At 54.4% G+C, this 57671-nt stretch carries 44 protein-coding genes and 2 tRNA genes (1 of these 46 only partly in view); 29 read left to right on the forward strand and 17 right to left on the reverse strand.

The genetic code is table 11. The features are described from left to right. The 4 genes from WBG83_RS05620 to WBG83_RS05635 form a co-directional block, all read left to right on the forward strand. Window positions 1-1966: S-layer homology domain-containing protein (locus tag WBG83_RS05620; protein WP_336743425.1), on the forward strand; the 1966-nt coding region annotated here is incomplete at its 5' end. A gap of 541 nt (window positions 1967-2507) precedes the next feature. Beyond that, window positions 2508-4613, forward strand: coding sequence for an adenylate/guanylate cyclase domain-containing protein (locus WBG83_RS05625; protein WP_336743427.1), 2106 nt, complete (start codon window positions 2508-2510; stop codon window positions 4611-4613). A 22-nt stretch (window positions 4614-4635) separates the two neighbouring features. Beyond that, window positions 4636-5463 (forward strand): peptidoglycan-binding protein, encoded by an 828-nt coding sequence (locus WBG83_RS05630; RefSeq protein WP_336743429.1) that lies wholly within the window; start codon window positions 4636-4638, stop codon window positions 5461-5463. 168 nt (window positions 5464-5631) lie between these two features. Beyond that, window positions 5632-6357 (forward strand): YhcN/YlaJ family sporulation lipoprotein, encoded by a 726-nt coding sequence (locus WBG83_RS05635; protein WP_336743430.1) that lies wholly within the window; start codon window positions 5632-5634, stop codon window positions 6355-6357. A 279-nt stretch (window positions 6358-6636) separates the two neighbouring features. On the opposite strand, the gene WBG83_RS05640 is transcribed toward WBG83_RS05635, so the two are convergent. Next, the gene (locus tag WBG83_RS05640) at window positions 6637-7815 is read right to left on the reverse strand and encodes a DUF4272 domain-containing protein (RefSeq protein WP_336743432.1); all 1179 of its coding nucleotides are present in this window, start codon (window positions 7813-7815) and stop codon (window positions 6637-6639) included. 33 nt (window positions 7816-7848) lie between these two features. Continuing rightward, window positions 7849-9183: a TrkH family potassium uptake protein gene (locus tag WBG83_RS05645; RefSeq protein ID WP_336743433.1), complete on the reverse strand. Its 1335-nt coding sequence runs from the start codon at window positions 9181-9183 to the stop codon at window positions 7849-7851. A gap of 615 nt (window positions 9184-9798) precedes the next feature. Here WBG83_RS05645 and WBG83_RS05650 point away from each other — a divergent pair. Then, window positions 9799-10461: a chromate transporter gene (locus WBG83_RS05650; RefSeq protein ID WP_336743435.1), complete on the forward strand. Its 663-nt coding sequence runs from the start codon at window positions 9799-9801 to the stop codon at window positions 10459-10461. A 175-nt stretch (window positions 10462-10636) separates the two neighbouring features. Next, entirely contained in the window at window positions 10637-11836 is a 1200-nt protein-coding gene (locus WBG83_RS05655; protein WP_336743436.1) for an MFS transporter, read from the forward strand. An 86-nt stretch (window positions 11837-11922) separates the two neighbouring features. Here the strand turns inward: WBG83_RS05655 and WBG83_RS05660 are convergent, their stop codons facing one another. Beyond that, on the reverse strand, window positions 11923-12933 hold the full coding sequence (locus WBG83_RS05660) for a hypothetical protein (protein WP_336743437.1): 1011 nt from the start codon (window positions 12931-12933) through the stop codon (window positions 11923-11925). 230 nt (window positions 12934-13163) lie between these two features. On the opposite strand from WBG83_RS05660, the gene WBG83_RS05665 reads away from it, so the two are divergent. From WBG83_RS05665 to WBG83_RS05675, 3 genes are all read left to right on the forward strand, one after another. Beyond that, window positions 13164-13748: a sigma-70 family RNA polymerase sigma factor gene (locus tag WBG83_RS05665; RefSeq protein WP_336743438.1), complete on the forward strand. Its 585-nt coding sequence runs from the start codon at window positions 13164-13166 to the stop codon at window positions 13746-13748. Next, window positions 13738-14709: a hypothetical protein gene (locus tag WBG83_RS05670; RefSeq protein WP_336743439.1), complete on the forward strand. Its 972-nt coding sequence runs from the start codon at window positions 13738-13740 to the stop codon at window positions 14707-14709. Before WBG83_RS05665 ends, WBG83_RS05670 begins: the two co-directional genes overlap by 11 nt. 324 nt (window positions 14710-15033) lie before the next feature. After that, window positions 15034-16647: a sensor domain-containing diguanylate cyclase gene (locus WBG83_RS05675; RefSeq protein WP_336743441.1), complete on the forward strand. Its 1614-nt coding sequence runs from the start codon at window positions 15034-15036 to the stop codon at window positions 16645-16647. A 105-nt stretch (window positions 16648-16752) separates the two neighbouring features. On the opposite strand, the gene WBG83_RS05680 is transcribed toward WBG83_RS05675, so the two are convergent. Both WBG83_RS05680 and WBG83_RS05685 read right to left on the reverse strand, forming a co-directional pair. Continuing rightward, window positions 16753-18282, reverse strand: coding sequence for a DHA2 family efflux MFS transporter permease subunit (locus WBG83_RS05680; protein WP_442955800.1), 1530 nt, complete (start codon window positions 18280-18282; stop codon window positions 16753-16755). A gap of 51 nt (window positions 18283-18333) precedes the next feature. Then, window positions 18334-19011: an HlyD family secretion protein gene (locus tag WBG83_RS05685; protein ID WP_336743445.1), complete on the reverse strand. Its 678-nt coding sequence runs from the start codon at window positions 19009-19011 to the stop codon at window positions 18334-18336. A 306-nt stretch (window positions 19012-19317) separates the two neighbouring features. Between WBG83_RS05685 and WBG83_RS05690 the strand changes: the two genes are divergently transcribed. Together WBG83_RS05690 and WBG83_RS05695 are read left to right on the forward strand one after the other, a co-directional pair. Next, window positions 19318-19578: a hypothetical protein gene (locus WBG83_RS05690; protein ID WP_336743447.1), complete on the forward strand. Its 261-nt coding sequence runs from the start codon at window positions 19318-19320 to the stop codon at window positions 19576-19578. Then, complete coding sequence (locus tag WBG83_RS05695; protein WP_336743448.1) at window positions 19575-19964, forward strand: retropepsin-like aspartic protease; 390 nt, start codon at window positions 19575-19577, stop codon at window positions 19962-19964. The genes WBG83_RS05690 and WBG83_RS05695 overlap by 4 nt, the downstream gene beginning before the upstream one ends. A 595-nt stretch (window positions 19965-20559) precedes the next feature. Here WBG83_RS05695 and WBG83_RS05700 read toward each other — a convergent pair. Beyond that, entirely contained in the window at window positions 20560-20778 is a 219-nt protein-coding gene (locus WBG83_RS05700; protein ID WP_336743450.1) for a helix-turn-helix domain-containing protein, read from the reverse strand. Window positions 20779-21187: 409 nt separating this feature from the next. Between WBG83_RS05700 and WBG83_RS05705 the strand changes: the two genes are divergently transcribed. The 9 genes from WBG83_RS05705 (at window position 21188) to WBG83_RS05745 (ending at window position 35888) form a co-directional block, all read left to right on the forward strand. Further along, window positions 21188-22150: a helix-turn-helix transcriptional regulator gene (locus tag WBG83_RS05705; protein WP_336743452.1), complete on the forward strand. Its 963-nt coding sequence runs from the start codon at window positions 21188-21190 to the stop codon at window positions 22148-22150. A 6-nt stretch (window positions 22151-22156) separates the two neighbouring features. Continuing rightward, window positions 22157-23698, forward strand: coding sequence for a hypothetical protein (locus tag WBG83_RS05710; RefSeq protein WP_336743454.1), 1542 nt, complete (start codon window positions 22157-22159; stop codon window positions 23696-23698). An 82-nt stretch (window positions 23699-23780) separates the two neighbouring features. Then, complete coding sequence (locus WBG83_RS05715; RefSeq protein ID WP_336743456.1) at window positions 23781-25310, forward strand: AAA family ATPase; 1530 nt, start codon at window positions 23781-23783, stop codon at window positions 25308-25310. Between the two features lie 24 nt (window positions 25311-25334). Beyond that, window positions 25335-26858, forward strand: a complete 1524-nt coding sequence (locus WBG83_RS05720) for a hypothetical protein (protein WP_336743458.1) — start codon at window positions 25335-25337, stop codon at window positions 26856-26858. 147 nt (window positions 26859-27005) lie between these two features. Continuing rightward, window positions 27006-27125, forward strand: coding sequence for a DUF6254 family protein (locus WBG83_RS05725; protein ID WP_336743460.1), 120 nt, complete (start codon window positions 27006-27008; stop codon window positions 27123-27125). A 530-nt stretch (window positions 27126-27655) separates the two neighbouring features. Beyond that, window positions 27656-29953, forward strand: a complete 2298-nt coding sequence (locus WBG83_RS05730; protein WP_336743462.1) for a glycosyltransferase family 39 protein — start codon at window positions 27656-27658, stop codon at window positions 29951-29953. A 57-nt stretch (window positions 29954-30010) separates the two neighbouring features. Next, on the forward strand, window positions 30011-31033 hold the full coding sequence (locus WBG83_RS05735; protein WP_336743691.1) for a glycosyltransferase family 2 protein: 1023 nt from the start codon (window positions 30011-30013) through the stop codon (window positions 31031-31033). Window positions 31034-31174: 141 nt separating this feature from the next. Further along, window positions 31175-32146 (forward strand): UTP--glucose-1-phosphate uridylyltransferase GalU, encoded by a 972-nt coding sequence (galU, locus tag WBG83_RS05740; RefSeq protein ID WP_336743464.1) that lies wholly within the window; start codon window positions 31175-31177, stop codon window positions 32144-32146. Between the two features lie 544 nt (window positions 32147-32690). Beyond that, window positions 32691-35888 (forward strand): glycosyltransferase family 39 protein, encoded by a 3198-nt coding sequence (locus tag WBG83_RS05745; RefSeq protein ID WP_336743466.1) that lies wholly within the window; start codon window positions 32691-32693, stop codon window positions 35886-35888. 227 nt (window positions 35889-36115) lie between these two features. On the opposite strand, the gene ilvD is transcribed toward WBG83_RS05745, so the two are convergent. Together ilvD and WBG83_RS05755 are read right to left on the reverse strand one after the other, a co-directional pair. Then, a complete protein-coding gene (gene ilvD / locus WBG83_RS05750; protein WP_336743693.1) occupies window positions 36116-37786 on the reverse strand; it encodes a dihydroxy-acid dehydratase in 1671 nt (556 codons plus the stop codon). 79 nt (window positions 37787-37865) lie between these two features. Beyond that, on the reverse strand, window positions 37866-39998 hold the full coding sequence (locus WBG83_RS05755; protein ID WP_336743468.1) for an HD domain-containing phosphohydrolase: 2133 nt from the start codon (window positions 39996-39998) through the stop codon (window positions 37866-37868). Between the two features lie 180 nt (window positions 39999-40178). On the opposite strand from WBG83_RS05755, the gene WBG83_RS05760 reads away from it, so the two are divergent. Together WBG83_RS05760 and WBG83_RS05765 are read left to right on the forward strand one after the other, a co-directional pair. Continuing rightward, complete coding sequence (locus WBG83_RS05760) at window positions 40179-40922, forward strand: class I SAM-dependent methyltransferase (RefSeq protein ID WP_336743470.1); 744 nt, start codon at window positions 40179-40181, stop codon at window positions 40920-40922. After that, the gene (locus WBG83_RS05765; RefSeq protein ID WP_336743472.1) at window positions 40919-41887 is read left to right on the forward strand and encodes an MBL fold metallo-hydrolase; all 969 of its coding nucleotides are present in this window, start codon (window positions 40919-40921) and stop codon (window positions 41885-41887) included. Before WBG83_RS05760 ends, WBG83_RS05765 begins: the two co-directional genes overlap by 4 nt. 374 nt (window positions 41888-42261) lie before the next feature. On the opposite strand, the gene WBG83_RS05770 is transcribed toward WBG83_RS05765, so the two are convergent. Both WBG83_RS05770 and WBG83_RS05775 read right to left on the reverse strand, forming a co-directional pair. Further along, window positions 42262-43164, reverse strand: coding sequence for a YitT family protein (locus WBG83_RS05770; protein WP_336743474.1), 903 nt, complete (start codon window positions 43162-43164; stop codon window positions 42262-42264). A 355-nt stretch (window positions 43165-43519) separates the two neighbouring features. Further along, a complete protein-coding gene (locus tag WBG83_RS05775; RefSeq protein ID WP_442955799.1) occupies window positions 43520-43723 on the reverse strand; it encodes a DUF72 domain-containing protein in 204 nt (67 codons plus the stop codon). Between WBG83_RS05775 and WBG83_RS05780 the strand changes: the two genes are divergently transcribed. Then, complete coding sequence (locus tag WBG83_RS05780; RefSeq protein ID WP_336743476.1) at window positions 43715-44842, forward strand: AbrB family transcriptional regulator; 1128 nt, start codon at window positions 43715-43717, stop codon at window positions 44840-44842. The two genes, WBG83_RS05775 and WBG83_RS05780, sit on opposite strands and share 9 nt — an antisense overlap. Window positions 44843-45028: 186 nt before the next feature. On the opposite strand, the gene WBG83_RS05785 is transcribed toward WBG83_RS05780, so the two are convergent. Beyond that, entirely contained in the window at window positions 45029-45589 is a 561-nt protein-coding gene (locus WBG83_RS05785) for a phosphatidylglycerophosphatase A family protein (RefSeq protein WP_336743478.1), read from the reverse strand. A 147-nt stretch (window positions 45590-45736) separates the two neighbouring features. Between WBG83_RS05785 and WBG83_RS05790 the strand changes: the two genes are divergently transcribed. The 3 genes from WBG83_RS05790 to WBG83_RS05800 all read left to right on the forward strand — a co-directional run bounded on the left by WBG83_RS05790 (window position 45737) and on the right by WBG83_RS05800 (window position 48857). Continuing rightward, window positions 45737-46816, forward strand: a complete 1080-nt coding sequence (locus WBG83_RS05790; protein WP_336743479.1) for a GerMN domain-containing protein — start codon at window positions 45737-45739, stop codon at window positions 46814-46816. Between the two features lie 654 nt (window positions 46817-47470). Beyond that, entirely contained in the window at window positions 47471-48208 is a 738-nt protein-coding gene (rph, locus tag WBG83_RS05795) for a ribonuclease PH (RefSeq protein ID WP_336743481.1), read from the forward strand. A gap of 7 nt (window positions 48209-48215) precedes the next feature. After that, a complete protein-coding gene (locus WBG83_RS05800; protein WP_336743695.1) occupies window positions 48216-48857 on the forward strand; it encodes an XTP/dITP diphosphatase in 642 nt (213 codons plus the stop codon). Between the two features lie 166 nt (window positions 48858-49023). Here the strand turns inward: WBG83_RS05800 and asnB are convergent, their stop codons facing one another. The 3 genes from asnB to WBG83_RS05815 all read right to left on the reverse strand — a co-directional run bounded on the left by asnB (window position 49024) and on the right by WBG83_RS05815 (window position 53469). Next, entirely contained in the window at window positions 49024-50868 is a 1845-nt protein-coding gene (asnB, locus tag WBG83_RS05805) for an asparagine synthase (glutamine-hydrolyzing) (RefSeq protein ID WP_336743482.1), read from the reverse strand. 342 nt (window positions 50869-51210) lie between these two features. Continuing rightward, the gene (locus WBG83_RS05810) at window positions 51211-52236 is read right to left on the reverse strand and encodes a globin-coupled sensor protein (RefSeq protein ID WP_336743483.1); all 1026 of its coding nucleotides are present in this window, start codon (window positions 52234-52236) and stop codon (window positions 51211-51213) included. 204 nt (window positions 52237-52440) lie between these two features. Further along, the gene (locus tag WBG83_RS05815; protein WP_336743485.1) at window positions 52441-53469 is read right to left on the reverse strand and encodes an AI-2E family transporter; all 1029 of its coding nucleotides are present in this window, start codon (window positions 53467-53469) and stop codon (window positions 52441-52443) included. Window positions 53470-53685: 216 nt separating this feature from the next. On the opposite strand from WBG83_RS05815, the gene WBG83_RS05820 reads away from it, so the two are divergent. After that, a complete protein-coding gene (locus tag WBG83_RS05820; protein ID WP_336743486.1) occupies window positions 53686-53886 on the forward strand; it encodes a hypothetical protein in 201 nt (66 codons plus the stop codon). A gap of 241 nt (window positions 53887-54127) precedes the next feature. Here the strand turns inward: WBG83_RS05820 and WBG83_RS05825 are convergent, their stop codons facing one another. The 3 genes from WBG83_RS05825 to WBG83_RS05835 form a co-directional block, all read right to left on the reverse strand. Beyond that, window positions 54128-54940, reverse strand: coding sequence for an undecaprenyl-diphosphate phosphatase (locus WBG83_RS05825; protein WP_336743488.1), 813 nt, complete (start codon window positions 54938-54940; stop codon window positions 54128-54130). A 691-nt stretch (window positions 54941-55631) separates the two neighbouring features. Then, window positions 55632-55705, reverse strand: a tRNA-Arg gene (locus WBG83_RS05830). Between the two features lie 13 nt (window positions 55706-55718). After that, window positions 55719-55789 (reverse strand) — tRNA-Gly (locus WBG83_RS05835). A 158-nt stretch (window positions 55790-55947) separates the two neighbouring features. Between WBG83_RS05835 and WBG83_RS05840 the strand changes: the two genes are divergently transcribed. Both WBG83_RS05840 and tig read left to right on the forward strand, forming a co-directional pair. Continuing rightward, window positions 55948-56883, forward strand: a complete 936-nt coding sequence (locus WBG83_RS05840; RefSeq protein WP_336743490.1) for a hypothetical protein — start codon at window positions 55948-55950, stop codon at window positions 56881-56883. 207 nt (window positions 56884-57090) lie between these two features. Continuing rightward, a protein-coding gene (gene tig / locus WBG83_RS05845) for a trigger factor (RefSeq protein ID WP_336743492.1) crosses the window boundary here: on the forward strand, window positions 57091-57671 show its 5' end (the start). The gene runs 718 nt beyond the window's last position; the window shows 581 of its 1299 coding nt (coding positions 1-581); it begins with the start codon at window positions 57091-57093; its stop codon lies off the right edge, out of view.

The raw sequence follows: 57671 nt of genomic DNA on the forward strand, positions 1-57671 counted from the left end.
GGCAACGGCGCAGAACGTAGTGTCAGCGACGTACACCTTCGAAGGCGTCGTGCCGAATAGCCTGGGCTTCTACGTCATACAGACCGTGGGTGTAGAGCAAAGCGACAACTCCAATTTTGTCGGTGTGAGCCTGCGGACCCCGGCAGCGGCAGCAGGAATCGGTTATGTCGACGTGAGCAATGTACTGACCGGGGCCACGCTGACGCTGTATGATGAGGGCGGGAGCCTGATTTCGAGCAGCCCGGCGGATCAAGGGGCCGGCATATGGCGGTACAGCGGCTTGACGGCAGGAAGCACGTATTATGCGATACAGAGCGTGAATGGCGTACAGAGCTTAAATTCCAGCTTTGTGACCTTGCCCTCAGCTCCTGGGGCACCGACGAATGTAACGGCGGCTGGCGGTAATGGACAAGCTGTCATCACCTTCACCCCCCCTACGGAAAATGGCGGGAGCGCCATTACAGGCTATAAGGTGATCGTATTGCCAGACAACATAACGGTGACCGGAACAGCAAGCCCAATGACAATAACAGGCTTAATCAACGGGAAGCGATATACATTTCAGGTCATTGCGATCAATGCTGTAGGACATAGTGAATTGTCCTCCGAATCCAATGCAGTCACTCCGGGAGCGCCTTCGGAGGACAGCGGAAGCTCCTCTGATGGCGACAGCAGCTCCTCCAGCAGCAGCAGCTCCTCGGGCCAGACTTCTACTCCGGCATCGAATACAGGAGTCAATGTGCTCGTGAACGGCAGGGTAGAAAATGCCGGTACAGCAACAACGAAGGACGTAAATGGACAGCAGACCGTAACGATTGCCGTTGATGACAAGAAGCTGCTACTCCGTTTGGAAGCAGAGGGGCCGGGTACGGTCATTACGATTCCTTTGACGATGGAAAGCGACGCTTTCATTGCCGAGTTCAACGGGAACATCGTCAAGCAGATGGAAGCGAAGCAAGCAATAGTGGAGCTTCATACCGGGCGGGCAACGTACACGCTACCCGCATGGCAAATGAACATGGATTCGATCTCAGAAAGGATCGGTAAGGAGGTCGAGCTGCAGGATATCAAGATCCGGATTGAAATTGCGGCTCCTTTGGCGGATACGCTGCGCAGGGTTGAACAGGCGGCGGTACAAGGTCAATTTGATCTAGCAGCTCCTCCGGTTGAATTCAGGGTGACTGCTGTGTACGGAGATCGTACAGTGGAGGTAACACAATTCAGTACGTATGTCGAACGTACCATCGTCTTGCCCGATGGCACCGACCCGAATAAGATCACTACCGGTGTCGTTGTAGACCCGGATGGCACGGTGCGTCATGTCCCGACCCAAGTTGTTGCCAAGGATGGGACATACGCTGCCCAAATCAAGAGCTTGACCAACAGCACCTATTCGATTATATGGCACCCGCTGGAGTTTACCGATGTAACGAGTCACTGGGCCAAAGAAGCAGTGAACAACATGGGCTCGCGGCTGGTTATCCACGGAACGGGAGACGGCGTGTTCAGTCCTGATCGAGAGATTACCCGTGCGGAGTTTGCTGCGATCATGGTCCGGGGATTAGGTCTGAAGCTGGAGGACGGGTCAGCGGTCTTCTCGGATGTGCAGGTGTCCGATTGGTACAGCAGCGCGATTCATACTGCGTATGCATACGGCTTAATCAACGGATATGAAGACGGAACGTTCCGTCCGAATGACAAGATCACACGCGAGCAAGCGATGGTGATTCTTGCGAAGGCGATGACGGTTACAGGACTAGCAGCGAATGCAGCAGCGAATGTACTGCACTCGTTCAGCGATGCGGCGGAAGCTTCCGACTGGGCGGCCAGCGGCATCACGGAAAGTGTAGGGGCCGGGATTGTTTCAGGTAGAGCCGGTGGAGAGCTTGCTCCCCAAGCGTATATTACCCGAGCAGAAGTCGCTGCGATGGTAGAACGGCTGCTGAAAAAATCAGACTTGATTTAGTATCGTTAAACATGCGTGGGTGATTCTCAAAAAGCGCGATTTTCGATGGGTAGAATCGATGCTCGCTGATGAGGGCCTGCAATGGGTGGAAGCTAAGATAATCGATTGACGGCCTTTTTTCGATGATTTTTGCAATCGGAAAAGGGCTGTTTTTTTGTACAACTATAAATGTAAAGGCCACAACGCCGTGTCATGAAATGTGTTGACGTGCCGGACAGGACATTTGACTGACATAACGAAGCTGCTGCTGCAACAAATAAGGGGAAGCAAAGGGAAATGAAGGACGGGTGTCGAAAAGTATAGCTTGAACTGCACCGCCGCCGGGCATGGCAGCATGTGCCCGCTGTTCCAGCCCGGAGCATGTGGTTCATGTGGCACCTTCCGCAGGGAGATGCGCGATAGCATGTGTTGCCGCCTGCTTTAGCTTCCTATGCTTGGGTGCATCCTGTGGGATCGGAGTTCAGGACGGCTCTGGTGCGGAAGCAGGAATGAGGATAAGAAACAACGATATGATGGATTGCATCATCAGGAGGAACACTGGATGTCACGGAATAGAACCTATGTTATGGAAGAGAGCGTCCCGCTGCCCCGCAAGCGGGTGTGGGAGCTGCTCAGTCATACGGATCATTTGAACCGGGTCATCGGATTATTCCCGGTTTTGTTCGATGCAGCCGAGCAAGGGGAGGCAGGCTTATACCGCCGGGCGGCCGCCAAGGCCTTCGGGCTTGTGCCGATGCGCTGGAAGGAGTATCCGTTTGAATGGGTGAAGCACGAATCCTATGCAGTGACGCGCTTGTATGAAGGCGGGCCTTTGCGAAGCTTTTATGGAGGAATCCGGCTGTTTGACGCGCCGCCTCCCGCAGAGGGACGGCAAGGCGAGGTTTCAGGAACAATCGTAAGGTTATTTGCACAATTTGAATCGGCGGGCCTGCTGGGGCGGCTTGCCGTGCCGCTGATAGGCAAAGCCTCGATGAAGAATACGTTGGCCTATTTAACCCGGTATTTGGAAATCAATCCTGCCGGCTTTGTACAGGAAACAGCAGGGACCCGGCTTGTTGGCAGCGCTTTGGCGCCTGCCGGCAGTGAAATCGGACTTGCACGCGAGGAGGCCGGTGCCGGGGCAGAAGCCGGTTTCTCCTTCCAGCGGCAAGCGGCACAGGAGATTCCCTTGCACAGCGCGTCAGATCCGCTTCCTGCAATAGCACGTCTTCCGCAGCCCCGGCAACGGGATGCTGTGAATGTAGACGAGCTGCGCCGTCTGCTGCTGAAGCTGTCGGAGTTCCCGCTGCCGCGCCGTCTTCTTCCCCTGCTTGGCGCACATTTGCGGGAGGCGGGGGACGATGAGGTCATCGATATGCGGCCCTATGTGCTGGCGGATCAGTGGAATGTCAGCCGGGAGGAGACGCTTCGTTTGTTTTTGTATGCCACCCATACGGGAATTACGAATTTAAGCTGGCATTTATTGTGCCCCAATTGCCGCGTATCCAAAGCGGACACCGGATCGCTTGCGGGAATCCGCCGTCTTTTCCACTGCGATTTTTGCGGTATTACTTATGAAGCCGGCTTCGATAAGCACGTGGAGCTGTGCTTTTCCGTACATCCGGTCATCCGACGGGCGGTGAAACAAACCTATTGTGTGGGCGGTCCGAGTCTGAGCCCTCATATTCACGCTCAAGCGTACTTGAATCCGGGGCAGCAGGTTACACTGTACATTCCCGATGCGCCGGGAGAAACCTTGCGGCTTCGTGTTCTAAAACAGAATCATACCGTTCATGTGAACATAGGCTGGCCCGAATCGGAGCCGGGGGAGAGCCGCGGGGAGCTGGCGGCTTCCACTTACGGGAGCCCGCCGATTCTTATTCGGTACAACGGGCAATTCCGGCTTGCAGAGCCGGTTCAAACTGTTCCGGGGCAGGCCCTGCTGCTAGAGAATGGTTCCGCTGCCGCTGCGGTTATCGCCCTGGAACGTTCCGAATGGGAGGACCTTGTTGTGACAGCCGCCAAGGTGACGACCTTGCCGGAATTCCGGGCGATGTTTTCCTCCGAGGTGCTTGCTCCAGGGGAACAGGTAGGCGTGGAGAACGTGACCGTGCTATTTAGTGACCTGTCGGGCTCCACCTCCTTTTATGAACAGGTGGGCGATGCCAGAGCGTATGGACAGGTCCGCAGGCACTTTGCCTATTTGGCCGGACATATTGAGCAGCATCAGGGCTCGATTGTCAAAACGATTGGCGATGCCGTCATGGCCGTCTTCCAGAAGCCGGAGCAGGGGGTTATGGCCGCACTGGACATTCAGCGGCATGTAGCGTCCTTTCATGACGGGCTGCCTCCGGGTGAACGTATTGCCATTAAGCTTGGCCTGCAGAACGGTCCGGCGATTGCCGTTTGCTCCAATGACCGGCTCGATTATTTTGGCCGGACCGTCAATTTGGCCGCACGCAATCAGGGTCAAAGCCTGGGCGGAGATATGGTAATCAGCCAAGCTTGCGCCGATCAGCCGGCGGTGCGGTCCGTGCTTGCTTCGTATAGAGCCGAAGAGGAGCACTTTGAAGCGGAAATGAAGGGCTTCTCCGAAAAAATGGCGCTGGTTCGAATTCGGCCGCGTCAAGTGGGGCAAGCTATCTCTGACCCGCAAAGGGGGAACTAACCAACAGAGGAGAATGATTCCCGTGAAACGAAGAACCGGCCGGATTGTGACGGCGCTGCTGCTGAGCGTCATGCTGCTCCTGGGCTCGACCGCAGCCGCGGCGTCCTTTGGCAAAGGGGCACAGGGCCCGGATGTATATGCTGTGCAAGGGATGCTGAAATCACTCGGCTACTATACAGCAGCGAATATTACAGGGTACTACGGTACATACACAGAAGAGGCCGTCAAGCGGTTTCAGCGAAAATATGGCTTGAAGGTGACCGGAGTGATGGACGATCAAACGCTGCAGTCTCTTTTGTGGGCCTATGGAAACGCCAAAATCTCCAAACAGCAGGTGCCTGCGCCAACGCCTAAGCCGGTGCCTGTGCCGCAGCCGACACCCGTGCCGACACCTCCGCCAGCGCCGCCGGAGCAGCCGGGCATACCGGAACAACCTAACGTGCCGAACCAGCCTCCGGCTGCCGGGTTAACAGCGGAAGAGCAGCAAATGCTGGATCTCGTGAATGCGGAGCGGCAAAAAGCCGGGCTGTCCCCGCTGCAAGCGGATATGGCGATTGTTCAAACCGCCCGTCTGAAAAGCCAGGACATGGTAGATAAAAATTATTTCTCGCACGACTCGCCGACCTACGGATCGCCATTCGACATGCTGAAGCGCTTCGGCATTTCGTTCCAGACGGCAGGCGAGAATATTGCCTGCAATCAGACCGTGGAGAGGGCTCATGCCGCACTGATGAATTCGCAGGGGCACCGGGAAAACATTTTGAATTCCTCCTACACCCATATCGGCATTGGCATTGTCAACGGCGGTCAATGCGGCAAAATGTTTACCCAGCAGTTTGTAGGCCGGTAGCATGCATGAATGTGACCTGCTTTCCCCATCCTAGAACGAGTCGGTTCATTACGTGTCCTTGGCCGGCAGCCTCCGATTGCATGTCCAAGGGGGCTTCCGAACCAGGACGCTGCTTATAGACCCGACTCTCCCGTCATCATACCAATAGGAAGGGGAAGTTGAACTCACATGAATCGCTACGCGAAACCCGGAAAGCTCCTATGGATTGCGGCCGGCTTAACCGGCTGCCTGCTGCTGACCCAAACCGGTTGTCAAACGGGCATGAATGCCAAGAGCCAGTATAATGCCAAGCAAATGGAACGACAAAGCGCCAATGATCCGGCCTTAAATGATACCCGGCTGGGCACGGAGCGTATGAAAAGCTTAAATTCACGTTTTCTGGGCCCAAATGAGATGAACGGCGGGCCAGGGCTGACATCACCTTACGGCGGAGCCGGACCGCGGATGGATGACGGTACGGTGAACCAGGCGGGGTACAGCACCGGTACAACAGGACACGGCCTGTACATGCAGATGAATCCGAATGATGCGGCAGACCTGAGCAAGCGGATTTCCGATGCGATCGTAGGCATGAACCAGGTGCATTCGGCAAACGTGCTGCTGGCTGGAGATGATGCCTATGTCGGAGTGGGGCAGAAGACGGATGGCGCTGCGGCGAACCCGCAAGGCGGAGTGACCCCGGTGGGGGATGTTACGCCGGAGGTGAAGGACGCGATTGCAGCCAAGGTGCGGGAGCTGGCCCCCGGCGTGAAAAATGTATATGTCTCGGCAAACGCCGATTTCGTTGACCGGGTACGTACTTATGCGGAGCATGTCAAGCAGGGCCATCCGGTGCAAGGCTTCATGCAGGAGCTGGGCACTATGGTGCAGCGCCTGTTCCCAAGCAAGCATTAAAGCAATGCATTAAAGCAATGCATTAAAGCAATGCATTAAAGCAATGCATTAAAGCAATGCATTAAAGCAATGCAATGCATTCCAAACCGACGCTTGCATCCCCATTCCTGAGCTTTAGCCCTGCGGGTTGAAATGACCTGCTTGATCGTTAAAAAACAGCCTCTCCGCGAGCAACAATGCCGTTTGCCGGCGCGGAAGGCTGTTTTTCTTTATGAATAATGAGCATGTATTTTTGTCATCGGAATACTACATTCTAAGGCATGCAGTGTTTATTAACGGTTATGTATCTGTGCGGACGTCGTCCCATTCAGCGCTTAAATAGCGGATGAGCCAGTTTAAGGCCCGGTGCCGCTCGGCGACGACTCCGTCGTTCAGGCCGCCGGGGGATGGCTGGTTGTTCAGCCGGCCGTTGACGCAGGCCCAGTGGTAGCGGTAAATCAGGTCGGCCTCATCGAGAATTTCCTCTGTTGATCGGACGACCGCCTGTTCACAGAAGGTTTTGTAATCTCCGGCCTGCTGCAGAAGGCGTATGGCAGCCTGAGCATCGCACATCTCAGCCGGAAAGTCCAATTCCTGCACATACCCGAGCGCCCACAGCAGAACCCAAAACCCCTCGTATCTCCATACAAACTGAATGATATCCGCCCGATCCGGGCTATCGCTTTGCAGGAAGCGCAGCTCCTGGCTTGTAAAAAACGATAGTGAACCGTACTGCGCGATATCCTGGCGCGTGTATTCCTGCTCTTGCTGGATATCTCCGTTGTCGGCCAGACTGCCCGCATACAGGGAGACGATCCCGAGGGCGACGGCCCGCTGCGCAATGCCTTCCTTGGAGCGGATGACGGCGTCCTCCGTTCCCACAATGGCCGGCAAATGCTCGTTGACCGGGATACCCTGGCTGCGGAGCAGCTGCACCGTCTTATTCTTCCGGTCTTCCCCGGAGCGGGTCAGCTTTTTTTGCGCCTCAGGCAGCTCTGTCGTGACATCCGGCCGGAAATCGGTGAGCTCCGAATGCCCCTTGTCATCCAAAATGAGCTTTCCCCGGTGATCCAGCATCGTTCCCGGCGCGATAAACAGCATACCGTGAAGCTGTGCAGCCATTTCCAGCAGTCTGTCAAAGGTGCGCTCATCCATGTCTTTGGTGGACAAAATGCCGACAGCCGCGTTCAACGCCGAAATTTGCATGAGCAGCTTTTGCTGAACTGCCTGATGCTTCGTCCGGATTTCATCATAATAGGTGAACATTCCGTCAATCATCGTTTCAAATGCTTTGGGATCGCTGTCCCGGGTTCTCAGTGAAAACTTGAGCGTTTGCCTGCTGAACCATTTTTTGTCGGTTACGGTGACTTGCAGCCCATCCTCAGCGGTTTCCACTTGTTTATCGTCGAAAGCATCTAAAATGGCGGCTATAATTTTGGAATAGTCATGAATGGATACATATAGCGTATAATGCTTCATCGTTAGTCACCTCAAGGCGTGGTATGAATGGAATCAGCCGATAATCATGCTTCCCTCCGGATAGCGGTACAGCTCCTTTTTCGGCTTGGGCTGCAGCGCGAGAGCAAGCGTTACGAGGCCGATCCGGCCAATAAACATCATGGCGATAATAATCATTTTTCCGGCAAGCGTCAACTGGGCGGTCAGCCCCATGCTCAGGCCAACGGTCCCGAAGGCGGAAGCGGCCTCAAACAGCAGCATCAGGAAGTGCTGATCCTGCACCACGGAAAGCAGCATGGCGGCAATGACGAGCAGGAACACGCCGATCATCGTGTGCATGACCGCACGGTGAATGTCGCCGGACGGAATGCGGTATCGCAGCAGGACGACATCCTGCTTGCCGCGCAGCATGGAGAGCAGGGCGCCGATAAGAATAGCGAAGGTGGTAATTTTGATACCGCCCCCGGTAGAGCCCGGAGCCGAGCCGATAAACATCATGATAATCATGAAAAATTGCGTCGCCTCCCGCAGCCCGGCGATATCGATCGTGTTCACTCCCCCGGAGCGGAGCGATACGGATTGGAACAGCGCCGCAAGCAGCTTCGTATCCAGACCCAGCGGCCCCAGCGTAGCCTTGTTCGTAGATTCAAAAATAAAAATAACGATAGCCCCTATAACCGTGAGAAGTCCTGTCATATACAGGACGATTTTGCTGTGGAGGGACAATCTGCGGGTTTTCGGGTATTCAATCAGCTCGGAAATGACGATAAATCCGATCCCGCCAAACAGAATCAGCAGCATGGACACCACATTGATGACGGGATCGTTGACGTAGGGCTGAAGCCCGCCCAGCAGCTCGATCCCGGCGTTATTGAATAGCGATACGGCGTGAAAAAGGCCGAAATACACGGCTTGTCCCCAAGGCATCTCCAATGACCACCGTAAGGCGAAGCATACAGCGGCCGCTCCTTCGAACGTAATCGAATACAGGAACACTCGAATAATAAGACGTAAAATGCCCTCCATGTGTTCCTGATTGAGCGATTCTTTGAGAATCAGCCGCTCCTGCAGCGAGATCCGCTTTTTTACGGCCAGCAATATCCAGGTAATGGTTGTCATAAAGCCGAGCCCGCCGAGCTGTACCATCGCCAGCAAGACGATTTCCCCGAACAGCGAAAATTGCGTGCTCGTATCCACGACGGACAGTCCCGTCACACAGGTCGCCGAGGTGGCCATAAACAGGGCGTCAATAACATGGAGCGGCTGCCCGCTCGCGGCTGCCTCCGGCAAGGAAAGCAGCACGGTGCCGATGAAGATAATAATCAGGAAGCCGGCGGCCAGCACGCGCGGCGGAGTAAGCTTCACCCTGTTCAATAAATATCGCAGCATCTGTCAATCCCCTGTTTCTTTGATGTCGTTGTCGAACGGTGTGGAATGATTTTCTACATTGTACTATAAATCAGAGCTTTTTTGGCGAAAATCGCCACACCCGCCAATATACAAGAGACAAAGCTCCGAATGAAACGTTGTAAGCGCAATATTAAGAGCAAAAGCAACGTAGTCCGTCAAGAACAAATACCGGGTCCAGCGAATCCCGGTCGTTGCAAAGCAGCGAGGCTCGGATGCGGCCCGAGGCGGCTGGGTTACGGCGGCGACCGGTCTATGATGCAGTTTGCATTCGGGATGGAATCCGGGCATGACCATGCCCCGGCTTTTGGTAGATTGTTACCATTTTGACCTGCTGCACGGCAAATATGCATGGTATCAAGGAGCCAATAACCCCCAGTAGAGCATATGTATTCTGCCGGACGATCACTGCTTAGAGTTGCCGTCACGGCGGTCCGGCGTATGGCCTTAGCCGTCACACGCCGCCGGGGGGATACCGAATGCAGTCCATTCGCCCGTTTCCTGCCTCCGGCCGCTTGCAGGCAAAAATCGGGACAGCCAAGCGGGGCATGCTGTGCTATACTAGAAGAAAAGGGATACGGAAAGAAGGGTCTTGCAGTGAAGGGGACGACACTTGTTACTGCCAAAAAGCTGTTTAACATCTGGATGTCGTTTGTCCGTATTAGCCCGGCCACATTCGGCGGAGGCTATGCGATGATTCCGGTGCTGGAGCGGGAAATGACAATGAAGCGCAAATGGATGAAGCCGGAGGAGATGGGGGATGTCATTTCTGTTGCGGGCGCAGCCCCGGGCGGAATTGCCGTCAACGCCGCCGCATTTATCGGCTTCCGGCTGGGCGGCTTGCCGGGCGCGATGATTGCTGTTTTCGGTATCACGCTGCCGACATTTCTTATTGTTCTGGCGCTGAGCATCGGATTCGTCGCATTCGGGGAGAACCCCAAAATCGCTGCCGCCTTTGAAGCCATTCGCGCGGCGGTGGCTGCGATGATCGTACTTGCTGCGATTCGTATTGCCCGAACGGCGCTGCTGGATGTGTCCACCTGCATTACAGCTGCGCTGGCGGTGGCGCTGCTGCTGTTTGCCCATGTGCATCCGATGATGCTGATGCTGTCCGGGCTTGCGGTGGGGATTGCGCTGGTGCATCTTAAGGAGCGGCTCGGCTTCCGGGTGAAGCTGAGCAGAGACGGGCAGACCGGCCATATGGCGGATGACGGAATCGTTTATAAGTATAAGGACTATTTTTACGGAGACGGCATCTGAGGGTTGAACCTTACAGATGAAGAGGAAGCAAAGCAAGAGCGGCTTACACTAATCAACGGCGGCCCACCTGTACCAGGTGGAGCTGCTGTTGCTGCTTTTGTGAAGTTTTTCTTACAATCCGGCGAAGAGCCGTCATGATACACAATAAACATCCGAAGGGAGACAGGCTTGGACTATGCAATCTCCACCATCCGGTTACCGGATCCCGTTATTTTGTGCCGTCACGTTGTTATTTTGGTTTTCTATGTACACCTGTGTGCCGATATTGACCGCCTATGTGATGGACCTCGGAGCGTCGGGCCAGATGGCGGGTCTCATTGTCGGCATGTACGGACTTAGCCAAATGCTGCTGCGCATCCCGGTTGGCGTCGTATCCGATCGCATACATAAGCGTAAACTGTTCATTATTCTGGGTATGGTGTTCTCGGTTGTTGCCGGAGCCGGCATTTTACTGTCGCAGGATTTGAATTGGATTTTATTGTTGCGGATTATTGCTGGCGCGGCGGCAGCGACCTGGGTCGATTTCACCATATTATTTGCCAGCTACTATGCGGTAAACGACACGACTCGGGCCATGGGCACGATAACTGTCTACAATTCCCTCGGCCAAATGCTGGGCATTCTGTGCGGCGGCTGGTTCGCAGAGCGCTACGGATGGGAGAGCGCGTTTCTGATCGGAGCGGCGGTAGGTATAATCGGCATGATCGGAGCGTTTTTCATTGTGGAAAAATTCGAGGAAGGCGCGCAGAAATTAACTGTAAAGGGGTTTGTACAAGTTTCGCAGGACCGGACCCTGCTGACGGTGTCCTTTCTGGCGATTTTGTTTCAGCTGCTGATGTTCGCCACCGTATTCGGGTTTACCCCTGTGTATGCGCAAGCGCTCGGCGCGACGAAGCTGGAGATGGGGCTTCTGACCTTTTTCTCCACACTGCCGACGGCGCTGGCTTCGTGGATTGGGGGTGCGGTGCTGGCCCGCAGGCTGGGCGAACGAAAGGTGATCGTGCTTGGATTTGTGCTTAGCGGCGTATTTACCCTGCTGATTCCCGTTACCGGCTCGTTATGGCTGCTTATTGCAACGCAGGCTGTCGCCGGCTTCGGCCGCGGCTTTACGACACCGGTGCTGATGTCGCTCAGCATTAAGCATATGGACTCCGGCCGGCGGGCAACCGCGATGGGCTTCTACCAGGCGATCTACGGGCTTGGGATGTTCGCGGGGCCGCTTGTCATGGGGCTGGCCGGAGATTTATTAACGCTGCGGGACGGATTTCTGCTGGTAGGCACCCTTGGCTGTGTCACGGCTGCGCTTAGTTTCTTTATGCTCAAGATAACAGCCCCGTCCCGTCCGACTGCTCTTGAAGAATCCCCACATGGTTAATCAAGATGTCGAAGCACCCGGTTTGGCGTATTCTCCCGTCCGCGGCTTTCTTCATGCTTTGGCTGCTGGACACATTCCCCGGATTTTTAAATAAACGGCCTGCGGTCTACCGCCAGCTGCAAAGGGCGATCGGTCTGAACCAGCTCCGGCAGCCACTGCTGGATCGCGGCCAGTCCGCTGATGGCTCCGCACAAGGAGTGCAGGTCGGGCAAGGGCTCCTCCGGCTTGGCACCAAGCCGATCGATATAAGCGAGGAACGGCTTGACGGTTTGGACCATTGCCGCCCGGCATTCTTCAAGCCGATGATCCGTTTGCCGCATAGCGCTGCCGATGGTGTATATCCAGTCCACCTCGAAGTAGGACAGTGCTTCCGGGTTATAATCGAGAGCGTTTTGCTTATAAAGGAAAAGCGCCGTATCCAGCAGCTTCTCCGGGTAGCGGAGCGGCTTTTTGCGGTAATTTTGATTAAACAAGTAATGAAAGCTGCCTGCAAGATGGTGGAAAATCGGAGCGCCTAGCGGCGCAAATGCCTCGTCCGCGACGCAGCCTTTGCGCCACAAGCCGGTTTGCGGATCGGCATTGTCCCACAGCCAGCGGAAATAAGCCTCCTCCCATGCGGGAGACGCAGCGCCGGACAGCACCATGCAGGCGTAAATTCCTGCTCCCAGATGAGACTCGGACCAGGGCTTGTTCACCCAGTCCAGTCCGTTTAAGAAGCTGGAGAGCTGCGCCGGGTCCTGCAAGGGCACCAGTTTTGTCAATGGGTGGGCAGCTGCTGCATCGAACAGCTCCAGCGCCGACAAGGCAAACGCCGTGCTATGGATTTCATGGTGCTTTTGTCCGCGGAACATGCCGGTCGCCGGTTCCTGATAGCCCTGCAGGTTCAGAATCCATCCTGTCCGTTCCTCGGGATCGCGGGGCAGCTCATCCATGGTGTACAAAATGATGGCGGCATCCGCCGTTCCATACACGTCTGTCCAACGCTCCTCGTCCTTCGCGGAGACGGGCAAATAACGCGCGTACGTTCCGCAGCCCTCCAGCCGGTGTGCTTGCAGCGTGCTTCGGATTCGTTCCATAAACGGACCGATGTGTGTCATATGGCCTCTCCCTTTTTGTCAAAAAGTCGGATGTATATGTTCATTGTACCCGCCGCATAGAAGGCAAGCCTATGTCAGCAGGAGTGAATTATATGGCATCATGTCCGCAGATCCCTGTATCGGGCTGCGTAAGGACAGGCTTGCCGGCAAATAAATTGTGAAACGAAACCGAACCTTTTCTTCCTTTCGGACCAATATAGAGTGACAAACCAAGAGAGGGGGCTGGAAGGTTGACGGAAGCGCAAATACAGGAATGGGTTGCGGGCATGCTTCAGGGCAATCAGGAAGCTTACCGCTGCATGTATGAAGCGACCAAGGAACGGGTGTACCGGACTGTGGTGCTGCTCATCGGCAGCAAGCAGGATGCGCCGGATGTGGTCAGCGAGGTGTATGCGGAGCTGTTTAAATCCATAGGCTCCTACCGGCCGGATCGGCCGTTTCAGGCTTGGCTGACCGGGATTGTCATCCGGCAGACGCGAAGCTGGAACCGCAGGCTGTGGCGCAAATTTAGAATTGCGCAGCGCAGCCGGGACCTTGAAGCAATGGAAGCGGCGCCGAATTCCGAAGAGGTGCTGCTGAGGCGGGAGCGCCGGCTGGAGATAGCCGATTTTGTACACCGGCTGTCCTTTAAGCTGAGAAGTGTCATTGTACTGCGTTACTATCAGGAGCAAACGTTTGAGGAAATCGCGGAGCTGCTCAGTATTCCGGTAGGGACTGTAAAATCGAGGCATCATGCCGCTCTGGAAAAGCTGCGTGGGTATGCGGAACGATCTGTTTCTCGACAGGTAAAGGAGGAATCGGCTCATGTCCATTGAAAGTCAAGTAAAGCTGGGCTTGAAGCAGTATGCGGAGACATTACAATATCCGGACAAGCTGGACGCCGCAATCGGGGCGCTCATTACGGAGGGTTCACAGTCATCACAGCGGAGAATCGTTCTGCTGGCGCGAAGGCCGCTGCTGCGGATTGCGATTGTAGCGGTAAGCTTGTTCGTATTTACGGGAGCGGCCTACGCGTCAGGCTGGCTGTACTCGTTGTATTCGGGGAGCGTCTCGATGCAGACAGCCGCTTCGGCGCAGCTCGATTTACCGGAGGATATACGAGCTGCTGTCCGGTCAAGCTGGGACGAAGTCCGTTCAGGGCTTCAACCGGGGGAATCGGCATGGGTATATAACCGGCAGCTCGCTGACCGGAAGCTTCCTGGCGTCATCCTGATTACGAATCCGGAAGCATATCCGTCGCTTGCAGATTGGAAGCAGCATGTAAAAAGCAAGTATACAGCCATCAAAGTCCCGGCGATGCTGCCGGAAGGCTTTGTGTTTACGAGAGGGGAAATGCAGTCTCCAATCAGCGGAACGCTTGATGTGGAGGCGGGGGAGCAAGCCCGCAAAGCGCTGGAGAAGAAAGCAATCGCCGGTGGACAGGGAATGGCCTGGCAGCATGCCGCCGTCGCTGTTCCCGAACAGCCGGGCCTACTGTACAGCAACGATCGGGGGGCACAAATCGAGCTGCGTTACCATCTGCTTCCTGTAGAGGACAAAGAGCTGCATGTGGAGCTGCAGCGGGGCGGCTCTGCAGCTGCAGAGAAAGTGAGCGTCTGGGGCCATGCAGCCTATTTTGTGTCGGAGAGCAGCAGCTTGCTTAGCGAAACCGGGCAAATGAAGGACCTCAGCTGGCTGGAGCAGGAAAGCGGCCGGACAATCATCTACACGCTGTCGAGCGCTTCACCGGACGTGAGCAAAGCCGATCTGCTGCTCATTGCAGAGCATATGGAGTAGCACGAGTCCTGCGTCAAATCAAGAATATGCCTTTAGACAGCCATGACGGGGTTTACTCCGGAAGAGGCTGTCTTTATTTTTGTCACGAACACGGCAGTAAGCCATGGGTATTTGTCGTCCACTCATGTATTGGTGCGGAATTATCATGGCTTCCATGCATCACTTTCTTTCAATTGCACTTTTAAAATATATCCTAATAATGACATGAATTATCATCCGGACTAAATTCAGAACAAAATAAAGGGAAATGTCGGATAACGTCGAATTACATTAAAATTACCAACAAAGTCTTGACATCTAGATAAAGAAGGGTGTTTTGTGCCTGTGTCGAACAGGATTACCGCTATACCAAAGCATATCAGCTTGACAACGCTTTTGACGGGATTGGTTACGTTGTCCGTGGTGCTTACACTTACGATGCTGCTTATCGCTTCGTATCAATCCCAGAAGCAGTCGCTCTATAATACGACTTTGACCCTGAATTATTCGAGCGCATCCAAGATGAGCCAGACCATGGACTCTTTATTTGCCTCTATGAGAAGCAGCTTGAAAAATATGGCTGCCTATTATTCCAACCGGCCGCTGGTTGATACTCCTGATTTGAACGAGTCTTTGGAGATGTTCCGTAACAGCAGCAATTATTTCAATTCGATGTTTATTTCTGATGAGAACGGGATCATTCGGACGTTAGCTCCTTCCTCGCTCGGAGCGGCCGGAAGAAAGCTAACGACCGGGGCGGCCATGGATGCTTTGGCACAGCGGAAATCGTATATCTCCAAACCATATACGACCCCTTCTACAGGAAGGCTTATCGTGCTCATTTCTGAACCGATATTCGACCGGAATGGAGCGTACCGGGGCTTTATCGCAGGTACTATGTATTTGCAGGATGACAACGTGTTGAATATGATTTTCGGGAACAAGTCCTTTGAGAAGACAGGCTCCTATTTCTATGTGGTCAATTCCGACGGGGATCTGCTGTATCATCCGGACAAAACCAGGCTGGGTGAAAATGTAAGCGTGAATACGGCAGTCCATAAGCTGATTCAGGGTCAAAGCGGATCAGAGCTTGTAGTGAATACGAAAGGGGTCACACTGCTGGCTGGCTACTCCTATGTCCGTGAGACGGGTTGGGGCATCGTCGTCGTTTCCCCGCTGGAGGAAGTCAATCGGCAATTGAACCATCATATCCGTTCGCTGCTGTTCTATACGTTATTTCCGTTTATGGTACTGATGCTGGTAACGATTTGGCTCGCCCGCCAGTTAGCCAGGCCGTTCGTGTCGCTAGCGAATTATGTGAGCCGAATGGGGCATGAGGATGCCGTTCTGCCGGAAACCGCGCCGCACTGGAACAGGGAGGCCGATCTGTTGACCAAAACGATTACCCTGACCTTGAACGGGATGAAGGTACAGAAGGCGCAGCTGACCCATGAAGCGATGACGGATGCATTGACCGGTCTGAAAAACCGCAGGACGCTGGAAGCGATCATCAAGCAGTGGATGGACGATCAGACTCCGTTTTGCTTGATTATTCTTGACATTGATCGGTTCAAATCGATAAATGATACGTACGGTCATCCGGTGGGAGACACGGTACTGCAATATTTGGCGGAGATGATCACACTGTCCGTTCGGCCGGGGGATGTATGCAGCCGGTACGGGGGCGAGGAATTCGTGGTGCTGCTGCCGCTTACAGCGTTGGCCGATGCCATTACAGCGGCTGAACGCATTCGAATCCTGACGATGGAGAGCGAGAATCCGCTGAAGCGGCCTGTTACCGTTTCGCTTGGGGTGGCTCATTATCCGTCGCAGGCCGAGACCAGAGATACTTTATTTCATCTTGCGGATCAGGCGTTATACAAAGCGAAGGAAACGGGAAGAAACCGGACGGTGTCGGCTGAAGCTCTGCTTGTAGAGGCGGGCGCTGGCGGACAATAAACGAGCTTGGACATGAACAAAAACGGGTATAGCCGGCGAGCATCGGCGCCCGTTTTTGTTATTTAGAAGTCGCCGTAAGATCGACCTCTTGACTGAACCCCATGCTTAACCGGTCTCCTGCGGAAGCTCGGGTGCAGGCGAGGCGGCTTCCTCCGTTGTTTTGGGGTGCTTGACGCGCCGGAGAAACAGGGACAGGACAAGCGCCAGCGCTGTAAAGAGAAGAGCTACCAGGAAGGCATCATTGATGCCTTTGATTGTGGACTCCTTCATCGTCAGCCCGTAGAGCGTCTGGATTACAAGGGCCGACCCCGCTTCGGCGGGAAGCCCGCTCACGGCCGCCATTGTGGTCGACAAGGACTGGAATGCGCCCGAGATATACGTGTTGCTTGCAGCGATTGCGTTGCTGAAATCGCTTTGATGAACCGTTGAACGGGACGTCATGACGGTGACCAGCAGGGCCGTCCCGATCGACCCGGCAATTTGGCGCATCGTGTTGGACATTGCGGTGGCGTGGGAGTTCAGGTGCTGGGGAATTTGATTCAGCCCGGCGGTTTGCACCGGCATCATCAGCAGCGACATCCCGAGGTTGCGAATCGTATAGATCCAGATAATACTGGAATACGTTGTGCTTGAAGTCAGCTTCGTCAGCTCCCAGGTCGTAATCCCGGTAATGAGAAGACCGACAATAACAAGCGGCCTGGCTCCAATCCGATCGAAGAGGGCGCCTGAAACCGGGGACATAATCCCCATGAGAATCGCGCCCGGCAGCATCAGCAGACCCGATTGCAGGGGAGTAAAGCCGCGTATATTTTGCAAATAAATCGGAAGCAGAATCATGCCCCCGAACATGGACAGGGTGATGGCGGCGTTAATGATGGTCGTGAGGGTGAAAATATTGTACCGGAACACCCGAAATTCCAGCAGCGGCTGATCGATGGACAGCTCCCGCCAGATGAAAATCCCGATAAACAGCACACCGACCGACAAAAAGGAGATAACCGTAAAGCTGCTCCAGCCATGGCTTCCCGCTTCACTAAACCCGTACAGGAGCGTACCGAATCCGATCGTGGAGAAAATCGCCCCCCACGAGTCAAACACAGGATGAGTCGGCTTGAGCACATCCTTCAGCCAGCGAAGCGCCAGAAGAATGTCTATTAATCCAAGCGGAATCATCATTATAAACAGGATTCGCCACGTATAATGCTCCACAATCCAGCCGGCCAGAGTCGGTCCGACGGCGGGGGCGAAAATCATGGCGATGCCCATGGTTCCCATGGCGGAGCCTCTTTTTTCCGGAGGAAATACAGCCAGAAACACACTCATCACCAGCGGCATCATCATGCCAGCGCCCACTGCCTGTATCACCCGGCCGATCAGCATCACCGCGAAGGTTGGGGCCAGCGAGCAAACAAGCGATCCCAGCGTGAATGACAGCATGGCCGACAAAAACAGGATCCGTGTCCCATATGTGCCAATCAGAAAAGCGGTGATCGGGATAACCACGCCGTTTACCAGCATATAAGCGGTTGTCAGCCATTGCGCGGTTGTGGCCGAAATATTGAAATCGGTCATCATGTGCGGCAGGGCGATATTGATTAAGGTCTGGTTCAAAATCGAAATGAACGCGCCGAGCATAAGGGTAGTCAGCGTTTTGCCGATGGATATGTTCTCCAAGGAAGATTCCTCCTAGATATGAATCCGCACTTTGACGCTCATCCCCGGCGCCAGGGACACACCCTTATAGCCGTCCATCAAAATGGTGACCGGCAGCACCTGCGCCACTTTGGTATAGTTGGCGGTTGTGTTCGAGGTTGGAAGCAGAGAGAAGCTTCCGGCGGTTGCTTGTCCAATCGTATCGACCCGGCCGGTAAGCGTTGTTCCCGGATAAGCATCCACATACACATCTACCGTCTGCCCGGCTTTGATCGAATTGTACACCTTCTCCTCCACATTGGCCGTTACCCACAGATTGTTTAAATCATAAGCGCGCGCAAGCACCGTTCCGGGAGAGACGAAGCTGTTGGGGACGACCGACTGCTGCACAATGGTGCCGTTGACGGGAATTTCAATGTTGATTTTGCCCGGTGCGGCCGCGGCTTCACCCGCAGCCGCGGCCGCGGCGCCGGAGGCCGTCTGGATGGTGCCGATTTTATCACCTGCATTATAAGCTCTGCCCAGATGCGCGTTCCATTCTGTCAGCTTGCCGGAAGCGGGAGCCGCGATAGCAATTTGCTGCCCGTCGATATGCGCGTTATCCGTTGTCACGAAATTCGCCGATTGGTTGTAGTAATACACCCCGGTGCCAAGACCGGCAATGATGATGAGCAGGATTACAATATTCACCATTACAATTTTGAAATTCATAGGCTGCTGTTCCCTCCACACGTAAGGATGACCTGTTTCGAGAATAGGTTGATGCATTGGATCTTGTTTTATACTCTGCATGTTTGTATTTCTTTGTGCATGGGTCGGCATAGAATTTATAAATAACCATATTAAATATTACATCTTACGGCGATAACACCGGTACTATATGGCTTCCGAAGTAGCATGAATTCACATAAAGAAAGAGTCAATTCCAAAACGCACTACCTTGAATGGAATCATGCCTGAAATTTCATCAAGCACTTATGCTATAATCAAACCAAACGATCAAGCGAGGTGAGGCGGATGAAATGGGAACAAATTATGGAACAACATCCGAGCCGTTTTGTATTGGTAGAAGCTTTAAAAGCAAGTTCAAACCATCATTTACGCCATCTTGAAGACTTGACTGTTATACAAGATTACGACACTCCACAAGAAGCCTGGAGCGGATACAAACACTTTCACAAGTTATATCCATCGCGAGAGCTGTACGTTTTCCATACCAGCCGGACCGATGTAAAGGTCGTAGAAGAAATTTTCTCAGGCGTGCGGCGACACACATGAACATACGTCTCCACAATGGATTGCCCGTTGTCTCCTTAACATTAATGCATAACGACCAGAGCATTCAATTGTCGGATGTATTGTTCGATACAGGATGTGCCGCGACGATATTTGATACGGATTTGCTCTCTCGAATAGGCATTCACATTGATTTCATTCATGGCAGAGCCAAACGAATGTACGGGGTAGGCGGAACAAGTGAAGTCTGCTATGAACAGGTCATTCCTCATTTTAGGGTTGAGCATGTTCAACTCAAAACCTTCCCCGTCCAGCTCGGGTCAGTTCAAGAGCCTTATGGCTTCGATGGAATACTCGGCATTGATTTTATGATGAAAGCCAAATGGAAGGTTGATTTTGAAACGATGCGGATTCATTACTCCGATTGATTGTTCTTCTTGGAGGGATACTATGTCTTTACACGAGATTAAGATTGCCCTCACGCTCTGCCCGTAGAAGTCATACCCTTGAACCTCCTGCGGGCTGAGCCTTATCCCAAGGGAGCGTGACGGTAATGAAGCCTTTTAGAAGTAACCGCAGTCGAGCCATTATTCGACATCATAGGAAGCGGGTCATTCAACGCAAAAAACGATTAGCCAATCAGTGGGGATGGTTCGTCAAACATAACGGCATCTTCGCTAAAGGAAAGATTCATTGTTCCTGCTGGTGGTGTTCCCAAAAGACCCGTTGGCTTGGCTATCCAAAAGCTGAACATGCAAGAATTGCAGACTGTAATGAGCAGCTTCAATACTTCGATCAATAAAAAAGAAAACCAAGCGATGCCTAAAATTAGCATTCGCTTGGTTTTTTTTCCGAAATCTCATTACAATCCAAATGATACAACAACTCATCTAAGCAGTGATGGCACATGAAGCTTTTTATGACACTACAGTGACAATACAAAAAACCCCCATTCCGCCGCCTGTCAGAAACAGACGGACGCCAACGGAGGCTTGCCGGTTGGAAGGGTCAGGGACCGCATCGTCAGATTTTGAGCTCGCCGAGCTTGATTAACTCGACAACGGCTTGCGAACGGCCCTTCACATTCAACTTTTGCATGACATTGGAAATATGATTTCGCACAGTCTTTTCGCTGATGAACAGTTGTTGAGCGATATCTTTGGTTGTTTTGTCCTGAACCAGCAATTCAAAGACTTCGCGTTCCCGATTGGTCAAGATATTGTTATGATCGCTGCCCTTCAATGTGTGCCACCCCTCCTTGCCTAGGCTGTTGTGTTACAAGGTGCAGGGATACAGTCAAGGTTAGTTTATGAAGGGTCTTATGACATGGTGATTAACATAGGAAAAATGGGCGAAGCCGCTGTTTTCCGACGTATGGCGGCATGCTGTCTCATGTCCAATGCCGCACGCCTGAGAAAAATTCCTCTATTAGGAAGTGCATGAAGCCGCTTCTGCCATAAAGTCGCTGTCAAACGGGACCACGCGTATTTGCTTCCAAGGGGGCATCATCTGCCCTTTGTGCCAAAAGGACCTGTGTTCCGGGTGGATTAATCGGAGAACAACATTCATATAAATTATGAATCAGATGGACAACGATTGTCCATCTGATTTGGTATGATAGGGAAGAATCGGGAAAGCGTGGTGAGAACAGATGGAACGCAGCGACAACAAGGCCGGGCGTGTGCTGTCGATGTATGACCGGCTGCGCAAGGGCAGCCTGCTGCGAAAGGACAAGCTGATCGCCGAGTGGGGCGTAACCCCCAAAACGGTTCAGCGGGACATGGATGAGGTGCGCGCCTACATAGCCGATCAATATCCCGGGGAGCATGTGCTCTATGATTATCAGGAGAAGGGCTACAGGCTGGAAAAGCCGGACGATACCGGGGTCACTCCGGTAGAGGTGTTCGCGCTGGTCAAAATTTTGCTGGAAAGCCGCGCGTTTTGCAAGGCGGAAATGGAAGGGCTGCTGGACGCCGTCAGCGCCATGGTTTCCAAGCCGGAGCAGCGGGCCATCAAAGAGCTGGTCATGAATGAGAAGTTTCATTATCAGGCGTTAACACACGGGAAGCCGGTCTTGAAAATGATTTGGGATCTCGGACAATGCATTTTGAGAAAAGAAACGATTGAGCTGGATTTTGTCAAAATGGACGGCAGCCGCAGTCAGCGCACGGTTTATCCGCTGGCGGTCGTTTTCTCGGAATTTTATTTTTACCTGATTGCTCAAATTAAGGATGCGGAATACACAGACCCGGCTTTCTTCAGGGTGGACCGCATCGAAAGGTTCAAGCTGCTCGGCCGCCGGTATGAATACCGCCGTTTCGAAGACGGGGAGCTCAAAAAGCGCATTCAGTTTATGCATGGCGGAGAGCTGATCCGGCTGAAGTTCGTATACAGGGGACGCTCGCTGGAAGCGGTGCTGGATCGGTTCCCGACGGCCAAGGTAATCAGCCAAACCGGAAGCGAGGCGGTCATTGAAGCGGAGGTGTTCGGCAGAGGCTGCCTGATATGGCTGCTCAGCCAAGGGGAACATGCCGAGCTGCTGGGGCCGGATTTTTTACGCGAGGAATTGAAACGACAAATACAGCTCATGTACCAGGTTTATGATAAGGAGTGACAGGGAATGACGAAACGAATCGTCCGATTTCCGCTACGATTACGAGACGGTCAAGAAGCCAGGACGCTGGAGGAAGTCATCGCGTTCTTTGATCCGGTGAAAATAACGGGGTATTTCCTGGACGGAAGGCTGGCTATGTGGCTGGAGCAGCGGAGATACAGCGAGCTGCATGAGCAATTGGCCGTACTGCATACGTGTGAGCGTGCGGAGCTGCCGTCCAGGCTTTGTGCGTTATTTCAAGTCCCGTCCGAGGTGCTGAGCGGGCTTCAGCTTGTGTTCTCACAGGAAGAGCTGGACGAGCGGTTGAAGGGGATTCACGCCGCAGGCAATCCGCAGATTCATTTGGCAGGGAGCGAATTCCGGTTGACCGATGCGTTCCCGGACGTCGTCTATATCGGTGTGAATCGTCCCCAAATCACGCTTTTACCGGCCGATCCGGATGCATTTGCCGCAAAGGGGATTGTGTTCCAGGATATCGAGCTGCCGGTGTATCACCCGGCTCCGCCTGAGGCTGAGGTGCAGAATGAGGGGGAAGCCGCCGAAGCAGGGCATCAGAAGGACGGTAAACCCACTGCCGGAACGGGCAATAAAGTGAATGCCGGTCGCAGCTTGTCTGAAGCGGAGCAGGAGGGGAGTCCCCTGGTGACGGATGAACTGCTGCAGGAGCTGGAAAGCAGCGGCTATGATTATACGCCTTATTATGAAGCGGGACAGGTCCGGCTTCTGAAGGAGCTGTATGCGGCCGGACTCAATGTGGACATGAACAAGGTCAACAAAATCGAGGCTGCACAAAATGTTGCGGCACGCTCGCAAACATTTTTTATGGAGGAGCTTGGGGCGTTAATTCAGAAATTTTTGGGTACCGGCTTGGGAAAAGAGACAGCCAACACGGAATTGGATATGTCTTACGATTCCAGCTTTCGGTTTCATTCGGAGCGGGAGGCGCAGGAAGCCGCGAATAACCGTCTAAGGCGGGCGTACACGGATGCCGAAGGTTTTTTTCAGTCCAATAAAAGCGGGCGCATTACCCAGCTGCTCAGCAAAAAGTACGCGGAGCAAATGGTCAGGAAGCTGAAAACGTTTCAGAAGGAAACGGAAAAGCTGTTTGCCACCCACGGCCGGAAGGTACCTCAAGTCGAGCTGAAGGCTGCTCCAATTCCTTCAGTCATTGGCAAGTCATCTGCTTATCTGGTCACACTGCATGCCGGAAGCGAGCAGCGGAGCGACACCAGCATCGAAGGGGACTTAAGGGATTGCATGGAAGAGTTCCTTGATCATCGTTTTGATTATACGAAGCACTTGGTCCCGTATCATCATTTGATCAACCGGATGACCCACTTTGACATCACGAAGACCAAAAAGGGATTGTTCGGCGAAACCGAATATAAGGTGTACAACTATTTGCTCCCCATGGCGGAATTGGAGTCCAGCTTGAGGGAGTGTGCCAATCAATTTTTTGATGCCGTATATCAGGACGGCGTAATCCAGCGCTATTTCCAGTCGATGCAGGCCGGCTTTATCGAAGCATGGAGAAGCAAGATGCTGTAGAGGAATACATAGAAGCTCAGGAACCATCTTTTACCTTTATTTAATGTGAATGAAATGATAACTACTATTTGGAGGAAAAATCATGTCGTCCGAACAGCTATCCCCCAAAATGCTTCACTGCATTGATGCGGGTTATCCGCTGCTTTACCTCGAAACCTTCGAGGAGATGAAGGCCGATCATTTAATTGGAACGGTCGCCAAATCAGCCGCACGGGATGTGGTGGAATGGGATGCGGCCAATGAAATCAGGGATTGGCGTCTTTGCGGGTCCGGCCAGCTGGTCAAATCCCCCCGTGATTTGCACATCAGCGGCCTGGAACAGGCTTTGCAGCTGTTCCTTGATCCCGAGGAGCTGGAGCACAAAATCCTAGTGATTAAGGACGGCCATCATTATTTCGATAATCCGCGTGTAATCAGCATCCTCAAAAATATCGCGTACCATATTTTGTCGGGCCGCATTCAGGCGACGGTTATTTGGGTATCGCCGGTGCTTGTGCTTCCGCCCGATTTGGAGCAGCACATTACGATTTTTAATACGGACCCGCTTTCACTTGGTGAGATACGCGACATGATTCTAGCCTTCGCAGAAGAAAATTACATTGCTCTGAGCTCTGCGCTGCTGGAGGAAATGGCGGCGGCATTCAAGGGCTTGACTGAATACGAAATGAAAAATATCGTTTCCCTGGCCTATGCGAGCAGCGGGAAATTAAGCCACGAGAGTCTGGAATTGATACTGGACCAAAAGCGGCAGGTCGTCAAAAAATCGGGTATTCTGGAGATGATTCAATCCGAGGAGGATTTCGATCACATCGGCGGGCTTGAAAGCCTGAAGTCCTGGCTGAAAAAAAAGGCGGCCGTCATTCGCGATTTGGAGCGGGCCGCGCAATTCGGTGTTGATATGCCCAAGGGCGTCTTAATTGCCGGAGTTCCCGGCTGCGGGAAGTCGCTGAATGCCAAAGCGGCGGCCAAGCTGCTCGGCGTACCATTGCTGCGCCTGGATATGGGGCGGCTTCTCGGGAAGTACGTAGGCGAATCCGAGGCCAGAATGCGTAAGGCGATAGCACTTGCCGAAGCTATTTCCCCGTGCGTCCTCTGGATTGATGAGCTGGAAAAAGCCTTTGCCGGCATCAAGGAGGGCGGCGGCGGGGCCGAGGTGACGACGAGGCTGTTCGGACACTTTTTGACCTGGATGCAGGAGAAGAAGAGCGCAGCCTTTGTTGTCGCCACCGCCAACGACATCTTGAACCTGCCGCCGGAGCTGATGCGAAAGGGCAGGTTTGACGAAATTTTTTATGTCGGCCTCCCGAACGAGGAGGAGCGGAAAAAAATATTTGAGATTCATATCGGCAAGCGGCGCAAAACGGACCTTCCGGACATTCGGATTGACGAGCTGGTGAAGCGCACGAAGGGATACAGCGGGGCGGATATCGAAGGCGTGGTGAAGGAGAGCATTGAAGCCGTGTTTACGGCTGGCAAGTCGTCACTGCGGACGCAGGACATTATCGAAGCCATTCACAATACGCATTCGTTGTCTGAAATTATGAGAGAGCCGCTTGAAAAAATGACGAAGGAATATGAAACCCGGAAATTCAAAAATGCTTCAAGTAGCTGATATGTGGAGGAGGGGGAAGCCTGAATGGATATGAAGGACCAGGACACGGATGAATTGCGCGAACGGATGCTGGACATGGAAGGGTTTAGCGAAGAGCAGGCGGCGGAGCTGGGAGGGATCACAAGACGATTTCTCGCCTCCTACGCCGGGAAGCCGGAGGACATGAACGATCGGGACTGGCTGGAGCGGCAGCTGAAGGAGGAGCTTCCGTCCCTGGGCGGCGATGAGGCAGCGCAATTGGCCGGCCAGTGTATGGAGGAAATCGAGAGCTTCTCCCAGCGCTTGAGCTCGTTGGACGAAACGATTGAGAACGGGGGCACGAAGGAGCAATGGTTTGCCAAAAAAGTGCAGGAGGCTTCGGTCGGAGTCAGCATCAATGAATTCGGTGCCTATTTGTCTACCGTGGATCGCTTCATTTATGAATCCAATTTGCAGATGAAGCGTGTCATTACGAATCGGGACGGCGGTATCAGCCAGAGCCTGAATCTGGACGGCTTTATGGCCGAGCAGCACCATGTGAATTCGTTCAATATGAACGCGAAGCTGCAGCGCAGTCCGTTCATGGCGGAGGTTATGGCTCCCGCGCCCGGCCAAACCTACGGGAAAAATTCGTTTGATGTCGTCATTCGCGATAGCGGCGGCAACATTGTGCATCAATATCAAATGAAATACGGCGCTACCGCACAGGACACGATCAGATTGATTCGGTCCGGCAATTACAATAATCAGCGTCTTGTAGTTCCGGCCGAGCAGCTTGCGGAGGTCAAAAAAGCATTCCCCGGCAAAAGCATCGACAGCTCCATCGGTCAGACCGATAAGGTGCAGACGGCCAGTCAGCCGCTGACCAAGCCGCAGGCTAAAGAAATGCAGCGCACCGCTCAAGCCCGGGGAGAAGCGGCTCGGGAAAATTGGAACCATTTCCAAACCAAAGAGCTGGCGAAACATATTGGGAAGCAGGCGGGCATAGCGGGCATTCAAGCCGCAGCGCTGACGGCGGGTCTGGATATCACCTGCAAAATGATGCGCGGCGAGTCCATTGCTCCCGGGGCGACGATTGAACTGGCTCTACAAACAGGGGCGGATGCCGGAATCAAGGCTGCTGCGGCAGGCGCCGTGTTTGCGGGGGTGGAGAAGGGTGTGATTCCCCTCATTCCGAAAGGAACACCGATCGGAGTCATTGCCAATATCGTTAGTGTCGGCATTGAGAATGTGAAAATAGCCGGCCAAGTCACCGCCGGTCAATTAACCGCCAGCCAAGGCCTTGACCGGATGGGACGCACGACGACCTCCATGGTATATGGTATCGGTTGGGGATCGGCCGGTGCGACGATTGGAGCTGCGGCGTTATCCTGGATTCCTGTGGCCGGACCGATAATCGGCGGCTTCGTCGGCGGGATGGTCGCTTATACGGCCGGCTCCAAATTCGGGGAGGCGGTGTATGAAACAGCCAAAAAAATTGCCATCACGGCCAAGAAGGCCGCCTTCAAAGCCTGGGAAAGCCTGAAAGGTACCGGGAACCGCGTATTGAATTGGCTGACCTCCCATTAACATAGAAGCACAGGAGCCCGTGCTTGTCCCTCTGATTCCTGCTGCCGGATGCTCTAACGATGGTTATTTTCCCATTCATTCGGCGCGGACGGTTTGGACATACTTTCTTCGTAGTCTATATCCACAAGAGGAAGGAGCTTGCTTACGATGAGTCATGCCAAACGGCGTGAAGAGAGCGCATGGAAAAGCCGCAAGCAAAATCAAAAGCCCCACGGCAAAGTGAAGTCGCTGCACGAGCTGGCGGAGGAAGGGGAAGCCCAGTCCTAAGCCGTCTCTCCCGAACGAAGGCCTTGATTCTCCGGCTGTTGAAGCCGGAAGATCAAGGCTTTTTTGCCTTGAAGCCCTTATATTAAGCCGATGGTACATACTATTTCGGGCCGGAATGCTTCGGTAGCGGCCTGCAGCTCATTGTGGCCGACACCGTGGCGCGCTGGCTTAGCCAGCCGGATGAAATTCCGCTGGCCTTGTAGCTGCTATCATCGGTGTGCCCTATTTCGTTTATTGGCTTGTTAACTCGAACGCGCAGCTTGTCCCTTAAAAGGCCAGCCGGCATTGCCGGGGAAGCCACTGAAAAAGTCCCTTTGATGTAGTAAGGTACAACCACTCAAGAAAAATGAGGAGGCTGTACCTATGCCCGACGGGTCTTTTTTGCTGCCGAAGGCCGGTGTAAGGACGAAGCCGCGGGGCTTTCAGCAACTTTTCAGCAAACACTTATCGGGGCTTCAGCTTGATTTCATCTTCCCTTCATGCAGTCCGGTTACACTTGCAGCATACGTTACGAAATGGAGGAATAAGACATGCTCCGGAAATGGAAGAGTCCTTGGGACGCAGCCGCGATGGGACTCATTTTGCTGCTTTCTCTGCTCCTTAATATAAGCAATTTGGGACAGGAGGGGTACAGCAATTCGTATTATGCGGCCGCGGTCCGCAGCATGCTGCAAAGCTGGCACAATTTCTTCTATGCATCCTTCGATCCGGCGGGGTTTATCACGGTAGATAAGCCGCCTGTAGCGCTTTGGGTGCAGACGCTCAGCGCGAAGCTGTTCGGCTTTTACGGCTGGAGCATTATTTTACCGCAGGTGATCGCGGCTGTCGCTTCCGTCTGGCTCCTGTATTTGCTCGTTCGCAAGCCCTTCGGACGGGCAGCCGGCGTGATCGCGGCCTTAATTATGGCTTTAACACCTGTGGCCGTTGCCGTATCGCGGACAAATAACATGGACAGTATGCTGGTGCTGACGCTGCTTGGAGCGGCCTGGTTTGCGGTCAAAGCGGGCGAAGAGGGGCAAATGCGCTGGCTGATGGCATCCGTCATTCTTATCGGCATGGGCTTCAATGTGAAAATGCTGCAGGCCTTCATGGTTCTGCCCGCCATTTATGTGTGTTATCTGCTTGGGGCGAAGCTGTCCTTTTGGAAAAAAATCAAGCATTTAACCGCAGCGGCGGTTGTTACGGCAGTCGTTTCCTTTTCATGGACGGCGGTGGTGGATGCCGTTCCGCCCAGTGAGCGGCCCTTTATCGGCAGCAGTACGAATAATACGGTGACCGAGCTGATTATCGGCCACAACGGCATGGAGCGCATCCTGGGACGCGGCCAAGGTCTTGGCAGTACATCGAAGGACGATGGAAACGGGATTGCGGCTGCCGCCGGGTCCGTTGAAGGCCCGGGCGGCAGGCTGGCCGGGGGCGGAAGCTCACAGGATCAAGGAGCTGGGGCTCTACCTCTGGCTCAAGGCGGCGCAGATAGCATGACGATGCAGCCGCCGTCCGGCGAAGCCCCGGGCCAGATGGGGATGCAGCCGCCGGCTGGCGCTGGACCGGCAGGTATGGACGGCGGCCCGGCGGCCCCCGGCGCAGACGGAGGCTTTGCGGGGGACGGCGGTCAAAACGGAGGCGGAGCCCGGGGAGGTGCCGCGGGCGGCCCCGGCGGAACCGGAGAGATTGGAACGGCGGGCGCGCTTCGTCTGTTCAACAGCAGCATGGCCGGGCAGGCATCCTGGCTGCTGCCGCTGGCTCTTATCGCCTGCATTGCGCTGCTGGGCGATATCAAAGGCTGGCGCACGCTTTCGGCCCGGCACCGGGCGGCCCTGTTCTGGCTTGCTTGGCTGGCACCGATGCTCGTATTTTTCAGCTACGCGGGCTTTTTCCACCGGTACTATTTAATTATGCTGGGGCCGGGTATCGCCGCGCTTGCGGGCGCGGGACTGGTTGCGATGTGGAACGATTACCGCAGCCGGGAGAGCGGCTGGCGTCAATGGCTGCTGCCGCTGGCCTTGGCTGTGACTGCAGCGGTGCAGCTTGTACTGGTGTGGAGATACACCGGGCTGCGGCCGACGCTGTTTGTCGCCATCGCCCTTTTCAGCACAGCGGCGCTTCTGCTGCTGGCGGCGGTACGGCGGTTTAATCCGCGCTTCGGCAGAGCCGCCATTGCGGCAGGCTTGATTGGGCTGCTGCTTGCCCCAGGCTACTGGTCGCTTACTCCGGCGATGAACGCCGGCAAAAGCGCAGTGCTTCCTTACGCCGGCCCGGAGCTGAGCAGCGGGATGGGCATGGGCGGGGGCGGCGTGAGCGGCACCTCGAGCCAGGCAAGCCCGGACGGGCTGACGCCATATTTGCTGTCCCATTATACGGAAGGCTCCTACCTGGTCGGCGTACAGCGCTCGACTTCAGCTTCATCCTATATTATTACGACCGGCTTGCCGGTTATGGCATGGGGCGGCTTTCAAGGCGACGATCCGGCTATCACGGCGGAGGAGCTGGAAGCACTGGCCAAGGCGGGCAAAATCAAATACTTCCTGCTCGAAGGCAGGGGAATGGGCGGCGGACAAAATGAAATCGCCCAGTGGATTCAAGCCCACGCCCGAGAAGTCCCGGCCGAGGAATATCAAGGCACAACCGCTCCAGGCACGGCAGGCGCAAGCGCCGCAGGAGCAAACAGCCAAGCGGCTTCAACGGCCGAGCCAGCCGCCGATCGTCCGGGCGAAGGAGCCCCGGAAGGGCAGAATGCCCGCCGAAGCGGAGCCGGAGACAGAGGTAACGCAGAGCGGGGCGGACAGACGATGAGCCGCTCGGGAACCTTGTATGAATACACAGGCTGAACCGGCCTGATTGAACGATAAAAAAGCTCGATTTGACTAAAGGAGGCTGCATCAGTGATGAAGACATCTATCGTATATTCCGTCGTCATACCCGTTTACAATGAAGAGGAGGTACTCCCCGAAACGTACCGCCGCTTGAAAAAAGTGATGAACCGCCTGGGCGAATATTATGAGCTGCTGTTCGTGAATGATGGCAGCCGGGATCGCTCGGGAGCCATTTTACGGGAGCTGAGCGCGGCCGATCCGACCGTCAAGGCCATACATTTTTCACGAAACTTCGGGCATCAGGTTGCGATTACAGCCGGGATGGATTATGCGCAGGGACGGGCGATTATTGTTATCGACGCTGATTTACAAGACCCGCCGGAGCTGATTATGGATATGGCGGCCAAGTGGAAGACGGGCTATGATGTCGTCTACGCCAAGCGTGTCGAGCGCAGGGGGGAAAGCGCCTTTAAGCGCTGGACGGCGGCGCTTTTTTACCGGACGCTGCGTGCTTTGACAGATGTGGATATTCCGGCGGATACCGGCGATTTCCGGCTGATTGACCGCAAGGTGTGCGATGCGCTGGGCGAGGTGCGGGAGAAAAACCGTTTTATGCGCGGTCTCATCAGCTGGGTCGGCTTCCGGCAAACCGCTATTGAATATGTGCGTGATGAGCGCTGGGCGGGGGAAACCAAATATCCTTTGCGCAAAATGCTGAAGCTGTCGGCGGATGCAATTACGTCCTTTTCGTATAAGCCGCTGAAGCTGGCCTCCTATCTGGGCTTCACGTTATCTGCCTGCAGCTTCATTTATTTGCTGTACGCCATTGCCGAAAAGCTGTTTATGTCAACGACGGTTCCCGGCTGGGCGTCGCTGGTTTGCCTCTCTCTGTTTTTCAACGGCGTCGTCCTCATAATTCTGGGGATGATGGGCGAATACATGGGACGCATATATGATGAAGCGAAGGGGCGTCCGCTGTATTTGGTCGGCGGCAAAGACGGCTTCGAGCGAGTATCCTTTCCCGACGATCAGGACTTATACCGCTCCAGGCATGTGGAGCATGAGCATGATGCGCACATCCGGCATTATAACTGAACGATGCATGCGCACAAGTCGATTTTGTTTTATTTGCTGAATCAACCGTTCGCGGTCTCCATCGCTGTTACTTGCGCGGGCGGCAAGCTGCGGGTATTTCGTCATATCACGATCCAATCCAAAAGAAAGCGGTGATTCCTCATGACCAACAAACGTATTCGAAAAGCTGTGATCCCGGTCGCGGGCCTCGGCACCCGGTTTTTGCCGGCGACCAAGTCGCAGCCGAAGGAGATGCTTCCTGTTGTCGATAAGCCGGCTATTCAATATATTGTCGAGGAGGCGGTCGCCTCCGGGATTGAGAGCATCTTAATCGTAACCGGCCGCAATAAACGGGCCATGGAGGACCACTTCGACAAATCCTTCGAGCTGGAGACGATTTTGGCGGAGAAAGGAAAGACCGGGCTGCTGGAAATCGTGCGCAGCGTATCGGGAATGGCCGACATTCACTACATCCGGCAAAAGGACGCCCTTGGCCTCGGCCATGCAATACTTCAGGCACGGGCCTTCGTCGGAGACGAGCCGTTCGCAGTGCTGCTAGGGGACGATATTATTCAAGCGGATGAGCCGTTTCTTCGGAGCATGATGGAGGCGTATCACCGGGAGCCGGCTTCAATTGTGGCGGTACAGCCGGTACCGCGCAAGGATGTGGACAAATATGGGATTGTGATGCCCAAAGCAGCAGGCCCTGCGCCGCAGGATCAGCCGTACTTCGAAATATCGAGTCTGGTGGAAAAGCCCCGCGTGGCGGAGGCGCCCTCGAGTCTGGCCGTCATCGGCAGATATATTTTGGAGCCGACTATTTTCGATGTGCTGGAGCGGATTCCGTTCGGGGCCGGAGGAGAGCTGCAGCTTACAGACGCCCTTCAGCAGCTTAGCGGTATGTCACGGCTGATAGCGATGCCTATCACCGGGGTGCGTCACGACATCGGAGACAAATTCGGGTACATCCGGGCCAATATCGAATTCGCCCTGGAGCGGGAGGAGCTGAAGCAAGATTTGCGCTCTTATTTACGATCCCTGGTTCAGCAAATTCACACGATGGACAGCGCATCACAGGCGGCCCCGACCGTACAGGGCAAACGGGTCCGTGTCCGTAAGACGGGCCGGGTTTGAACAGGAACAGGAACAGGAAGGAGTTCGTTGGCTAACGGGTCCCGTTATACAGCAGCCCCGACTGTGCGCCGGGAGCTTCGTACCTGCGGTCGGCAGACCTCCGTTATGCGACAGCACTTTGCAGAGCGAGAGCTCGCCCGTTCGCGGAATCCGGATGCGGATATGCTCCTCAGAAACGCTGAACCACGAAACCATGAAACCACGAAACCACGAAACCACGAAACCACGAAACCACGAAACCACGAAACCACGAAACCACGAAACCACGAAACCACGAAACCACGAAACCACGAAACCACGAAACCTCCAAACCACGTCCGTGGCCGCGGATGTTTTTGTTTTAGCGGGTGAAAATGAAGACGCCGCCGCGTTCGTAGCGCGGCTTTTTTGCCGTTTTTTATGCGCAATGGCTGCATGTACTGAACAAATGATTGTTTCAGCTATAGGCAAATATTAGTTGAAAAGTGTATGCTAGTATAGAATGTCCGTTAAAAAAAGGGCGAAGGGAACATATTTTTACAAGTGAGCAAGGGGGCTCTCGTCAGTGAATGGTTGGCTGGTCGGCGGGTTGTTTGCCATTATTTTTATGTATGTATATCGGATGCTTGTGAAGCCGTCCGGGCTTCGGGAGGAGCAGGGGGCCAGGCCGGCCTTGGCTGTTATGGTGCTTGCCGGGCTGGCAGTGCGTTTTGTCATGGCTTACCAAATTCCCGGCTTTGATATTGATGTCGGGACCTTTAAGGCATGGGCGGGCATTGTTGCGTCCGAAGGCCCCGGAAAATTTTACAGCTCGGCCTCGTTCAGCGATTACCCGCCAGGATACATGTATGTGCTGTATGTGATCGGTCTTCTGCAGCGCGGGCTGGCGCTTGGCTGGGATTCGGCGGCGATGAACATTCTCATCAAAACGCCCGCCATGCTTGCTGATGCGGCCATTGCCATCCTGCTGTACCGCTGGGCCGAGGCCGGGAAGCAAACGCAGCTGGCGCTGGGTGCTGCGGCGCTGGTGCTGTTCAATCCGGCGTTTTTGATTAATTCAGCCGCTTGGGGGCAGGTGGATTCCTTTTTTGCCCTGTTTGTGATTTTGTTCGTCCGCTGGCTGGAACGGGACAAGTGGCCGGCTGCAGGAATCATTTATGCGCTGGCTGTGCTTATCAAGCCTCAGGCGCTGCTCTTCGGGCCGCTTATTGCTCTTATTATGTGGCGCAGACGCCGCTGGCAGGAGGGGGCGCTGGGAGCATTATACGGACTGGCTGCCTTTGTGCTGGGAGCGCTGCCATTTACCGGCTTGACCGGCTTGCCCAAGCTGGGAGGTCTGTATTTCAACACGCTGGCTTCTTACCCTTATGCCAGTCTTAACGCCTATAATCTGATGTCATTAGCGGGCGGAAATTTTGTTCAGCTGTCCGAGCGTTTCGGGCCGCTCACATACGGGACCTGGAGCATCGTGCTGATGGCGGGAACCTATGCGGCGGTAGCCTGGTTGTACCTCAAGAGCAAGGACACTAACGAACGCCTGGCCCTGCTTGCAGGGGCGACGATTATCCTTGTATTTGTACTGACAGCCAAAATGCATGAGCGCTACTTGTTCTATGCTCTGCCGCTGCTGATCATCGGGGCTCAGCAGTGGAAGGACAAACGGCTTCTGTGGCTCATTTTCGGCTGGAGCTTGTTATTTTTCGCGAATGTTCAGCAGGCGCTATCCTCCAGCTACAGCAAGATTTATCATCTTCCTGCAGCCGATCCGCAGCTCTTGGCCGGGTCTGCTGCCGCCGTGCTGCTGCTCGGATATACGCTAATGGTGCTGCATTCGATATTTATGCGGGAAAAGGTGGTTTCCTGGGAGCTGCAGAACGGCTCCGGACAGCAGCCGGGCGGCAAGAAGGGGAGGGGGGCGCAGCAGGCCGGCGGCATCAGGCAGCCGGTGTCGTCCAGCACTTCATTCTTTACCGGCTGGCTGTTCCCGCTGGATACGGATAGTTCCAATCGGCTGGACCGGGAGCTGAACGAAAACCGCACGTGGCGCCGCCTGGATCTGCTGCTGCTCGGCTCGCTGCTGCTTGTCTATACAATCCTTGCGTTTATTCATCTAGGAGACAGCAAAGCGCCTCAAACCGCTTGGGAGCCGCAGACCACGGGGGAAAGCGTCCTGATTGCATGGAGCGAGGCGCATCAGCTTGCCCGGATGAACAGCTTCGCGGGCATTGGAGACGGCTCGCTAAGGGCTGAATTGTCGGATGACGGAGTAACGTGGCGAGATGAAGTGAACGTCGAAATTAACGTGTTCAAAGGCTTCTCCTGGCAGAGTGCCCTGCTGGACAAGCCGGCACGGTTCGCCAGAGTGACGGTGGTAAAGCCGGGATTTACCTTGTATGAGCTGGCGTTTTTTGCGCGTGAGGGCGGGCAGCCGCTTCAGCCTGACCGGGTGACGGTTATTCAGCCTGGCACGAATGTTTCAGCAACCGGAGTCCCGGCGAGCCCGGAGGCACAAGAAGCCGCGGCCAAGCTGTTTGACGAGCCGCTGCAAACGGCGTTCCAGCCTTCCTATTTGAACGGGGCGTACTTCGACGAGGTGTATTATGTACGTGCCGCCTACGAGCTGCTGCACGGGATGACGCCGTATGAATCGACCCACCCGCCGCTGGGCAAATGGCTCATCGCAATGGGGGTCAGCGTGTTCGGCTTCCACCCGTTCGGCTGGCGAATTGTCGGCACGCTGTTCGGGGTGGCGATGATTGCGGTGATGTATTGGCTGGCGAAGCGCTGCTTCGGCAAATCGAAATACGCCTTTGCCGCCGCCTTCTTGCTCACCTTTGACAGCTTGCATTTTGTTCAGACGAGAATTGCCACAATTGATGTATACACGGTCTTTTTCACGCTGCTCATGTTTGGCTTTATGCTGAGCTTTGTAGATGCGGTGAAGCGAGGGGCCGGGCCGGTGCAGCAGCTGGTGCCGTTTGCTTTGTCTGGCATCAGCTTTGGCCTGGGGGCGGCTGTCAAGTGGAATGCGGTATATGCGGGGCTGGGCTTGCTCGTGCTGTGGCTGTGGGCGGCTTACCAAACCGGCCGTGAGGACCGGAGAAGGCTTGTTCCGCTTGTTTTCTGGAGCATGGTTTTCTTTGTCGTCATTCCTATAGTGATTTACTGCGCGACTTTTGTCCCGCAGGTTACGGCAGCCGGGTCTACGCAAGTATTGGCCGATATTTGGCAGGCCCAAAAACAAATGTACGCCTACCATAGTCAGCTTCACGCGGAGCATCCGTTCAGCTCGCCTTGGTGGCAGTGGCCGGTAATGACCCGCCCGGTATGGTATTTCGCCGGAGTTCATATGCCGCCGGGAGTTATATCCAGCATCGTTGCCATCGGCAATCCGCTGGTCTGGTGGTTAGGCTTTGCTGCGGTGCTGGCGCTTATGGCCGTAGCTGTTCGCAATCGGACGCGCCTCCCAGTGTTTGTCTGCGTGGCATTCTTCTCGCAGCTGGTGCCTTGGATGTTCGTACAGCGGTTAACGTTTTTGTATCATTATTTTCCGCTCCTGCCGTTTTCGATTTTGGCTCTTGTGTATGCGTATCGGTATGTGGAGGAAAGCGCACGACAGCATCGCCGGATTGCAATCATCTATCTCGTTCTGGTCGCCTTGGTATTTTTCCTGTTTTACCCGGTGTTATCCGGGGCCGAGGTCAGCACAGGGTATGCACAGCAGCTGCGCTGGTTTAAATCGTGGTATTTCTTCTCGGGATAAATTTTGAATCAACAAGCCAAGGCGCATGGCCAATACGGATGCTGCTTCAGGCTGCCCCGTTTCCAGCATCTCTCGGGATGGAGGGACGGGGTATTTTTTATGAATGCACGCAACGGGCAAAAGAAAAAGCAGCCCTCCCGGAGTATGCCTCCAAGGAAGACTGCGTAAATGGAATTGAAATTACATGCGGTTATAAGAGTACCGTTAGAAGTACCGAAAACCGGTGATTAAACCTTCATTACACCGCCGGTGCTGGCGGATGTAACGAGCTTGGAATAGCGGCCCAGCCAGCCGGTTTTGATTTTCGGTTCAAAGCCTTTCCAGTTTTCAGCGCGGCGAGCAAGCTCTTCGTCGCTGATTTCCAGCTTGATGCTGCGGTTGTTCATATCCAGCTCGATGATGTCGCCATCCTCAACGAAGGCAATCGGACCGCCCTCAGCCGCTTCCGGCGAGATGTGGCCGATACTGATTCCGCGCGATGCGCCGGAGAAACGGCCGTCAGTAATGAGACCAACCTTGGCGCCGAGGCCCATACCCACGATTTGCGAGGTAGGCGCCAGCATTTCCGGCATCCCTGGACCGCCTTTCGGTCCTTCATAGCGGATAACGACAACATGGCCTTCTTTAATTTTGCCGTTGGCAATGCCTTCAAGGGCAGATTCCTGGGAATCGAAGCAGATAGCCGGCCCTCTGTGGTAGCCGCCGACCGATTTGTCAATCGCACCGACCTTAACGATACCGCCGTTAGGAGCCAGGTTACCGAACAGGACAGCCAGTCCCCCCTCCGGCGTATGCGGATTATCGATGGTCCGGATGACGTCCGTATTTTTAATTTCGCAGCCTTCCACGTTTTCACGCAGCGTTTTGCCGGATACTGTCAGCGTATCGCCAAACATGGCGCCCGGTTTTTTCAGTACCTCGTTGATTACAGCGCTGACGCCGCCCGCATGGTGCACATCCTCGATATGATAGTCGGAAGCCGGCGCAATTTTTGCCAGATGCGGAACCCGCTTGGCCACTTCGTTAATACGCTCGATTGGGTAATCGATACCTGCTTCGTGAGCGATAGCGAGTGTATGCAGCACGGTGTTGGTGGAGCCGCCCATCGCCATATCCAGCGCAAACGCATTGTCAATCGCTTCGATGGTAACGATGTCGCGAGGCTTAATGTCCTGTTTGATGATTTCCATCAATTGACGGGCGGATTGTCTTACGAATTCTTTACGCTCTTCCCAAATCGCAAGAATGGTTCCGTTGCCTGGCAGCGCAAGGCCAAGACCCTCAGCCAGACAGTTCATGGAGTTTGCAGTAAACATCCCGGAGCAGGAGCCGCAGGTCGGACAGCCGTATTGCTCCAGCTCCTCCAGACCTTTCTCGTCGATTTTACCGGCTTGGTAAGCGCCGACGCCTTCGAATACGGAGGACAGCGAGATGGAACGGCCGTTTTTGTCTTTCCCGGCTTTCATCGGGCCGCCGCTGACGAATACGGTCGGAATGTTAACGCGGAGCGCACCCATCATCATGCCCGGGGTAATTTTGTCGCAGTTTGGAATACAGACCATGCCGTCGAACCAGTGAGCGTTAACGACGGTTTCCAGTGAATCCGCGATAATCTCACGGCTTGGCAGGGAATAGCGCATCCCGATGTGGCCCATTGCAATCCCGTCATCAACACCAATGGTATTGAATTCAAATGGGACGCCGCCTGCTTCGCGAATGGCTTCTTTTACAATTTTACCGAATTCCTGCAGGTGAACATGACCTGGGACGATATCGATGTATGAATTGCAAACGGCAATAAACGGCTTGCCGAAATCTTCTTCCTTCACGCCTGCGGCACGGAGCAAGCTGCGGTGCGGCGCGCGGTCGAATCCTTTTTTGATCATATCGCTGCGCATTTTCTGCTTGGACGATGTTGATGTAGACATGTTACTTCCCCTCCCGGGCTTGGCCCATCGTTAGTTTCATCCTATTATTTTAACACCATCGCTGCGAAATGTTAACTTGAAAAGTTTCGGTGCCTTGTCTGTGCGCATTTTGCTTCATGAACAGCAGGGTTTGGTCCGGGATAGACAAGAACGCCTTGGCGCAATCAGGGCAAAACTGAGTCCCTAAATGCTCCTCAATCACCTGCTTGGCTTTCTCGACCGACTGCGCCTTGCGGTACGGCCGATCGCTTGTGATGGCATCGAAGGTGTCCGCCAGCGCGAATATACGCGCCCCGAGCGGAATTTCCTCCCGCTTCAAGCCGTGCGGATAGCCTTTGCCGTCGTAGCGTTCATGATGGTACAGCACGATATCCAGGGCGTTTTCAAGAAACTCGATATCCTTCAGCATCTCAAACCCGATAGTGGAGTGGGAGCGCATGACCGTCCATTCCTCACTGCTCAGCTTATCCGGCTTCAGCAGAATCGCGTCGGGAATCCCGATTTTGCCGATGTCATGAAGCAGCGCTCCCCAGCGGATACTGCTTATTTCTTCCTCGGACAGCTTCATCTGCCGCGCGATAGCCAGACTGTAGGCGACGACCCGTTCCGAGTGGCCTTGCGTTTCCGTATCCTTCTGATCCAGCGCTTTGGTCAAGGTGCGGATTAAGGTCAGGTTGGAGCGCTCCAGATTTTTTTTCAAAATCAGATTTGCGAGCGGTCCGCCCTGGGATGTGATGTGGTTGTCACATTGACTGCGGATGAAGTCATTAAAGCGCAGCGCATGACGCATGTCAATCATGACGACGAGGCCGTTGACCTGATTATCTCTGGAATCGACCAGAGGCGCAAGCAGCACTGATTTGGCCGGCCGGTCCGCAAGCTGCGGCGCAATCCAGCCCAAATCCTCAATCGCATTGAAATAAACCGTCTTCTTGTTGAAAAATAAACCTGAAATCACGTTCGAATCAGTTATTTTCATATCCAAGGCCGGATCATGCACAGAGCGCAGCATCAGATTCTCCGCATCCATAAACCAGATCAGGGTCTGCTCATACTGAAGCAGCTTGCGGGTCAGCTCGCTGATTTTGAGCGCGCCTTCGTGCAGGTCGACGGCTTTCAGCAGCTGCCGGGCCATCCGCTCCGATAATTGGCGGAACGTTCTTTTTAACCGCTTGATCTGAATGTCGATAATATGCTGCACGGCAAAAGAAAGCAGAGTGACGATACGCTGCATCACGATTTGCTCCGCTTCGCCGTAGTGGGAATCCAGGCGGCTGTAAAGGTGAAGAACGGCAAGGCGGTCACCGGATAGAATAACAGGGACGCGCAGAACGGAGGCCGCTTCGTACCGGTGCAGGCTGTTCACGAGCAGCAGCCGGTCTTCCTCAGGAACGGCCAAGGGCGAATCGGCCGCCGCCGCAGCCTCGATTCGTGGAGCTCCTTCAATGAGCGTCAGCTCCGTCCGGGAATCCGGATAAGGCAGTGTCAGCAAGCCGCTGCTGCTGCTGTGCTGCAAGCTGCCGTCTTCGTGTTCTTGAACACAGGCGGCCAGCATTTGGAACGGCCGTATCGGATCCGGAAATGTAAGCAGCAGCGCGTCATACTGCACCAGCTTTTGAATCTCGGGAGCCAGATACTCCAGCAAAAGGGCCGGCGTGGTCAACTGGCGCAGCTTGGCTGCGGCCTCAGCCTGAAGCTGGAACAACGTGCGGGACAGGTGGGTATAAATGACAATTTCCGCCTCTCGCGCGGCCAGATGCACGAGCGTTTCACTGAGAGGACCAGCGTCCTGAACCGTCTGGAAGGCAAGCAGCCCCCATTCCCGCTGCTCGACATAAAGCGGCACGACATGCCAATCCGGCCGGGAGGCGGCGAATTCAGCGCTGCTCCCGTAAAAGTACGCGCTGGCGGCGCTGCCGCCGCTCGCATGCTCCGCGTATTCGTCCGGCTCAGATTCCGCGCGGGAGCAGGGCCTGCTGTAGACCGTCTGGGCATGCAGATGCGCTCCCTGCCGCTTATAGATTGCTGCATGAAGGACCGGCGTTTTTTCCTCAAATGAGAGCGTTAACAATAAATGAAGCTGCTGCTGCAGGGTTCCGTCCCTGGTGCAGATTGTGCTGTGACTCGTGCGGTGCTGCAGCGCAGCCAGTTGATGTTCGGCATTGGCTTCTTTCAAGACCATCACTCACTCCTCCTATGTCTAAAGTATGATTTGAATGAGGTCTAACGGCTCACATGCTGTATCCATTCGACACGAGACGCTGCAATTCCTTTTCTTTGGAAAAAAAATCGCGGGGGTGCTACAATAGACAAAGGCTTACGAGCAGGCGCACAGGAATGCAGAAGGAGAGGAAACGTCCGGATGAAGGATTGGTTTGAAGAAAGCTTTGGCAGCGATTATTTGCTTGTATATAAGCATCGGGATTTATCGGGAGCCCAGCGGGAGGTCGAGCGTATGATTGGCTGGCTGGACCTGCCGGTGGGAGCGGACGTGCTGGATTTGTGCTGCGGCATGGGACGGCACGCGCTGGCGCTGAGCGCTGCAGGCTACAAAGTGACCGGAGTGGATTTGTCCGGGGTGCTGCTCAGTGAGGCGCAGCGGCTCGATGAAGGAAAGGATGTGCGCTGGGTACAGGGGGATATGAGGCAGCTGCCGATCGACGGCCCGTACGATGCGGTTGTCAATCTGTTTACTTCCTTCGGCTATTTCGATGACGATGCGGAGAGTGCCCGGGTGCTGGGTGAAATGAACCGGGTGCTGGGCGAAGGCGGACGCTGGCTGCTGGATTATCTTAATCCGACGTATGTCCAGGCGAATCTGGTCCCGTTCTCCCAGCGTACGGAAGGAGATGTAACCATCGAGGAGTCACGGCGCATTGAGGACGGCTTTGTCCGCAAGACGATTGTGCTCCGGCAGCCGGGAGCTCCCGACCGCACGTACCGCGAGCAGGTGCGGCTGTTCAGCCGAGAGCAGCTGGCGGCAATGGCAGAGAGCGCCGGACTAGCGCTGGAAGCGGTATATGGGGATTATGAGGAAGGGCCGTACCTTGCGGAGCAGTCGCCGCGGATGATTTTTGTCGGAAGAAAAGGAGCGGCGCATAAATGAACAGAATTCATGAAGTGACGGCAACCATTACGCAGGTGAAGGTGCCGCTGCCGTTTCCGCTGCGCTGGGTCAACAGCTACGTGATCCGGGAAGGAGACGGAATTACGGTTATCGACCCCGGGCTGCATACGCCGGACAGCGTAGCCGTATGGCAGGAGGCAATGGCGGGGCTGGGCTTCGGGTTCCGTGATGTGCAGCAAATCGTCCTGACGCATCATCACCCGGACCATTATGGCCTGGCCGGGTGGCTTCAGGCAGAAAGCGGCGCCCCGGTGTACTTGTCAGAGCAGGGCATCCGCCAGGCGGCGCTGCTGTGGAGCGATCAGCGCACCATGACAGATGGCCTGCATGCGCTGTTTCTGCAGCACGGGATGGATGCCGAGACGGGCAAGCAGCTGCAGGAAAATATGGAATCCTTTGTCCCGATGGTCTCTCCGCAGCCGGATTTGCTGACGCTGCCGGAGGAAGGAACCATTCGGTTAGGCGCTGCGGAATACCGTATTCTGCATACGCCGGGGCATGCTCTTGGCCACTTATGCTTTCTGGATGAGCGGGCGGGCCGCATTTTTTGCGGAGATCATGTGCTGCCTTCCATTTCCCCCAATGTCAGCCTTATGCCGGGCTTGGAGGTCAACCCGCTTGCTTCGTTTTTGGAAAGCCTTCAGGAGGTGTCGGCCCTGCGCGTTACAGAAGCGCTGCCCGGCCACCGGGACCCGTTTGCCCAGTTTAGCGAGCGGGCGCTGGAGCTGATCCGCCACCATGAGGAACGGCTTGCCCTGATGCGCTCCCGGCTATCCGTGCCCATGACGGCATACGCGCTGTGCCGGGACATCTTCGGCCACCGGTTGACGCTGCATCAGCTGCGTTTTGCCATGGCGGAAACATTGGCGCACGTTGTCTATCTGGAGTCTGAAGGACTGATTACCGCGTCGGAGCAGGACGGACAGTTCGTTTACAGGTCATAGCGTACAGCCGTACAACGGACAAAGGCTTCACCGAAGCCCTAATCGGGCGGGAGAGTGACGCATAAAGCGGCAGATGAAGCGAATCGGGAGCGGAAGCAGTGTTCGCGAAGGCTGAACCGCCATCCGGATGAGCCGGGGCAGGCCGGACGCTGGACCTGGACGAATAGCAAATAGCCGGGACGGTGAACTGCAACTCAAACGACACACCCCCCTGCGGACGGCAGCGTCCGGACAGGGGGGTGTATTTTTTACAATGAGAGGCTGTGCGCGTATGCCTGGGAAGGAACCGGTGGTCGGGATAGGGTGATCCGGTGACATTCCTGTTTGTGCGGAAACCTATCCTCACCACAGGCTCCTTGGTTGTTACGGGTTGTTTAGTGAATGTCTTTTTTCTTGAAGCGTCCGCCCTTCACATCGTGAATGTTGCCGATGGCCAGAAATGCCGACGGATCGTGCTCATCCACAAGCGCCTTTAGCTTGGCTTCCTCCAGCCGGGTAATGATACAAAAAATGACCTTCTTGTCATCTCCGGTGAAGCCGCCCTCGCCGTTCAAGTAAGTGACGCCCCGGCCCAGACGCTGCAGGATGGTTTCGCCGATTTCACGGAAGTTGTCGCTGATAATCCAGACGAACTTCGATTCGTCGAAGCCCTCCAGGGTAATATCAATCATTTTGAAAGCAATGAAGTACGCAATTAATGAGTACATGGCATGATCCCAGCCGAAGAAGAAGCCGGCGCTGCCGAGAATGAAGATGTTGAAGAACATGACTGTTTCGCCGACAGAGAACGGCAGCCGTTTATTGAATACGATGGCCACAATTTCGGTTCCGTCGAGCGAGCCGCCGAAGCGGATAACCATTCCGACCCCGATGCCCAGAATAATGCCGCCGAATACAGCCGCCAGCAGCGGGTCTATTGTGATGGGGGGAACCGAATGAAGCAGTGCTGTACATACTGACATGATGGTAACGCCGTAGAGGGTGGAAATAGCGAACGTTTTGCCGATTTGCTTGTAACCCATAAACAAGAACGGCACATTAAGAAAGAAGAGAAAAATACCGAGAGGAACGTTCGTGACGTGGGCCAAAATAATGGAAATACCGACGATGCCCCCGTCAATAATGTTGTTGGGGACGAGGAAGATTTCCAAACCGACGGAAAAAAGCGCGGCCCCTACGGTAATAAAAATAATTCGTCGTAAAATTTGTGCTGCCGTCAGCTTGTGATGCTTGGTAACGGCTTCTATGCTGATCTGCTGCTGTTGTTCCACTGACATGCCTCCTTGTCGCCCGTAAGGAATCAAAATCTATCGTTCTTTTATATTATTATATATGAAATTCATCTCAAAATGAAATGGAGTTCAAATGTTGGACACATTTTTATCAAAGTAAATCCATATTGGTAATGGGGTTTGATGCGGTCTCAAAAACAACGGGCTGCCGGACACGTTATCCATTTCAGAAGAAACGATGTATAACGGCCTTCTGCCGCGTACACTCAGCTCCGTCGCCGCCTCTCAGGTTGGCTGCTTCATGTCGGCCCGGTTGAGCTGCGGTTCAATCATGCGGCTGTCCGCGGGGCTCGGGTAGTGACGTCTCCTTTCTGCGGACCCCTGGCATGTCTCGGGGCTCCTATAGTCCGTCAAATAAGTCCAGCTGGCGCGGGGCCAATCCCTCGTAGGATAATCCAAGCATTTGGGTCAGCTGCTTGGCGTTTCCAGCCGCGTGTCCGCCCGAGTTGTTGTTGAAAATAACGCAGACCTCCTCCGATTGCGAGGCCAGGGCCTGAATCCGCTCCGCCCATTCCTGCAGCTCGTGTTCTTTGTAGTGGTACAAGTACCGTACCTCCCGCCACTCCTCCCCGTTTCCGGTCTTGTTCCAGCCCTGCACATTGCGGGCGGCTTCCTGTTTGCTCTCATTCCTATGCCGGTGCCTTGGCTGCTCGGCCCGATGCTTGCCGTGCTTATCGGCTCCAAGCTGAGTAGAATTCCCTTGTATTGGCCGGCTGCCCTCCGTCATACGGGCCTGGTGCTGGTCAGCTATTCCATCGGGCTGTCGTTTACGCGCGAGGCGATGCTTCAGATTATGAAGCAGCTGCCGTCGATGCTTGTGGTGACGTTGCTGACATTAGGCTTGTGCGTGGTAACGGCCCTCATTGTCTCCCGTCTCTCCGGTATTGATTATCCTACCATTGCGACCGGAAGCGTCCCGGGAGGGCTCTCCCAAATGATTACGCTAGCCGAGGAGATGAAGGATATTGATGTAACGACGGTCGCTTTTTTTCAGGTGACCCGGCTTATTTTGATCGTGTTTTGCATCCCTTTGCTAATTTTCAGCCCATGGTTTGGCGGCTTCGTCAGTGCGCCGGGAACCGGCGGGCTTGATGAGGCCGCAGCATCCTGGGGGGCGTTGTGGCCAGATCTGCTGCTCTACGCCGCTGCATGTATTGCAGGGGTGCTTGTCGCTGTTAAGTTAAAGCTTCCGACTGCATATATGCTTGGCCCCATCCTTGCCATAGCGGCGCTGACGATGATCGGCTTCCCGGGACCGACTCTTCCATCCGGGCTGTTAAGCCTGTCTCAGTTTATGATTGGCGGCTACGTGGGGCTGCTGCTTAAACCCGGGCAGCTCAACCACCGGTTCAAATTGATTGCGTTCGCGATCTGCAGCGGTGTGGTGCTGATTGCAGGCTCATGGATATTTAGCATCGGCTTGACGCTTGTGCATCCGGTTTCGGAGACGACCAGCTTTTTGAGTGTGGCTCCGGGCGGGATGGACCAGATGAGTATTATTGCTCATGAGGTTCGGGCCGACTTATCCATGGTGTCCGGCTACCAGCTGTTTCGGCTTTTTTTTATTTACTTTGCCGTCCCGCCGCTGCTCAAGCTGGGATTTCGCTATTACCGCCTGCTGAAGGTGAGAGTGCAGCCAGCCCGGCATGTGCATAAACGATGAGTTCATGTAAAAAACCTCCAGCCTCGTGCTGAAGTGCTCCATGCATCAAGCCTGCGGCTTCCATGCTCCAGGCTTATACGCGGAACGGCTTCAGATGGGGATGGAGGTTTTTTATGAGCGGCTACATGCCGCTTAACCCTGCAGCCTTGTGGTATTCGGTCCCTTTCGTTTATCCGGATTTGGGGTTTACGGCGTTGACAGCTCTTCCATGAAATTGTCTAATCCGGCTGCCCGCAGCGCGCCGGCCGAATGCTCCGACGCCTTGCTATGCGCCAGTCGGCTTGAAGCCGCGGCGGCGATGGCGCCCACGATATCATCAAGGAACGTGTGAATCTCACCGTCGGACTTATCATTCAGCTTGGCGAGAATGCCGGGCTTCATTTTGTCGATATAGCCGAAATTGGTATAACCGATGCTTCCGTATACATTCACAATCGATAAGGACAGCACCTCATCGCAGCCGTATAGCCCTTCATCGTGGTACACCATCTCCTGCAGCGGAGGCAGCAGCTTGCCTTCCTCGGCCAACATATCCAGCTGGATGCCCGTCAGGATGGCATTCTGCACCTCCCGCTTCGTCAGCACCTTCTCGACGCTGGCTTCGCACTCCTCGATCGTCAGATCGGGGAAATAGCTGTGCTGCAAGTAGAGCACCAGCTCGGCAATTTGCCGGTGGGTGACTCCCCGGCGGGCCAGCCAGTCCAGCGTGGCTGCTTCGACTTCCTTACTGTTCAGCTTGTAGTTCAACTCAGGGTCTTCCTTTCCTCACAAAGTAATATGGACTCTATTAGCATGGCCTAATTTTGTATAAAAGTTTCCTGGCGGCTTGGTTATAAAACAAGCCCAAGCTCGTATACATAGTAGTACAAACGGATGGTAGGAGGGGGAAATTTCATGAAGCGATTGATTACGGCAACACCGGTCTGGGTCAGGCTGGCCGCCGCTGCAGCGCTGACGGTAACGCTGACCTCGGGCTGCTCGCTCAAGTCAGGCCACTCGGCAATTGATCCGCCGCCGCAGGACCTTTCCGGCTCTGTGCTGCCGACTCTGTCCACGGCGACGGCACCGCAAGCGGTAACGGATACACAGGGGCATGCGCAGGCGTGCGTGTATTTGCAGGATGCAAGCGGTTATCTCGTACCGGTGACGATGCCTATCGGGAATCCGGAGAAAATCGCAGTACAAGCATTGGAGTACCTGGTGGAGGGAGGAGCCTATGAGGCTCAGCTGCCGCCCGGCTTCAGCCCGGTGCTGCCGAAAGGAACGCAGATCAAGAGCATTAATATTAAGCCCGATCAGAAGCTGGCTGTCGTCGATTTCTCCAAGGAATTCGGCAAGTATGACGAAAAAGAGGAACGGAAAATTATGGAGGCCGTCACCTGGACACTGACGAATTTCTCCACGGTGGATATGGTATCGCTTCGTATTAACGGGTACCAGCTGAACGAAATGCCGGTCGGGAAAACACCGATTGACGGGACCCTGAGCCGGGCGATGGGGATTAATCTGGAGTCGTCGGACGTCGCCAGCCTCGGCCAGACCGTACCGGTCACCTTGTACTTTCTAGGAGCGGGAGCAGGGCAGGCGGAGCCGTACTACATACCTGTCACCCGGATGATTAAACGGACGGACAATATCGGCATGGCGTCCATGCAGCAGCTGATTGCCGGGCCGAAGCAGAGCAGCTCCAAGGCGCTTCTTTCTACGATGGCCGGCAGCGAGCAGGTGCTCGATGTGAAGCTGTCCGGGGATAAGCAGACGGTCACGGTGAATTTCGGGGAGAATGTGCTGGGGACGGACAGCAAGGTATCCGACGAGGCCATGCAGGCCGTCATTCTTTCCTTGACGGAAAATACCGGCGCCTCCAAGGTGCAAATTATGGTTGACGGCAGCAGCAAATTTACCGGTACAAAGGGACAGATCTACAGCAAGCCCGTGACGAGGCCGGTACATGTTAATATGACCAAAATGTAACCCTGTGCCCGCTGAGCAAAGTGCTCGCAGCTGTGCCTGATTGCGGGCTGCGCCCCTTTTACCCTGGCGTACGCAGGGAACGTCTTGACCTTAACTGGCTGCGCTTGCGATTTTGCAGGATTATCTTGAACGACAGGTAAAAAAGCTGCCGGACATTTGGACACGCGGGCTGCGCTCCGATGGACCGGCTTCGGCTTCCTGCAGTCAGTAGCCCGGCACGGTTCAGGCACTGCTAGGCTGCGGATGGCAGCCCTCCCCGGACATGCTTGTGCTTTAGCCGGAGATGATGCAGTTCGTATCCTGTCATGGATGGCCCCCCGGAAGGTCCACGTATATCTTCGTGGCTTGCCGGGGGGGTCGTTTTAGAAAAAGGGCTTTTCCTTTAGGTAAGCATGAATCCGGGTTCACCCGCAGCGCGCCTCTCGCCCAGTCTGTACAGAACGGCTTTCCGGGAAACCGGGGCCGCCCGACAACCTGTGTGGACTAAGTCTGCGCAGGACAGGCTGATTTTGCGTGCTTTTCTGATGCTGCTTTGGTAAAATGAGGGGGGCCTTCACGGGTGTATTTGACTCGTGGCAGTATACAATAAGGGTTGGAAATCAAGGGCGCGCCAGGAGGAACAGGCGGTTCTTGGCAAGCGAGGAGGAGAAAGCAATGCGGCATGATGGCAGAACGGCAGACGGGCTGCGTCCGGTACAAATCACGACGAATTATATTAAACCGGCGGAAGGGTCTGTATTCATAGAGGTTGGCGACACGAAGGTGATTTGCACCGCGACGGTTGAAGAACGTGTGCCGCCATTTATGAAAGGGCAGGGACGCGGCTGGGTTACAGCCGAATATGCGATGCTTCCCCGGGCGACGCAGGTGCGCAATCAGCGGGAAGCCGCCAAAGGCCGCCAGGGAGGCCGCACGATGGAGATTCAGCGGCTGATCGGACGGGCGCTTCGCTCTGTAGTCGATTTGGAGAAGCTGGGCGAACGATCGATTACGCTGGACTGTGATGTCATTCAGGCGGACGGGGGGACGCGCACAACCTCCATTACAGGCGCTTATGTCGCCATGGTGCTGGCGATGAACAAGCTGGTGGAGGACAAGAAGCTGCCGCGCCTTCCGGTGACGGACTTCCTGGCTTCTGTAAGCGTCGGGGTTATCGGCGGTCAGGCGCTGCTGGACCTGAACTACGTGGAAGACTCCCAAGCCAAGGTGGATATGAATGTAGTGATGACCGGGCAGGGCAAATTTGTCGAGGTTCAGGGCACCGGGGAAGAAAGCCCTTTTTCCCGTGAGGAGCTGGATTCGCTGCTTGGTTTGGCCGAGCTTGGCATCTATCAGCTGATTGATTTGCAGAAGCAGGCTCTGGGTGCGATCGCCGATCGAATTGGGGGCTGACGAGCGTATGCTGGAGAAGCCTTTTCCGGAACAAACCCTGGTCGTAGCGACCGGAAACAAAGGAAAGCTGCGGGAGTTTACCTCCTTGTTTGCACCATTTGGCATTACCGTCCGCAGCTTGGCTGACTATCCGCAGGTCGGGGAGATCGCCGAGGACGGGGACACCTTTGCCGCTAATGCCGAGATTAAGGCGCGGGCGGTTGCCGCTGTGACACGACTGCCTGTGCTGGCTGACGACAGCGGGCTTTGCGTAGATGCATTGGACGGGGCGCCCGGCGTTTATAGCGCCCGCTACGCGGGAGAGCCGTCTGACGATGCGGCCAATAACGCCAAGCTGCTCCGTGAGCTGTCGCAGCTTGCGGCTGACACAGGCGCTGAGCGTCAGGGCCCCTTGCTCAGCACGGCCCGGTTTGTATGCGCGCTGGCGCTCTATTTCCCTGGCCGGGACAGCTTGTTGCTCGCTGAGGGGGCCTGCGAGGGCTGGATTACTTCTCAGCCTGGGGGCGAAGGAGGCTTCGGCTATGACCCGCTGTTTTACATCCCGGCCTACGACAAGACGCTGGCGCAATTGACGCCGGAGGAGAAAAATGCGGTCAGTCACCGCGGCCAGGCGCTGCGTGCGCTGCTGGATCGATTGCAAGCGGCGTAGGCTTGCCGCGTGCGGCTGTGATCAACGACATGCAACGCCACGCTGCGCCGGGAGCAGCGCGCGTGCAATAGCTGTGCAAGCATAAGCAGCAAGCATGGCCTGCGCTTTAGTCCTCCAGAGAGGCGAACGCAGGCCATGTTTATTTGGTATGGAGAAAAAACAGACCTTACCGGATTCGGACATGGTACGTCCGCAGCCAAAAATCGACCTGAACCAGATAAGCGAATACTTGCGGCAAATTCATCAGCTGCCCGAAAAACGGCAGGTTAACCTCGGACGCGTCCTTCGCGGCGAATTGGAGCAGCTGCTTCTTATTGACGAACGGCAAAATCGGCGAGGCCGGATCGTGCAGCACGTCAAGCAGCTTGCCGCGTACGGCTTCATAGTAGTTCGGGTTATGTGTTTTGGGATAAGGGCTTTTTTTACGGTACAGCACATCGTCAGGGAGAATGCCCTTGAGCGCCTGGCGCAAAATGCCTTTTTCCCGGTCGCCGGCGGTTTTCAGCTCCCAAGGGATGTTGAACACGTAATCGATCAGCCGGTGATCGCAGAACGGCACCCGCACCTCCAGGCCGACCCCCATGCTCATCCGGTCTTTGCGGTCGAGCAGCGTGGGCATGAAGCGGGTAATGTTGAGGTACGACATCTCCCGCATCCGCTGCTGGCGGGCATCCTCGCCGTCCAGCCGGGGAACCTCCTCCAGCGCCTCGCGATAGCGTCGGGTTACATAGTCCTTCGGCTGCGTGGCTTCGATCAGCTCGGGCGACAGCAGGCCGATCCGGTCCTGCAGCGCGAGCGACCAGGGGAAGGTGCCGGCCTGCAGCGCCTCCTCGCGGTGAAACCAGGGATAGCCGCCGAATATTTCATCTGCGGCCTCCCCGGAAATCGCTACGGTGGCGTCTTTTTTGATTTCCCGGCAAAATAAGTACAAGGAGGCATCGACATCGGCCATGCCTGGCAGATCGCGGGCTGTAACGACGGCCTCCAGCGCATCCGCCAGCTCCGGTGTATCGAACTTCACCTGATGATGCACGCTGCCGAGGTAGCTGCTCATGCGTTCAATCCAGGGGGCGTCGCTGTTCGGCTGGAACACGCTCGCTTTAAAAAATTTATCGTTATCGACATAATCGACGGAATAGGTGTGCACCGGACCTTGACCGCTCCGCTCATAGTGGCGTGCGGCCAGAGTGGTGAGTGCGCTGGAATCCAGGCCCCCCGACAGCAGGGTGCAGATGGGCACATCAGAGACGAGCTGGCGCTCTACAGTGTCCTTCAAAAGCTCGCGGACCTTCTCGGCGGTAGTCCGCAAATCGTCATTGTGAGGGCGGCTCGTTAGCTGCCAATATGCCCAAATGCGCAGCCTGTTCCGGTCGTAGGCCAGGCAGTGCCCGGGCTTGAGCTCATGAAGGCCGCAGTATACGCCATGCCCCGGTGTCCGGGCCGGGCCGATAACGAATACCTCGGATAATCCCTCCCCATCGATTTCCGCCGCAAACCCGGGATGCGCCAAAATGGATTTCGGCTCAGAACCGAACAGAAGCATTCCGTTTTGCTCGCTGTAGAATAACGGCTTGACGCCGACACGGTCCCGGGCCATGAACAAGGACTGCTCCTGATTGTTCCATACTGCAAAAGCGAAAATGCCGTTCAGACGGTCCACACAAGCCCGTCCCCATTCAATGAAAGCCACCAGCAAAACCTCTGTGTCACAATTGGTCCGAAACGAATGACCAAGCTGCTCCAGCTCTTTTCTAAGCTCCAGCGCATTATACAGCTCTCCATTGTAGACGATGGCGTACGTAATCTCCTGATGCTCGCGCAACATGGGCTGCGCTCCGTTTTCCGGGTCAATGACACTCAGCCGCCGGTGTCCCAGGGCGCAGTGTGTCGTCAGCCAGGCGCCGGAGGCGTCCGGCCCGCGTGCAGCCAGGGTGTTCGTCATATTTTCCAAAATGGAGGGGTAATTCGTCAAATCCTTTCTCCAGTCCAGCCATCCAGTGATTCCGCACATCGACGGTCACCCTCTCTCTCGCTTTTTCCGCTTCATCATGATTTAAGGTATGCGTCCAGGGTGCAAATATTGTCTGTCCCACGCGATCCCCTGCTGGCGAGACAGCGGCGGACGCGTTTCATTGGAATCCGGTACCGCAGCTTTGGCGAAGCTGAAGCGGATCAGAGGGGGCTCGGATGGATAGGAAAGGTCGTACCGGCTCCGGGAGCTGCATGTATGAAAGCGGCTGCAATTACGAAAAACCTTTCCGCACAACGGCGTACAGAAGGCGCCGTTTAGGCCGGAAAGGTTTTTTTCACACCTTGAAATGTAACTACAGGGACAGACTTACCGCGGTCCTCCTCAGTTGTGCCGGGTGGATACCGCCGCTTCATTCACGGCCTCCAGCTCCTGAGTCACCGTTTCGATCATGCTGACAAAGGACGCGAGCTCCTTCGAGCTTTCCGCTTGATCTCGTGAATATTTAGTCGTTTGCTCACTGTATTTTTTGACGTCATCCAGAATACTGCTGATTTCGCTGAGCTTGGCCTGAATCGTTTCCAGGGAGTCCCTGGAACGGGAAGCGAGCTTGCGGATTTCATTGGCGACCACCTCAAAGCCTCGACCGCTTTCCCCGGCCCGTGCGGCCTCGATGGCTGCATTAAGTCCGATAAGATGAGTTTGATCGGACATTTCACGCATCATAGAGCCCATCTCGTCGATCTCTTGAATCTGGGTGTATAGACCCTGCACTTTCCGGTTTGAGCTCTCCTGCAGCTCTGCCGTTTGCTCCGCGGTTTCGGATACGGCTGTACTGCTGTTATTCAGCTCGACCATCATTTTGGCGAGGTCCTGAACCGCTGCGTTGATCGTTTCCAGCATCGTGTGACGCTCATCCGCCATACGTTGAATTTTGGCCTTTTCATCCTGCTCATAGGCTTCAAGCACGAGCTGGGAGTCGAAATTAAACATTTTGCTCAAGGCAAAGACGAGATGGGGCCATTTCTCCTGCTCCGCACTGCGAAGCTTGGAGGAGGCGATATCCAGATACAGCATATAGGTGCCGAGATACCAGTCCGTCGTCAGGCCAATCCGGGAATGCACCTTGCCGATTGCAATACGCCGCTCAATAAATTCGGCATCGATCACCCCTTCAACCATCGTTCGAAAATACCAGCGCTGCGTCTCCTTCAGCCGATCAATGGTACTGTGTTCTCCGATGATTTCAGCCAGGCATGGAACCTGCATCACTCTGCTATAGAGCTCATCCACCACCGTATTGGTAATGGAGTAGAACAAGTCCCGATAGGAACGAAGCAGTGACAAATCCTCGTCCGATAAGCCGATATAGCTTAGCTGAGCCTTTCTTGCTGCATCTACTTGAATCATCAGGCTTCACCTCATAACAAAATGGTAATGGAAGTAAGGAGCTATGTATACATTCCAGTGTATCATTTATCGGTAGGGAAGAATACAGATTTTCCTCGTTGATCATCATGGCGGTGAATATACTTTCAAAGATAGTGTAGAAAAAAGAAACGGCGGCCGGAATGAATCCAGCCGCCTGTAAGGAGTGAAGAGGTTTGTCCCGGATTACGCCGGTTCTTTTTTCTCAAGTCGGGTTACGCCAAGCACATCCAGCAGGAACATGAAGATTGGGATACCGATAATCAAGCCCCAGATTCCGAGGAAATGCTCCGACAGCACCAGCACGATAAAAGTATAAAAAACCGGCAAATTGGTTTTGGACGACATCAGCTTTGGATTCAGCATGTAGCTTTCCAAGGCGTGAATGACGACGATCATGACGATGACATAAATGACCTGGGTCATGCCGCCCAGCGTGTAAGCAATTGTACACAGGGGAATGAGCGAGATAATGACGCCCGCCACAGGAATGAGCCCGAGCAGAAAAATCATAAGCCCCAGGCCCAGCAGCTGCGGGAAGCCCATCAGCCATAAAGCAATGACGGATAAGATACAATTGGTGATGGCGATCAGGAACTGCGCTTCAATTACCTTGCCGAACGAACGCACGAAGCGGCTGCAGAAGTACTCCAGCTCCTCATAAATGGCTACGACCTTGCTTGTCTTGAATTGGGAGGTAAAGGCGATAATGCGGCCCTTCTCCAGTAAAAAGAACAAGCTCAAAATCAGTGAAATCAGGATGTTCACACTCAGCTTCCCGATATTGGTCGCATACCGGTACAGCAAATCGAGGCCCTGATTCATATACTTGGACGCTCCGACATCCTTCATGGCGTTGGAGAGATAAGCGAGCCATTCATTATCCTGCGGCGGGTGCCGGTAGAACTCGTTGATGAGCTTCACCAGCTGAGTGATTTGCATAACGATTTTGGGGAAATACCGGTATAATCCGATGCCGATGCTGGCAACCACAACGACGTACAGGAAAATAACGACGATCTTGCGGTTTATGGGGAACCAGCGTTGAATCCAGCCGGTTAAGGTGGTCTCCAGCCGGTTCATGAGGTATGTAAAGATGAACGTAATCAGAATCAGATTCAGTACGCTTTGAAGACCGAACAGTACAAGCACAATAAAAGCCATAATAAGAAGCCGTTGAAAACCTTTGCTTTGAAAAAAACTGTTTGTCGGCATACACGTGTCTCCATTCTATAATGTCCCATGCTATCTTCTACGAGCTTCAGGAAGAAACGGTTTCGTAAACCGACAATTTTAACCTTAATTTCGTAAAAAAATGGGTACATCGCCTGCAAATTTAAGGAGTGAGGCTCTTTTATTTTACTGAATAAGAGCTTATACCGCCAGTACTCCCGGCATATATTTATTTGTTGATTTCGGTGATAGCTTAACATGATGCCCGAAAGAGCTGCGGGAGGAGCGATGGCGGCGTATTGGCTGAGCGGCTGGCTGCGGAAGGCAGCTCCTCTTCCGTGCCTGTATGACGGGCTGCTGGATGAAGGGGTATCCTTCCTGACAGGAAGCCGCCAGGGCCGTTTACCTCTGATTGAAGCATTCATGACCTCAGCACGGCATTGGGGAGATTGTGGATAGCAGCCGGATGAATGCCGATGTAAGCACCAGAAATATCCATAAAAAGCGAATTTCTTCTATAAATAATCAAGCGTTCGCTGCTGCGGAGGCAGACCGATTTGTAGACCAATTCATGTCATCGCTCATCGCTCACTTCAAATAGGATGAAAAAACAGCCGCCATGCCTGGCTTTAAGCCGGGCTGGAGGCTGCTTTGTGCATGTGCAGACAATTTAGGAAACGCAAGCCGCCTTATCCTGGAGCTACAGCAGCCACAGAAGCAGGATGCCTGCGACGAAGCAGTAGTAAGCGAAGTATTTGAGGTTCCCTCTTGCCATGATGTTCATAAACCATTTCATGGCGAAATAGGTCACGAACAGCGTAACGATAAAGGAAATGAGATACGGAACAAGCAAGGCTGCGCGGTTCGGATCATGCATCATATCGGATGCGCCCAGAACAAGCCCGCCTAGGCTCACCGGAATATACAGCATAAAAGAAAAACGCAGCGCTGTATCCTGCTTCATCCCTACCGCAATGGAGGAGATAACGGTTGCCCCCGAACGGCTGATGCCGGGAATCAGGGCGACCGCTTGTGCAAGACCGACCAATAAAGCGTCTTTGGCCGACAAATCGCGGTCCTGCTTGCGTCCGCGAAGGTTACGGATGAGCCAGAGCGCTACCCCGGTGACCAGCAAAGAAACGGCTACCGTACGAACCGAGGCGAAATAAGCTTCGATTTGATCCTTGAACAGCAGTCCGATAACGACAGCAGGAACCGTGCCAATGACTACGTACCAAATAAAACGGAAATCCGCTTTATATTCAGCCTTGCCTGTACGGACGTAGCCGATGCCGTTTACAAGAAGACGAGTAATATCCGCGCGGTAAATATAAATGATAGCCAGCAGCGACGCCGTATTCGTCAAAATTTCAAAGCCAAGCCCGGTTTGTTCCACGCCAAGCAGCTTCTGGGCAATAATCAAGTGGCCGCTGGAGGAGACCGGTATTGGCTCTGTTACCCCTTGAACAACGCCAAGCAAGAAATACTTGAACCAAAGTATAAGCTGTTCCATGCCTACCCTACTTTCATGAATTTTATACATCCATAGGCTATCATAGCTTAATTGCTTTTCTTGGATCAAATGGTCTTCCGGTCAAAAGGGAGGGGATTGCAGGCACACTCTTTGAAACGGGCAGGAGACAAGCAAACTCGCAGCTTGCAGCAGCAGTCGGTTTTTGTGTAAAAAGGATGTCGATGAAAAAGAAAGTATGTAATCGTGGTCGACCGACCGCCGTCATGCAGCGAAGCACCGCGCGCTGGGAGCTGCGCGCGTGCGGAGTATGACGGCTTTTCCGGCTTGCGGCAGGGCATTGAAGCGGCTTGAAAATAAAAAAAGCCCCTGTTTCTCAGGGGCCCGCGAGCGATTTTAGCCGTTATTTCAACCCGAAAATCCCACAGCTACAGAGAACAATTATCAAAAGGATAAACAAGACCAAGATCGTCCCAGTGTTTGTGAAAGCTCCGCCAACGAGACCTGACATTTCTCCAACCCCTTTGTCATGGTGTATGCTACAGTGTTATGGTATTAAAAGCAGCCTTCATTTGTTTGGGCATTCCGGACTTATTTCAAAACGGAGCGATAGGAGGCGGGGGGCTTTGATGATATACACGTTGCGGTTTACAAGCGACGAGTACAAAAAAAGAAACCCTGAAATCCTTATCATATCCAGGGTTTCAGGGTTTCTTTTTAAACTTCTAACAAACGTCCCAGGAGGGATTCGAACCCCCGACCGACGGCTTAGAAGGCCGTTGCTCTATCCTGCTGAGCTACTGGGACATACTAGGGACAAAGCGGGTGATGGGAATCGAACCCACGCCACCAGCTTGGGAAGCTGGAGTTCTACCATTGAACTACACCCGCACCGGAATAAGTGCTGCTTGCTATTTTTGGAGAAGCATGAGTTATAATATCACAGGAGAGAGAGAAAATGCAACTACCTGAACCCGCCTTTTTTATATTCGTAATTTTCAAACTATTAGAGGCGCTGTGCGATTAGAATTTGAAGGAGGATGTACGTGATGGAGCCGGGACAAAGCAATGTGGTGCTGCTGCCCAAAACAGTCGATTATTATCAAATCGAATTAACCCGGTTGCTGGAAACGGAGCAGTATGCCAAGGCGGCAAGTGTTCTGCGTTTTCTGCTTGGATGCCGGTCTGATGACCCGAGACTGCACGAGGAGTGGGGGGCGCTGCTGGAATGGCTGGAAACGTCCATGCTGGGGACCGTGCAGCAAAGACAGGTCCGCAGCGCAGAGAAGGATCAGGAGGAGGCAGAGGATGCCGAGCTGTCCGAGGCCGTCCTGCATAGACAGGAGATTCAGCGGCAGGCTATGGCCGACCCCGGTTATGCCGATCGGCTAATGACCATGCTGAGGAGCGGGTCGCCAGACAAACAGCTGCTTGCGCTGGAACAGCTGTCTTACATAGGTGAGCATGAAATTATGGAAGAGCTGCTGCTATGGATTCAACAGGTGAAGCTGCTGCCGGTCGTTCAATTCAAGGCGCTGCAAACGCTTCGTCAGCTTGGGGGATCAGGAACGTTGAGGCTGCCCAAATTTGAAGGGATGATTGAGGTGGAAATCGAAGAAACGCCGCTGCATGAGCAGGATTATCCTCTCATGCTGTCCAAGGTTATGGAGCGCATCCAGTCGGTGAGTGAAAGCAGCCAGCCTACTCTGGCCTATTTCGCCTTGGAGACCTGGAAGGATTTCCTGATATTTATTTACGGGACGGAGCTTTATTACCGGATGAGCGCGCAAACCGAGCAGGAAACGGATATTTGGGCAGGGGCCTTTCACCTGGTTTTGCAGCAATCCGTCTTCGGTACAGCCGAGGAGCAGGAGCTGCAGGATATGTATGGGGTTGCCGGAAGCAGCATACTGTGGGAGCAGGCCGTCGGCGTGATGCGTTCGTTTGCACGGCAGCAGCTAATGAGCTTTCCTGGCTTTGAATGACCACAAACGAAAAGCTGTTCCTGTCTATAGCCCTATAATCCAAGAAGAAACAGGAATGAAAATTGCCGGATTCGGGGTATTTTTCGGGCCGGGCTGCTGTTTACAGCCTGTCCTTGAAATGCATTTGTTTTGTGATATAATGTAATGGTTATAATGGCAGATGAGTGTCCATCGCTGACCGAAAATTTTTGGAGGGGAACGTATAACATGAAAGCAACCTGGGAAAAGATAGAGAACAATCAAGCTGTCCTGACTGTAGAAGTCGGCGCTGAGAAAGTCAATACTGCACTGGACAAGGCATTCAAAAAAGTTTCTCAAAAAGCGACCGTGCCGGGCTTTCGCAAAGGGAAAGTGCCGCGCCCGATTTTTGAGCGCAAATATGGTATCGAAAGCCTGTACCAAGATGCAATCGATATTTTGCTTCCTGAAGTATATTCCGAAGCAGTTAAAGAAACTGGCATCGAGCCGGTTGACCGTCCTGACATTGAAATCGATCAATTCTCCAAGGGCGAAGCTTTTAAATTTAAAGCCACTGTTACCGTAAAGCCTGAAGTTGAGCTTGGCGAGTACAAAGGCCTTGAAGTTGAAGAAGCATCCGCTGAAGTAACAGACGAAGAAGTTCAAGCTGAATTGAATCGTCTGCAGCAGCGCCATGCGGAGCTGGTTGTTATTGAAGACCGCGCAGCGCAGCTTGGCGATGTAACTGTGATTGATTTCGAAGGCTTCCTTGACGGCGTTGCATTCGAAGGCGGCAAAGGCGAGAACCACTCTCTTGAGCTTGGATCCGG

This window comes from Paenibacillus sp. y28, from assembly GCF_037137075.1.
GTDB lineage: Bacteria > Bacillota > Bacilli > Paenibacillales > NBRC-103111 > JBBBNV01.

Bases quoted from the DNA above. Each gene is read 5' to 3' on its own strand.
- WBG83_RS05625 (WP_336743427.1), top strand. From the start codon at position 2,508: ATGTCACGGAATAGAACCTATGTTATGGAAGAGAGCGTCCCGCTGCCC.
- WBG83_RS05635 (WP_336743430.1), top strand. From the start codon at position 5,632: ATGAATCGCTACGCGAAACCCGGAAAGCTCCTATGGATTGCGGCCGGC.
- WBG83_RS05640 (WP_336743432.1), bottom strand. From the start codon at position 7,815: ATGAAGCATTATACGCTATATGTATCCATTCATGACTATTCCAAAATT.
- WBG83_RS05645 (WP_336743433.1), bottom strand. From the start codon at position 9,183: ATGCTGCGATATTTATTGAACAGGGTGAAGCTTACTCCGCCGCGCGTG.
- WBG83_RS05655 (WP_336743436.1), top strand. From the start codon at position 10,637: ATGCAATCTCCACCATCCGGTTACCGGATCCCGTTATTTTGTGCCGTC.
- WBG83_RS05660 (WP_336743437.1), bottom strand. From the start codon at position 12,933: ATGACACACATCGGTCCGTTTATGGAACGAATCCGAAGCACGCTGCAA.
- WBG83_RS05670 (WP_336743439.1), top strand. From the start codon at position 13,738: ATGTCCATTGAAAGTCAAGTAAAGCTGGGCTTGAAGCAGTATGCGGAG.
- WBG83_RS05680 (WP_442955800.1), bottom strand. From the start codon at position 18,282: ATGCTCGGCGCGTTCATTTCGATTTTGAACCAGACCTTAATCAATATC.
- WBG83_RS05685 (WP_336743445.1), bottom strand. From the start codon at position 19,011: ATGAATTTCAAAATTGTAATGGTGAATATTGTAATCCTGCTCATCATC.
- WBG83_RS05690 (WP_336743447.1), top strand. From the start codon at position 19,318: ATGAAATGGGAACAAATTATGGAACAACATCCGAGCCGTTTTGTATTG.
- WBG83_RS05695 (WP_336743448.1), top strand. From the start codon at position 19,575: ATGAACATACGTCTCCACAATGGATTGCCCGTTGTCTCCTTAACATTA.
- WBG83_RS05705 (WP_336743452.1), top strand. From the start codon at position 21,188: ATGGAACGCAGCGACAACAAGGCCGGGCGTGTGCTGTCGATGTATGAC.
- WBG83_RS05710 (WP_336743454.1), top strand. From the start codon at position 22,157: ATGACGAAACGAATCGTCCGATTTCCGCTACGATTACGAGACGGTCAA.
- WBG83_RS05715 (WP_336743456.1), top strand. From the start codon at position 23,781: ATGTCGTCCGAACAGCTATCCCCCAAAATGCTTCACTGCATTGATGCG.
- WBG83_RS05720 (WP_336743458.1), top strand. From the start codon at position 25,335: ATGGATATGAAGGACCAGGACACGGATGAATTGCGCGAACGGATGCTG.
- WBG83_RS05725 (WP_336743460.1), top strand. From the start codon at position 27,006: ATGAGTCATGCCAAACGGCGTGAAGAGAGCGCATGGAAAAGCCGCAAG.
- WBG83_RS05730 (WP_336743462.1), top strand. From the start codon at position 27,656: ATGCTCCGGAAATGGAAGAGTCCTTGGGACGCAGCCGCGATGGGACTC.
- WBG83_RS05735 (WP_336743691.1), top strand. From the start codon at position 30,011: ATGAAGACATCTATCGTATATTCCGTCGTCATACCCGTTTACAATGAA.
- galU (WP_336743464.1), top strand. From the start codon at position 31,175: ATGACCAACAAACGTATTCGAAAAGCTGTGATCCCGGTCGCGGGCCTC.
- ilvD (WP_336743693.1), bottom strand. From the start codon at position 37,786: ATGCGCAGCGATATGATCAAAAAAGGATTCGACCGCGCGCCGCACCGC.
- WBG83_RS05755 (WP_336743468.1), bottom strand. From the start codon at position 39,998: ATGGTCTTGAAAGAAGCCAATGCCGAACATCAACTGGCTGCGCTGCAG.
- WBG83_RS05760 (WP_336743470.1), top strand. From the start codon at position 40,179: ATGAAGGATTGGTTTGAAGAAAGCTTTGGCAGCGATTATTTGCTTGTA.
- WBG83_RS05765 (WP_336743472.1), top strand. From the start codon at position 40,919: ATGAACAGAATTCATGAAGTGACGGCAACCATTACGCAGGTGAAGGTG.
- WBG83_RS05770 (WP_336743474.1), bottom strand. From the start codon at position 43,164: ATGTCAGTGGAACAACAGCAGCAGATCAGCATAGAAGCCGTTACCAAG.
- WBG83_RS05790 (WP_336743479.1), top strand. From the start codon at position 45,737: ATGAAGCGATTGATTACGGCAACACCGGTCTGGGTCAGGCTGGCCGCC.
- rph (WP_336743481.1), top strand. From the start codon at position 47,471: ATGCGGCATGATGGCAGAACGGCAGACGGGCTGCGTCCGGTACAAATC.
- WBG83_RS05800 (WP_336743695.1), top strand. From the start codon at position 48,216: ATGCTGGAGAAGCCTTTTCCGGAACAAACCCTGGTCGTAGCGACCGGA.
- asnB (WP_336743482.1), bottom strand. From the start codon at position 50,868: ATGTGCGGAATCACTGGATGGCTGGACTGGAGAAAGGATTTGACGAAT.
- WBG83_RS05810 (WP_336743483.1), bottom strand. From the start codon at position 52,236: ATGATTCAAGTAGATGCAGCAAGAAAGGCTCAGCTAAGCTATATCGGC.
- WBG83_RS05815 (WP_336743485.1), bottom strand. From the start codon at position 53,469: ATGCCGACAAACAGTTTTTTTCAAAGCAAAGGTTTTCAACGGCTTCTT.
- WBG83_RS05820 (WP_336743486.1), top strand. From the start codon at position 53,686: ATGATGCCCGAAAGAGCTGCGGGAGGAGCGATGGCGGCGTATTGGCTG.
- WBG83_RS05825 (WP_336743488.1), bottom strand. From the start codon at position 54,940: ATGGAACAGCTTATACTTTGGTTCAAGTATTTCTTGCTTGGCGTTGTT.
- WBG83_RS05840 (WP_336743490.1), top strand. From the start codon at position 55,948: ATGGAGCCGGGACAAAGCAATGTGGTGCTGCTGCCCAAAACAGTCGAT.